Genomic DNA, 57671 nt, shown 5'->3' on the forward strand with positions numbered 1-57671 from the left:
GACGGGACTGTCTGTGAATTTTTGACCGATACAGCTGCCACTTTGCATCTGATCGAATGTAAGCGCACAGTCAAGGAAGGTAGCTGGGATCATGTGAAGAAGCAATTTGAAGGTGCGCTACTCAATGCTTTTGCCGTCTGCGGCCTGTTGAATGTCAATGACATCCGTGAAGTGCGTTTATATACAGCATTTCGGAACGACAGGCTGAGTGCTGAAAACTCACCCAACCCTGTACTTATGAAAATGCCGGTCGGTAGCCGGCAACCAGCCGTGGCGCAAGACTGGCAGCATGACTCGGTGAAATTGCTTGATCATCTATTTATTCATCAGAAAATCCAGTTGGATGCTGATGGTAAGGCCGTATTGTCGCTTTAATCCTTTCTGAAAGTTTGAGTATTCCATGCTAAACGGACCTTTCTCCCCTTGGCCTTCTTTTACCGAAGAAGAGGCCAATGCCGTACGTGATGTTCTGTTGTCAAATAAGGTTAACTACTGGACCGGACAGGAAGGGCGTCAGTTTGAACGCGAGTTTGCCGAGTATGTGGGCACTGAGCACGCCATCGCGCTGGCCAATGGTACCGTCGCTCTTGATCTGGCGCTGAAAGCGCTGGGTATTAGAGATGGCGATGAGGTGATCGTTACTTCGCGCACCTTCCTCGCCTCTGTCTCCAGTATTGTCAATGCTGGTGCTGTACCGGTGTTTGCCGATGTAGACCCAAACAGCCAAAACATCACAGCTGAAACCGTTTCGGCCGTTATCACGCCTCGCACGCGTGCCATTGTTTGTGTGCATCTGGCGGGCTGGCCCTGTGACATGGACAGGATCACGACATTGGCTGAGCAGCATGAACTGTATGTAGTTGAAGACTGCGCACAGGCGCACGGTGCCTTGTACAAAGGCCAGCCCGTCGGCTCAATTGGCCATATTGGTTGCTGGTCATTCTGCCAGGATAAGATCATGACTACCGGTGGTGAAGGCGGAATGGCCACGACCAATGATAAAGCCCTTTGGTCAAAGATGTGGTCATTTAAAGATCACGGTAAGTGTTGGGAAGCGGTCTATGAACGTGAGCACCCGGGCGGCTTTCGTTGGCTACACGAGTCTTTTGGCACTAACTGGCGTATGACCGAAATGCAGGCAGTCATTGGACGTATTCAGCTTGCACGTATGCCTGAGTGGCATGAAACACGGCTGAATTACGCGCGACAAATTTGGGCTGCAGCAGCGACACTGCCTGGTCTGAGAGTACCTGAAGTCCCCGATGACATCGAGCATGGAGCGTATAAGTGTTATGTGTTTGTGGACCAGGGTTCGCGCACGGAGTGCGTTCCCACAGGTGATGCCCATACGCTGACTCGTGATGCGATTATGCAGGCGATTAATGAGCAAGGTGTACCTTGTTTCTCGGGCTCCTGTTCTGAGGTGTATCTGGAAAAAGCCTTTGACGACACTGGTTGGCGGCCTGAGCAACCCTTGCCAGTTGCTCATGAGTTGGGTGAAACCAGCTTGATGTTCCTTGTACACCCAACGCTGACTCAAGCTGAGGTTGATAAAACCTGTGCGGTGTTAACAGAGGTCATGATGCGACATCACGGTTCCGCAGACTAATCGCTGAACGGCGTTCCATGTAGATTCAGTTTGTCAGGTTGTATGGCTCAAGACTTAAAGGATCTTTTTCGTTAGACTCCTCGCCTTCGTTAAACCCTAAATCACCTTGCACGCTATGTGCCTAAAGGTGTGAGAGTACTCCACCCATGTCTAATATCCTGCTAACGGGCTCTACAGGCTTCATTGGCCGTGCTGTTCTTGATCTGTTGCTATCAGAGCAAAATAGTTCTAGACATGAACACTCTGTTTCTGTGGCGGTTAGGTCAACGCAACGGGTACACTGCTCGGAGTTTGTGGTGGGGGATATATCGTCTTCTACGGATTGGGGCCGTGCACTCACAAACATTAATGTAGTGGTGCATGCAGCGGCACGCGCTCATGTACGTGACGAACCAGGGGCCGGTGAGTGCTTTTACCGAGTCAACCGAGATGCAACGCTTAATTTGGCAGAGCAGGCAGCGTCGTCCGGTGTAACGCGCTTTATTTTTATCAGCACCATTGGTGTTAATGGCTCAAGTAACTCCAGTCCATTCACCGAAGCGGATGAGCCATTGCCCGAAAATGACTACGCCCAGTCCAAGTGGGAAGCTGAGCAAGGGCTTTGGGCAATACAGCAAAAAACAGATATGGAGGTGGTTATCTTGCGGCCTCCACTGGTCTATGGGCCTGGAGCTCCGGGCAATTTTGGACGAATGGTACGCTGGGTTTCTAAAGGTGTACCTTTGCCATTGGGTTCAATACGTAATAAGCGTTCTTTATTGGCGCTGGAAAATTTGGCCGATTTGGTTCTTATATGTATTGACCACCCCGCTGCTGCAAACCAGCTGTTTTTGGTGGCAGATGGTGAAGATGTTTCGACAAGTGAACTGCTCCGAGAAGTTGCTCATGCGATGGGCCGGCCGCCCCGGTTGATACCTGTGCCGGTTGGCGCGATGGAGTTGATGTGTTCTTTGCTTGGCAAACAAAAAATGATGAAACAGCTAACAGGCTCCTTGCAGGTGGATTCATCGAAGGTGCGTGATTATCTTGACTGGACCCCTCCAGTGGGCTTTAAAAAAGGGCTCCAGAATTGTTTTTAATTTAATTGATGGCACTGTAAAGCGCGTTTCCAAGAGGCAGAATAATTGATACGTTTTTTTGATATTGTATTTTCATTCCTGGGCCTGACTCTGGGTTTTCCGGTGTTTTTGTTACTGACAATTATCGGCTTGATTGATACTGGGTCTCCCATCTATTGGCAGGAGCGGGTAGGGCGTAGGCAAAAGCCTTTTACCCTGTTTAAATTCCGGACGATGAAAAAGAATACCGCAGCGATGGCGACGCACTTGGTAAATGAAGATGCGATTACTGGTTTTGGCCGCATTCTACGACGAACCAAGCTGGACGAGCTGCCGCAGCTATGGAATGTGCTGTTGGGCGATATGAGCCTCGTTGGCCCAAGACCTAGCCTGTTTAACCAGACGGAGCTGATTTCGGAACGTGAGCGGTTGGGGGTGTTGAATCATCGCCCTGGTATCACTGGATTATCACAGCTTCGACAAATCGATATGTCAACGCCTGAGCTTCTGGCAGAAACTGATAAGCTGATGCTGGAAACCCTGACACTAAAAGGTTACTTCATCTACATTGTTATGACTGCGCTGGGTAAAAAAGCCCACGGAATGGTGCCGGGTATCAAGACCTAGTCCAAGGTTTGGTTTTACATTGAAAGTGGCTTTTGTACTTCAACTAGTGATTTTTGAAGGGTGTCATAGGCGATAAGGATGTTTTCACAAGTAGTTAAAGATTTCCTCAAGATATCACGCAGGCGAAAGCAGGCAGTGCTAATTGCGTCTGACTTGGTCATGTTGTTCATGGCTTGCTGGATGTCACTGTCATTGCGTTTGGGTGTTGTCTGGGAACCTATTCAGCAGTACTGGCTTCCCTGCTTGCTTGTAGCGGTGATATCCATTCCGGTTATGGCAAGGCTTGGCCTTTACCGTGCAGTGGTGCGGTATATGAGCCATACAACTCTTTGGGTGTCAGTAAAGGCTGTAACCTTATCTGTACTGATCTGGACAGCTGTGGTGATGTTGCTTGATATGCCGGTGCCACGGTCTGTGCTTTTCATCTACTGGTTTACAGCCGTTACACTAGTTGCAGGTAGCCGTCTTTATGCTCGCTGGCTCATTCGCTATGTATTGCCCGGAGGGCGCTTTCGTTACCACAGCGGTGAGACCGTACTGCTGTATGGTGCCGGTAGTGCAGGTACCCAGCTGGCAACAGCGCTGGAGAATGCCGCGGAGATGAAAGCCGTAGGATTTCTGGATGACAACCCTGAAAAACAAGGTACCGAAATTTCAGGCCTGCGGGTATATGCCCCTGACTACATACCGGAGTTGATCGAGCAATATGGTGTTAACTCAATTCTGTTGTCTATTTCCAGTCTCAGCAGAAGCGAGCAGCGCAAGCTGGTTGAGCGCCTTGATAGCTACCCTGTCACCGTCAAGGTTGTGCCGGGTATTACCCAAGTGGCCAGCGGCGAAATTAATTTGAGTGATATACGCCAGGTTGACGTTGTGGATTTGTTGGGGAGGGATGCAGTAGAGCCCAATAAGGCATTACTGGATGCCTGTATTCGTAACCAGGTGGTAATGGTTACTGGTGCTGGTGGGTCTATCGGCTCGGAGCTGTGCCGACAGATTTTGCTGCAGCAACCCAAATGCCTGGTGCTCTTTGAGTTATCAGAGTTTGCGCTTTATTCCCTTGAAAAAGAACTGAGTGAGCAGGTTGCTGAGCGGGATTTGTTGGTCGACATCATACCTGTATTGGGTACTGTTCAGGACCAGGCACACCTGTATCAGGTGATGAGTCATTACGGGGTGCAAACCCTTTATCATGCCGCCGCATACAAGCATGTGCCGCTTGTTGAATACAACATGGCGGCAGGCCTGCGAAACAATGTGCTGGGTACATTGAACACGGCTGAGGCGGCTATTCAGGCAGGTGTTGTCAACTTTGTGCTTGTCTCTACAGACAAGGCCGTGCGGCCTACCAATGTAATGGGGGCGAGCAAGCGCTTGTCCGAAATGGTGCTGCAGGCCTTGAGTGCCCGCGAGGCTGCAAACGCAGCGTCCATTCGATTTGCTATGGTACGTTTTGGCAATGTGTTGGGGTCCTCGGGTTCTGTGATTCCGTTGTTCCGGCGTCAAATCGATGATGGGGGGCCGCTGACGGTGACGCACCCCGATATTACCCGCTATTTCATGACGATACCGGAAGCGGCTGCGCTGGTTATTCAGGCCGGCTCTATGGGGGCGAGTGGCGATGTCTTCGTTCTGGATATGGGTAAACCGGTCAAGATTGTTGATTTGGCCCGTGAGATGGTGAAGTTGGCGGGGCTGCAGGTACGAGATGAGAATAACCCGGAAGGAGACATCGAGATCGCCTTTACTGGCCTGCGCCCGGGTGAAAAGCTGTACGAAGAGTTGTTGATTGGTGGTGATGTGAAGGGAACAGAGCATCCAATGATCATGCGAGCCACCGAATCCATGCTGCCTTGGGAACAGTTGGAAGGCGTTCTGTTCCGCCTGGATGAACTGACTCGGCATTGGGATCATGCTGCCATGCGCGAGTTGCTGCTGGATGTCGTTAATGGGTATCGACCTGACTCCGATGTGGTGGACCTGTTGTGTAAGGAAGCTAACTTGGGTGCCGGAGTTGAAAAAGCAATCTAAATGCTCCTTCGGTAAACGTCAGGCTGCAGGCCTGGGTAGTATGCTGTTGTCTCTGCTACTACTGTCACCTGTGGCTTTCGCTGACGATGAGGCGTTGAGTAAAAAGCTGCGTTTGCAGATTGAAGCTTGGGTGCAGCAGGCAGAGCAGGGAAATGCTCAAGCCTTGTTTAATCTTGGACAGCTGTACCGTAAAGGCGTAGGCGTTGAGGCGGATTTACAGCAAGCTGAGTTATTTTACCGGCAGGCGGCTGAGTTGGGGCATCGTTCAGCTCAGTTGAATCTGGGAATGCTTCTCTTTTTCTCGGATGAGTCTCACTCGCAGGCAAAAGAAGCACTCAATTGGTGGCAGCAAGCGGCAGAACAGGGGGACCCTGAGGCTGCTTATCAGGCTGCGATGCTGCTCTTTAACGGCGTAAACGGTGTTGCTGCAGATGCCAAAGAGGCCCTTGTTTGGCTGGGTAAGGCAGAAGAGAACGGTCACCCTGATGCTGCAGCGGCTATTGTTGCTATTCGTAATTCGGTCAGCTCTGAAGCGGGTTATGTGGTGCAGCTAGGCGCCTTTTCACAGCTTGCAGCTGCTAGTACCAAACGCTCTGAGCTTGAGTCTATTACTTTGCTCAAAGATGCAGGTCTGCGCGTTATAGAAGCCGTTTTGGACGACGGCCGTACCAGTTTCAAGGTTCAAACCGGTTCTTTCACACAACGCTTACCCGCTGATCAGCTTTGCACTGCCTTAAAGAATCAGGGGCAAAGCTGTTTTGTTGTGCATATAGATTAAGAATTGTCCGGGTGTCCTATTCGGTACGCTGTCTGGTTTTGCGGTGATGGTTAGCAAGTACCGCAATAGCACACACAATCATGAAAGTAGCGGCATTGGCGGGTATCTGCAGGTTAAAGTCAGCGATTGAATGGATCAAGAGCCCCAATATTGCCATTGCTGCACCAAAGCCCATACCGCTCCGATATTTGGATTCCGGGTGCCATAATGCCTTCAAGGCTTGATACAGAGCCATAAGTACGAAAGCAGCCAGTGCCAGAGAGCCAAGTAGTCCGTATTCAATAGCAAACTGAAGATAGTCATTGTGGGTGTGGTCGAAGTGCCCACGAATTTCTGGCCCCGGGTATTTTTGGAAGCTGCTTTCAAAACTACCGGCACCAAAGCCCAGCAATGGCCTGTCTGCGATTTGTTCGATGGCGTAGCCAAATACATCGGTACGAATAACGTTTTTCTTGGCAACAACCGCCCCGTCTTCAACCTGGTCGGTCACCTGAGTGGCAACCAGGCGGTCCTTGAGTTTATCCAGGCCGAAGAACTGACTGATCACCATAACATCAATCAATACCAGGCTGGCAAGAATAAGGGCATTGCGAAGTCTGTTTTCCTTGTTGATCAGGATGAACAGTGCGCCCAGTGCCATAAGAGCGGCAAAGAAAGCGGTGTTGCCCATGCGTGAGCGTGTCATCACCAATGCAATCACCATAATCACCAGAGCAAGGCGCAATCGAGCTTTAGGGCCAAGGATTAAATCAATCAAAGAGCGCCACCTGAAGGGAGCACCATCCCTGAGAGCCAGCAGAAGGCCAATACCCAGACCCAATGTCATAACCAGATAACCGGCAAGGTGGTTTCGGTTGATAAATGTGCCGGTTACAACACCCTTACCATAGGTTTTGGGTTCAAAAAGTAGCCACTCGACACCTGAGAGGGTCATCAGGGTGCCATAGAATGCCTGTAGGGTAGCGCTCAAAATCAGTGTCGATACCAGTAGTGTAAGACGCCGCCGTGTGTGAAACAGGCCAATAACCAGGATGAATAGAAAACTATAGCTCGCCCCGAGTATTACGTAGTTCAGGGTTCGACCACCGTCGGTTGTTATACCCAGAAGCCATTGCATCAAAGCCCAGACCTGCACTGCGAGTAGAAGCCCGAACATCGGCAGCGCCGGTTGAAGTGCACGGTTATGGGAGGTGCCTCGCTGTAGCTGAAAGCCGGCCCAGGCAGCGGTGAGCAGAGTCACCATCAGGCAGAAAAAGGCGCTGCTCCAGAGTCGGTTGCTACCGACAGGTAATGGGAGCCATACGATGATAGCGAGGGTGGCAATAATCAGACTGGTTTCAAACGTGGAGCGCTTGCTGCTCATGTGGCGGAAGGTCCTTCTGGATAAACAGGCCAGCACGCATTCTACCTGTTTAACCCTTTGAGGAAACAGGGATTCGACTCTGAAAAGCAACCAGGTTCACACAGACTGAACGAGGTTGGTAATTCGTAGTAATACTCTCTAAAATGGTGGGAGTTTATTTATGTGTGGTGAGTCAGCCGCCAAAGCGCTCTGACATACAATCAATGAGGATGTAAATCATGCGCAAAACAATCATGTCCCTTTCTTTGGCAGCGGCCCTGGCGTCTACGAACGTAATGGCTGATGTTGATACTTTGAATGCTGTTAAAGCAGACTTGCCTCAGGGGGTGTCATTGACCGAAGCGGATGCTACTCGCCTGGAGGCCGCGAACACTGAGCAGCTCATTGCCGATGCAATAGCCGAAATTGTCGCGAGTCTTGGAAATAATGAGAGCGCCATAACAGCTGTTATTCAGGCAGCGGTCAGTGAAAACCCGACTATGGCGGATACTATTGTGAATACATCTGTCAATCGCGTGCCAACTCAGGCAGGCACTATCAGCACTGCTGTAACCACTCTCGGGCAGAGAAATCTATCCGTTACAGCTCGCAACTTCAGCAATGACGGCAGCGGCATACCGGGTGGTACAAATAGCGGAAGCGGGAGTAGCAGCACAAGCCCGAACTGATTGAGTGATACGCGTTCTGTTCTGTGATGGATAACGGTTTTAAAGGCTGACGAACATGCAAAAGAAATTTCCCCTGAGTGCACTGAGTGCTGCAATGCTTATGGCTGCAAGCACTGGTGCTTATGCCATCGAAGCGTCTTCAATGAAGCTTGGAGGCATGACCTTCACTCCGACACTGGAACTGTCTGAGTCTTACGATGACAACTTCCGTGCGGTGAATAATGATTTTGATGAATCCAGCTGGATCACCACTATCAACCCTAACTTTCAGCTGGCCGCACAGGATCGTTTGAATGTTTACAAACTGACCTATGCGTTCAGCAGCGATACCTTCCACTCCAGCCATGATGACAACAATACCGATCATCACCTGGATGCTGATGCGCACATGGAATTCAGTGCGCGCAGCCGTTTGGATTTGAATGCCGGCTATGACCGTGTTGAAGATGTGGCCGACACCGAAATCAACGGTATCAATGATAAGTACCACACCTATAACATTGGTGGTGTGTACGGCTTTGGTGCCGAGTCGGCGACCATGCAGTTCGAGCTGGGTGCCAACCAGCAGTGGTTGCGTTATGACAACGAAGGCAACCTGAATAAGGACCTGGAGCGTGATACTGCAAGCCTGACTGGTACCGCTTACTACCGTGTTGCACCCAAAACCCGCGCCCTGGCTGAGCTGCGCTACACCGACTACGACTATGTAGATTCCAACTCGACGCTGGACAGCGATGCCATGGCGTACCTGGTGGGTGTAACCTGGGATGCAACAGCCAAAACCAGCGGTTCTGCCAAGATCGGTTACTCGGACAAAGAGTTTGACGACTCTTCCAAGGATGATGCGGATAACAGCATCTGGGAAGTGGGCGTAACCTGGAAGCCGCGTAGCTACTCTGCGTTCACGCTTGAGACTCGCCGTAGCACCGAGGAAGGCTCAGAGGGTGGTGAAAACTACATTGATACCACGCGTACCAGCCTGGACTGGAAGCATGCCTGGAGCAATTACCTGACCTCTGACGTGAACTTTGCATACATCGAAGAAGACTACGATGATGCAGCAAGCCGTGAAGATGACACCAATGAGTTTGGCTTCGGTCTGACTTACAACCTGCGTCGCTGGGTTGATGTTGGCGTGGGCTACAAGTACCAGGACGTTGATTCAACTGTGAACAGCGAGTCTTACGACCGTAATATCTACATGGTTAAGATGACTGTAGGGCTCTGATTCGAAAGGAACAGAGTTGTTATGACAGGGGGAGCCTCGCTCCCCTTTTTGCTGTAAGGCATGAGGCAAAAACATGGCGCATTCCACTCTTTTGCGTATTCTGCTGGTACTTTCCTTTATTGTTGCTGTTCCGGCCCAGGCAGCTGGAGATAGCCAGTACCTGCTGGGCTCGGGAGATGTCATCAGAATCAACGTATTCGGTGAAGAGGATCTGACGTTTGATGAGATCCGTTTAAATGATGCCGGTACCTTTTCCTACCCCTTCCTTGGTGAAGTTCGTGCGAAAGGCCGCACCGCCCATGATATCGAGCGCACTTTGATTCAAGGGCTGACAGGCGATTACCTGATCGACCCCAAGATCTCTGTCAGTATTCTTGAGTATCGGGACTTCTTTGTGAATGGTGAGGTGAAGGAGCCAGGAGGGTATCCATTTAAACCCGGGTTGACGCTTCGAAAAGCCGTGGCTTTGGCGGGTGGTCTGACCGAGCGCGCATCTGAGAGCAAGATTACCGTGATTCGTGAAGCCGGCGCAGATAAAAGCACTTTTAAAGGCAGTATGGATACTCCAATCATGCCAGGTGACATCATTACCATTGAGCAAAGTTTCTTCTGATTATGGACAATAGCCAACCGCGCACTGAACCGACTGGCCACACTCAGCTGGACGACGAAATCGACCTGTTGCAGCTTTGGAAAACAATCTGGCAACGCAAATGGAGCATCATTGTACTGACGCTTGTTGTCATGATGCTGACGGTGCTTGTCGTGCTCAGCATGACGCCGATTTTCAAAGCCTCATCCACGCTTTTGATTGAGCAAAAAGCAGCTAAAACAGTCTCGATCGAAGACGTTTATGGCCTTGAGGGTGGCACCAGTGAGTATCTACAAACTCAGTTTGAGCTCCTCAAATCACGTGAGTTGGCTGAGCGTGTGGTGCGTCAGCTGAATCTTACGGTGCATCCTGAGTTTGACCCGCGTCAGCAACCTGAGCCGCTGATTGATGTGGGTGCTCTGCTGAAGTCTTTTGATATCCGCAAGTTCCTGCCTATGGTTACGCCCGAAGACCTGGCGTCTGAAGCGGGTATGACGGAAGCGGATATCTTTGATGAGGTGGTCAAGGCGTTCATGGAGCGCACAACCATTTCACCGGTCATGAAGACGCAGCTGGTTAAGGTCGAGATTGAAATGGCTGACCGTCAGCTGTCTGCCCAGGCAGCCAATGCGCTGGCCAATGCGTATATCGAAAGTCAGCTTGAGGCTAAGCTGAATATGACGCAAACCGCGACTAACTGGATGAATGACCGTCTCTCTGGGCTCAAAGATAAGCTTCAGGAGTCTGAGCGTCGCCTGCAGGAGTTCCGTGAGGCCGAGAACCTGGTGGATCTCGAAGGTGTAACCACGGTAGTGGGTGGTGAGCTTTCGCAAACCAGTGATCGCCTGATTGATGCTCGTCGTTCCCGTGCGGAGGCAGAAAGCCAGTACCGCCAGGTGGCGGCTATGAAAGGCAGTGGTTGGCAGCGTTTGTCTTCGGTGCCTGCTGTTCTGAGTAACCCTCTGGTTCAGCAGTTTAAGGCGGAAGAGGGCCGTGCGCGTTCCAAGGTTCAGGAGCTGTCACGCCGTTACGGGCCTAAGCATCCCAAAATGATATCTGCCCAGAGTGAGCTGGGGGCTGCGATTGCGAACCTCAAGTCCCAGGTTGATCAGGTTGTGGCGTCTATTGAGCGTGAGTATCAGTTGGCGACGGCTAATGAGCGCTCACTGCAGGGCTCGTTCAATGAAAATAAGGTGCAGATCCAGGACATCAAGCGTAAAGAGTTCAAGCTGCGTGAATTGCAGCGTGAGGTCGATACCAACCGCTCCTTGTACGACACCTTTATGACGCGTTTGAAAGAAACCTCTGCCACATCGGACTTTGAGTCGGTGAACGCGCGTATCGTTGACCCTGCCGTTGTACCGGACACGCCGATCAAGCCGAAAAAGAGCCTGATCGTTGCGTTGGCCGGTATTCTGGCCATGATGCTGGGTGTTGCCTTTGCCTTGCTGCAGGACTTCTTGAATAACACCTTCAAGAGCACTGAAGACGTTGAGAACAAGCTTGGCTTGCCGGTATTGGGTATTCTGCCGCTGCTGAAGAAGAAAGAGCGTAAGCAGATTGCGCGTATGTTCTTGAGTGAAGAAGATCGCTCCTTCACTGAGTCTATCCGTACTATCAGGACTGGCGTAGTGCTGTCGGGTCTCGACAACCCGCATAAAGTATTGGTTGTAACCTCCTCGATTCCGGGTGAAGGCAAGAGCTCGGTGGCCGCTAACCTTGCATTTGCAATGGGTCAGATGGAAAAGGTTCTGTTGATTGATGCGGATATGCGCCGCCCGACTCTGGCTAAAAGCTTTGAATTCCCGGTGGGAACGCCGGGCTTGGCTAACTTGGTTGCCGGGACTGCTCGAATTGAAGAGTGTCTCAAAGATCTGGGTGATGGCGTAACGGTTATGACAGCGGGGACAGTGCCACCGAACCCGCTGGAACTCCTGTCCTCTCAGCGCTTTGCGAAGGTACTGGCTGTATTGGAAAAAGAGTACGACCGCATTGTGATCGATTCGCCGCCCACGCAGGCTGTGAGTGATGCACTGGTGCTGTCGACTCATGCCAATGCACTGATTTATGTAATAAAATCGGATGCTACTGCAACGCCGTTGGCCAAACGCGGTGTGGGGCAGCTACTGCAAAACAATGCTCCGGTGACGGGGGTTGTGTTGAACCAGGTGGACATCAAGAAAGCGAAAAAATACGGCTATAGCTACGGTGGTTACTACGACTACTATGGCTACAGTGGCTCAAAAGAGGCATAAGACTCATGGGTATGATCGATCTGCATAATCATCTGCTTCCAGGGATTGATGATGGCGCTGAGGATGTGGAGCGTTCACTCGAGTTGGCTCGGATCGCGGTAGCAGACGGGATTTCTCATCTCGTTTGCACGCCGCATATACACCCAGGCCGCTACGAGAATACCCCTGAAACGATTGCCGCAGCGCTGGCAGAGTTTGAGGCTGCATTGCAAAATGCAGGGCTCGATTTGAAAGTGTCCTCGGCTGCAGAGGTGCGCTTTGGTTTGGAGTTGATGGATGGTGTTGCCCGAAATGCAGTGCCGTTTTTGGGTGAGTGGCAAGGTCGAAAGGTGCTTCTGCTTGAGTTTCCTCACTCTGAAGTGCCCTTCGGGGCCGAGAAGCTGACCGCTTGGCTTATTTCGCGCAATATTTTGCCGATGATCGCCCATCCTGAGCGTAATAAGGGCATCATGAAATCCCGCTCAAAACTGAAGCCCTTTCTTGATCAGGGATGTCTGCTGCAGGTTACGGCCGCATCTGTCGCCGGTCGCTTTGGGCAAAGCTGTCAGGAGGTCTCTGAGGAGTTGCTGAAAGACGGTAAGGTTACGATTCTGGCAACGGATGCGCACAATGTTGAGCATCGGCCACCTTGTCTGAAAGAAGGCGTTAAAGCAGCAGCTGCCTTGATTGGCGATAAGGCTGCTGCGCAGCTGGTAACCACTAACCCCTGGTCTATCGCGCAGGTGAACTTCTAGCATGGCTGAACGTTCGTCTGTTCCCCACTCGCCTTGGCGTAAGCTCATCTTTGGCTTCATTCTGGTTTCTGCTGTGCCCATGTTGTACCTGTCGGCATTGATGATGCTTGCAGGTATCAGAGAAGCGCAGACGGTCATGTTTCTCGATGACTGGTCCAGGCGTGGCGAGGTTGCCAGCGAGCAGGCGTGGCAGGTTGCACGTGATGCGGCGGAGGATGCGGTATCATTCTCGCACTCAACGAATGCTGAGTTGCTGATGCGGCTTGGTAAGGTGAATGAGTGGTATCGTTTTGACCAGCCATTTGGCGATGCTTCTGCGGAGGCAAGTAGGCGTGCTGCTCTGGAGGTCTATAGAGCTGAAGTTGATATTCGACCTCTATGGCCGTATGCGTGGGTCCAGTTGGCCTTCATTAAGCTGCGTTTGCTTGAGTTTGATGATGAGTTCTTTACGGCTCTGGATAAAGGCTATGAGTTGGGCCCAGGCCGAACCGGAGTGATTGGCCCTTTAACAGAGATTGGCTTGATCGTGTGGCCGCAACTTGATGCGGAGCAGCGCTCCAGGCTATGGGAAGGAATGGGTGTGTTGCTTGCGTATGATATGCGCCGCTTCAGGTCTTTGCTTTACCTGGTAGATGCGGCAGGTGCCGAGGATGAGATGTGTCGGGTATTGAATTCTGAATTGCTGGCAAAAAGAAAGCTGTGCCAGTAGTGGCTTTCAAGTCTTGATCGAGTCCAGTCTATGACGGGCATTTTGCTTTCTATGAAAACTGTTGAATAAATGCTTTGAGTTCGCTGGCTGTTTCCGGGTGCTTGAGGCCAAAGGCTACATTGGCCTGTAGCAAGCCCGCTTTGTTACCACAGTCGTAAAGGTTGCCCGACATGGTAAAGGCGTTCAGTTCGCCGCCTTCCAGCATCAGTGTTTTGATGGCATCGGTGAGCTGAATTTCATTGCCTGCCCCTGGAGCGGTGGTTTTCAATAATTCCATAACCCGTGCTGGCAAGACATAACGACCAACAATTGCCAGGTTGGAAGGTGCCTGATCACGTGACGGTTTTTCGACTACATCATGCATGGCGCTGCTGCTTCCCTTGGCGGGTGGTTGGCCGCCGCAGTCAACAATCCCATAGCGCTCTACGTGTTCGGGTGGCACGGCTTCAACCATGATCTGGCCAACACCGCTATCGGTATAGGCACTGACCATCTGCTGGAAGTCGGACGTTTCGCCGTTGGCGTCAATCAGCATGTCCGGCAGCATGACAGCGAAGTCATCATCTCCTGTCAGGGCTGCAGCGCAAAGGACTGCGTGTCCGAGGCCCTTGGCTTCGTCCTGGCGCACTGAAATGAGCTGTACACCGGCAGGCAGAATATCGCGAATAGATGCCAGCAGGGCGTGTTTCTTTTTGCTTTCCAGAACCTGCTCTAGTTCGGCGTGACGGTCAAAGTGGTCTTCCACTGCCGCTTTGCCGCTGCGCGTCACCAGTATGATTTGAGTCATGCCGGCTGCAACCGCTTCCTCTACAACATGCTGAATAACCGGTTTATCAACAACAGGCAGCATTTCCTTCGGAATGGCCTTGCTTGCAGGCAGAACGCGTGTGCCAAGACCGGCAACGGGAATCACGACTTTGTTGAGCATTACAGGGTCCTTCAGGTCTGATTTGCGCGCAGTATATCGGATATGAGATAAGCCTGCCCGGGCTGGTATCACGACTTATTTGTCGTTCTGGGCGGTATCTGGCTGCTGTGCCTGTCCAGCTTCGGCTTCCTTCAGGCGCTTCTGCTCGGCATTCCAGGCGTGCATCTCTTCGTAGTAGCTGTCCCAGACGCAGGGCTCGCAGCCACACTCGCAACATTCGCCATCGGCGGGAGGGGTGGGTTTTTCCATGATCTTTTAACGTTTTTAAGTGTGTGCATTTATTCTACTGGCTTGAATTCCTGCTGGCTATTCGCATGGTCTTTGATCATTTGAGCCAATTGCTTGACGCCGGGGCGTGTCAGCTCCCCTTCGGTCAAAATAAGATAAAGCTCCACCCAGCGCTCGCCGCCACTGCTCAAAGGAAGAGGTTTTAGTTGTCCGCTGTCGAGCAGGGCGTGTGCGCGGGTTTCGGGGTACCAGGCGTATCCGATACCGCGCTGTGCTGTCATCAACGACAGGTCAAGATCACTGAGAGTCCAGCGCTGTTCTGCGCCCAGCCAGCCGGAATCCACGCTGCGGCTGCCCGAGTCACGGACCACAAGCTGGCGGTGGCTTTTGAGGTCGTCAAGCGTCAGTTCTCGGTCAAGGTGGTGCAGCGGGTGGTCGGGGTGGGCGCAGGCAATGAAGCGTATGCTCATTAATGCTTCACCCAGAAAGCCGGGTGGGACGCGTCCGCTGATGGAAAGGTCAACCTGGCGTTTAAGTACCGCTTCATCGCTGCCACTGAGCACCGTTTCCAATAGTTCGATGCGGGTGTGTGGGTGCTCTTCGGTGTAGGCCGCCAGAATGTCGAGCATCCATTCGCGAGGGAAAATGGTATCCATGGCCAGGCTGATTTGAGGGTCGTAGCCTTGGCCAAACTGACGTGCCAGCTCCTCGGTTTGCTGGGCCTGTTCGACGAGTCGTCTTGCGTGGCGATAGAGTGCTTTACCCGAATCGGTCAGGGTTGCGCGTCTGCCTTCCAGTTTGAACACGCGGATATTTAACCCGGATTCCAGTCGCTGAATGGCATAGCTAACTGCTGACTGGCTTTTTCCCAGTTGCTCCGCAGCCTTGGCATAGCCGCCGGCATCCACGACAGCAAGCAAGGCTTGCCACTGCTCCAAAGTTACTTGCATGTTCCTTCCTTCATTTGCTGGCGTGCTGGACCTTTGCAGCCTCATGCGCAATTGAGCGCAGTTACTGAAAGCATACATGCAGGTCCTGAAAAGTGTAGCGTCCGGTGAAGCAAAGACTGCTAAAAAGCCGGGAAGGATATGAGTGTGGCCGGGGGGTATAAGTTCCGGTTAGTTGGGGAGAAATGGTCTTTCGCGCACGGAGTGCGCTCCCACGACAAATATCTAGTAGAGATCAGTGCCAGGAAAGGCTTTACAGAGGGGAGGTAATGAAAATATAAAGATTGGAGCGGGAAACGAGACTGAACCGGCCGTCGTTCCGGTCGCGACCCCGAGACATAAAAGCGGGTCGCCCGGAAAGGGCAATGGATTGGAATTACATGGTAAAAAAGATTGGAGCGGGAAACGAGACTCGAACTCGCGACCCCGACCTTGGCAAGGTCGTGCTCTACCAACTGAGCTATTCCCGCAATGGCATCCCGTAGGGGGTTCGAACCCCTGTTACCGCCGTGAAAGGGCGGTGTCCTAGACCACTAGACGAACGGGACATCTGATGTACGCCTTGATGCGTGACAACGGCGTGAATATTAATGTCGTGTTACGGGTTGGTCAAGCATTTTTTTAAGATTTTTTGTTATAGAATCAATGGCTTCGGCACAAAAATAAGTGAAAGGGTATGACTCCGACCGAAACAGGCCTCTTGATCATTGCAGTAGTAGTGGTGATGGCTATGATCGCATTTACCATTCAAAACATTGAAACGCAGCGCCGTGAAAGGCGTATGCGCTTGCTGCTGCTCAAGGATCAGATTCGACGTGCCGACCATCTTCTGCGGACGTTGCCGGAGCATTACATCACCCGTGAAATTCGCGATCTGTTGCTGAATTACCTGGTACAACGCTGGAAACTCACGCTGGAGCTTGAGCGTACCGAGGAGAACCAGAAGAAACTGCATGAGCTTGAGGCGGTCCGTGCGCAGCCGCTGCCAGTGGTTGAGCATCCGCAGGGCAGTATGACCCTGCATGCTGACCGCAACCATGCTGAGCGCACCGCGTCTTTGTTACGTGAGCTGTTCCAGTTTCTTAGTGATTTGAAAAAACAGGGAACTGTTCGTGTTGCCGAAGCAGATTCGGTTATCTATCAGGTCAAGGAAGCCTATACCCGAACTCGGTTGGACGTGGAGATCATGGATGCTCAGGAAACGGAAGGTGCGCGTGGCGCTGGGCCCGCTTTGCCACGTTTTCGAACGGTGCTGGCAAAATTGCAGAGTCTGAATAAAACACAGCAGCTTGATCGTCAGCTTTATGAGATTGGCACACATATTGACGAGTTGCAGGCGATTGTCGAGCAGGAGCGTCTGGTCAAAGAGGCAGAAGAAAAGCGGCGAAGGGCTGAAGAGTTGGCCAAAGAAGACAAGTTTACACCCAAGCCCTTTACAGATTACCGCTAAGGGATAGTTTCTTATTCAGCACTAAAACCCTACAATCCGCGATTCTATTTGCGTGGCCCCCCGGCTATAGCGCTAACGTATAACTGAACGCGAGAGACTCCGTGCCCCTCACACCCTCTGAAGCCGATGCAGAGCACTTGCTTTTCATGCAGGCCAGCCTCGACCACCTGTCTGATCTGGTAATTGTGACTGATACCGATTTGGAGGCTGGGCCTTCCATTGTCTATGTCAATCAGGCGGTTGTTAATCGTACGGGTTACTCCAGAGAGTACCTGCTAGGTAAAAGCCCAAGAACCTTTCAGGGACCGAAGACCGATCCAAAGGCTCGGAAGCGGATTTCAGAGGCTTTGCACCAGCAGAGGGAAGTTCGTGAAGAACTCATCAACTATACACGAGCGGGGGAGCCGTACTGGGTAGAGGTCTGTATACGCCCCTTGCGTGATGCACAGGGGCAGCATACCCACTTTGTCAGTACTCAGCGGGATATTACCGAGCGCAAGAAAATCGAGTCTGACCTGATGCTGTTCAGGCATGCGATTGATCAAAGCCCATCAAGCGTCATCATTACGAATGTTGCTGGTGAGATTACCTACGTGAATGGGGGCTTTGAGGCCAACTCCGGTTACAGTTCGGAAGAAGTCCTGGGTCTGCGCCCTGGCTTTCGTGCCTGGGCTCCCCGTCCTGACGCCGAAAAAAGGGCGTTTTGGGCAACACTGGAACGCGGAGAGTCCTGGCGCGGTGAGTTTGTGAACCGGCGTAAGGATGGCCAGCGCATGGTCAAGCGTGCAGTGGTTTCGCCCGTCCGCAACAAGCAAGGTGTTGTTAGTCACTACCTTTCGGTTGAGCAGGACGTAACGGCAGAAAAAGAAGCCCAGCAGCGGCTGCAGCACCTTGCCTACCATGATCCACTGAGCGGTTTGCCGAACCGCCGGCTGCTGGAAGAGCAGGTGGCTGAATGTTTGGAATCCGATATGGCTTCATCCTACGGGCTTGTCTTGTTCGGCCTGGATCAGTTCGGACGCATCAATGAAGCCTATGGCCATGACTTTGGTGATCGTTTGCTCAATCAAATTGGCAAGCGCCTGAGCAGGCTCTTGAATCAACCCATGGAGCTGCTGGCGCATGTAGGTTGGGATGAGTTCGGTTTGCTGCTGTTTATGGGTGACCAAAGCGAAGCCGAAACAAGGGCGCGTCTGCATGTTTTGTGTACCGAGCTGGCGGATTCTGTCCGCAGCTCAAGTGGCAGCCTTGCGTTGACGGCTTGTGCCGGTGTAGCGCAACTAAAAGAGCAGGGCGATAGCTTTGAAGCCCTGAGGCGGCATGCCGATTTGGCATTGTGTCGGGCGCGGGAAGTGGGAACCGGGCAGGTTGAGTTTTATCAGGCCGAGTTGGGCATTCACGCCCGTCGCCAGCTTGAACTGGAAGAGGCGCTGCGGCACGCGATTCTGAGGGATGAGCTTTCGATCGCCGTGCAGTCTCAGTTCTGTGGTGACGGCGCTGTATGCAGTGCTGAAGTGCTGGTGCGCTGGTTGAACGGTCCTGAGGGCAAACCGGTCTCTCCGGGAGAGTTCATTCCGGTTGCGGAAGCTTCTGGCTTGATCAAGCCATTAACGCTGTTGGTGCTGAATCAGTCATTGCAAACCTTGAAGCGGCTCGAGGCTGCCAATCTGTCTATTCCTTTGTCGGTTAACTTCAGCTCTGCGCTGTTTCATGACGCGGCATTTGTTGATGGAGTCATAGAGCTGATAGGGGAGTCGCAGGTTGACCCGGGACGGTTGATGATCGAAATCACCGAAAGCCTGTTTCTGGATACGTCAGATGCGGTGCAGGAAAGTATTGATCGCCTGTCCTTCTTTGGTATCAAGTTCTCATTGGATGACTTTGGCACCGGCTACTCGAACTTGGCATATCTGAAAAAGCTGCATTTGAGCGAGCTGAAGATCGACCGGCGTTTCGTCGAGAACCTGCCAGGGGATGAGGACAACCGCACCATCGTGCGCTCTATCCTGTCTATTGCGCGTCAGCTCAAACTGCGGGTTGTAGCTGAAGGGGTAGAGGATGTGGCTCAGGCGGACTTTCTGGCCGCACACGGTTGCGACTTGCTGCAAGGCTTCCTGCTGCATAAGCCGGAACCCGCTCAAAGCTGGCTGCAGGGCCTGCTTACGAAAAAATGAAAAAAAGTTTGAATAAAGGGTTGCGCTTCAATGGGTTGGTACGTACTATATGCGCCTCCTCAATGAGGAACGCGAAAGCGCTTAAGAACGTGTCCCGTTCGTCTAGTGGTCTAGGACACCGCCCTTTCACGGCGGTAACAGGGGTTCGAACCCCCTACGGGATGCCATGCGGGAATAGCTCAGTTGGTAGAGCACGACCTTGCCAAGGTCGGGGTCGCGAGTTCGAGTCTCGTTTCCCGCTCCAATACTTTAGAGTGTTGGGTGAATCTGGAGTGAAGTTTGGCGACCCCGGTTTTTTAGTCGGGCTCGCGATCGGAACGCCGACCGGTTGAGTCACGTTTCCCGCTCCAATCTTAAGTACTTTTGCAACAGGCTGCGTCCCGTTCGTCTAGTGGTCTAGGACACCGCCCTTTCACGGCGGTAACAGGGGTTCGAACCCCCTACGGGATGCCATTGCGGGAATAGCTCAGTTGGTAGAGCACGACCTTGCCAAGGTCGGGGTCGCGAGTTCGAGTCTCGTTTCCCGCTCCAAATTTGGACGCAAAAGCCTGTGGCACATCGTGTGTCCCGTTCGTCTAGTGGTCTAGGACACCGCCCTTTCACGGCGGTAACAGGGGTTCGAACCCCCTACGGGATGCCATCAGCGGGAATAGCTCAGTTGGTAGAGCACGACCTTGCCAAGGTCGGGGTCGCGAGTTCGAGTCTCGTTTCCCGCTCCAATCTTTCTTATCACGTAATTCCAAGACAAAGCGCCTTTCTGGGCGACCCGCTCTTATGTCTCGTGGTCGCGATCGGAACGCCGGCCGGTTCAGTCTCGTTTCCCGCTCCAATCTCTTTTATCACGTAATTCCAATTTATTGCCCTTTCTGGGCGACCCGCCTTTATGTCTCGTGGTCGCGACCGGAACGCCGGCCGACGGGATGCCGTCCAGATCAGTTTCGTTTCCCGCTCCAGTCTCTCTTGTCACGCTTTCTGTTCCAAGATCTTATCTCATGAATTAAGACTTCTTGCCCCGTCAGGCGTGATCCGGTTTATTTGTTGGGGGGCGCGACCAGGTATTCGGTCGATTCAGTTTTGTATATGACTCTCTCTTTATGTGAATCGACTTGCGTATATGGCCCGGGCTCGGAGCTTATGCTTCATTTTGGAGTGGTGGTGAAATAGCGGGCTAATCAAGGCTTGTGGGGCCTGTGTGCAGTTATCAAGTGAGAGCCAGGATTAGTCGGGTATCATGGCTCTTGTTGCTGTAAGTGATGTGGCTGCTGTGTATGAAAGGGTGGGGCTATGCGGATCAGGTGGAGGTGGTCAGTGGCGGGTTGGTGTAAACCCTTGCTCTTCAGGCATCATGCCAGAGCTGAAGTCATCCAGAGAAGGCTCAGCTGCAATCTGATACCCCTCACTGGCCCACTCACCCAGATCGATCAATCGGCAGCGCTCAGAGCAAAAGGGGCGCCACTTGTTGGCCTCTGTGTAAGGAGAAGGGTTATTGCACTGAGGGCAGTTCACCATGCGTGGTTTAGTCATCGTCGGCATCCTCTTCATCAGCCAATTGCTTCAGTTTGGGGTGCAGTTCGTCAACGGCCTGCTTGAGCTGCTCGGGAGAACCATTGTTATCCAATACGAAGTCGGCGTGTTTTAGGCGTTCGTCTCGGTCCATTTGAGCCGCCAGAATCTGCCGAACCTGCGCTTCTTCCATGCCATCACGTTGCATGGTGCGTTCGACCTGCGTCGATTCGGGTACATCCACTACAATGACGCGGCTGATCAGCAAGTGCTGATCGGTTTCCAGCAACAGAGGGGAGGCTAGAATGGCATAGGAGTGGCCATCCTGGTCCAGTTGTTCCAGTGTATCTAGAATACGATCACGGATGAGCGGGTGCAGCAGGGCTTCAAGCCAGTTGCGCTCGCGTTCGTTATCAAACACGATGCGACGAAGAGCAGGGCGGTTCAGTGTACCATCCGTCTGAATCAGCTGGTCACCGAAGTGAGAGGCGATCTTGCCGAGGGCTTCGCTACCGGGTTCAACCACCTGGCGGGCTACATGATCGGCATCGATCACCGGCACGCCCAGTGCAATGAAACACTCTGATGCGGTGCTTTTACCGCAGCCAATACCACCAGTGAGACCTGCTACCAGCATCAAAAACTCCCCAGATACGCGGAAATAATCGAGTCACCCCACACCATTGCAATCCAGCCAGCGATAGCCAGGTAGGGGCCAAACGGAAGTGGATTCTGCGCCTGATGACGACGAAAAGCAATGAGTGCAAAGGCCAGTACAACTCCGACGACGGATGACAGCAAGATCACCAGCGGGAGTATCTGAAAACCGCCCCAGGCTCCAATGGCTGCCAGCAACTTAAAGTCGCCATAGCCCATGCCTTCCTTGCCTGTAAGCAGTTTAAACAGCCAGTACACGCTCCACAGCACCAAGTAACCGGCTGCGGCACCAATCACGGCACTTTCCAGGGGCGTGAAAATGCCCTGAGTGTTGATCAGAAGCCCCATCCACACTAGCGGCAGGGTGATCGAGTCCGGCAGAAGCTGATGGTCCAGGTCAATGAAGGTTAGCGTAATCAATGCCCAAGTCAGCAGCACCAAAAGACCTGCCTCCAGCGTGAACCCAAAATGCCACACCAGCCATGCAGAACCGACGCCTGTCAGCAGCTCCACAAAGGGATAACGGAAAGAAATTCTGGTACCGCAGCCGCTGCAACGACCACGCAGAACTAGCCAGCTGATAACCGGGATATTCTCAAACCAGCGAATTTGATGACCGCACTCGCCACAGCGGGATGCAGGGGTCATCAGGTTAAAGGTGTCTTGGAGCTCTGTGGCGTCAGAATTACTGGATTCAGATTGAAGGTAAGCGTCCCATTCGCGTTGCATCATCACGGGCAAGCGAAGAATGACTACGTTGAGAAAGCTGCCAATCAATAGTGAAAATACAAAAGTGCTCCCCACCGCCAGTAGCGGTGAGGTTTGAAGTAATTCGAGCATTAACCGACTACCTGGCCCAGCTGGAAGATTGGCAAGTACATGGCGATAACCAGGCCGCCTACAAGTACGCCCAATATTACCATGATCATAGGTTCTAGAAGGCTGGATAGGTTGTCTACGGCATTATCAACCTCTTCTTCATAGAAAGAAGCAACCTTATCGAGCATCATGTCAAGAGAGCCCGCCTCTTCGCCTATGGCAATCATTTGCACCGTCATAGTAGGAAATACACCGGTCATGTTGGTAGCGCTTTGAAGCGATTGACCGGTTGATACGCCGTTGCGTATTTGAATGATGGCGTTTTCATAAACAATGTTCCCTGCCGCGCCGGAGGCTGAGTCGAGCGCCTCTACTAAGGGAACGCCTGCAGCAAAGGTGGTTGCAAGTGTTCGAGAAAAGCGAGCAACAGCGGCCTTGTGTAGTATTGTTCCGATGGCGGGGATCCTTAGTACGGCTCGATCAACAAAATTTGAAAACTTTTCGGATTTTTGGCGGGCTTTGCTAAAAATAAATATGGCTGCAATAACGGAGATTAATCCGACAAACCACCATTCTTGTGCCCATTCCGATAGCCCAATAACCCATTGGGTAAAGGCAGGCAGCTCTGCTCCAAAGCTTCCAAAAACAGATTCAAATTGAGGCACAACCTTCACCAGCAGGATGGCTGACACAAGCACGCCAACAACAATGACTGCAATCGGGTAGGTCATTGCTTTCTTGATCTTTTTCTTTAGCGATTCAACTTTTTCCTTATAAGTGGCGATGCGGTCGAGCATGGTTTCCAGTGCGCCGGATTGTTCACCTGCATGGACAAGCGAGCAGACTAGATCGTCAAAGTGCTCAGGATGTTTGGCTAGTGCCTGAGATAAATCGCTGCCGGAGTTGACATCATTTTTTAGTTCGTTAATTAGGCTCTTGAGTTTAACCTTTTCAGCGCCTTCAGCAACAATCTCCAGCCCCTGGAGCAGTGGCACACCTGCTTTCATCATGGTGGCTACCTGGCGAATAAAAAAAGCAATATCGATAGGCTTAACAGGTTTGTGCTTTGAGCTGAACATGGAAACACGTTCCTTGGCCAGCTTCCCGGGGTTAATGCCCTGTTTGCGCAATAACGCCTTAGCTGCAGCAAGGTTCTCAGCGTCGATTTTACCCTTGCTGACGTTGCCGCTCTTGTCTTTACCTTGCCACACAAAAGTGAACTGTTTTGGAGCTTTTTTTGCTGCCGTAGTTGCCATGCTTTATCCCTGTCAGGTTTTGATTACCCGGTTCATCTCTTCCAGGCTGGTGACGCCTGCTGCCACCTTGAGGAGGCCTGATTTGCGCAGTGTCCTGAATCCTTGCTGCTCAGCTGTTCGTAAAATATCGATTGAGTTACCATTTTCCATAATACACTCGGCAATTTCGGGGCTCATCTGCATCATCTCATAAATACCAACTCGCCCTTTATAGCCCCGGTTACACTTCTTACAGCCTTCGTGATTGGGTTCGAATAACTGTAGTTGAGGAATTTGGTCTGGTGTAAAGCCTTCTTCCAGAAGTGCAGGCTCAGGAATTTCTATCGGCGTCTTACAATTCTCACAGAGACGACGGGCCAGTCGTTGAGCGATGATAAGGCTGACAGAGGTTGCAATATTAAACGAAGGTACACCCATATTGCGTAAGCGTGTGAGTGTTTCGGGGGCGCTGTTGGTGTGAAGGGTGGAAAGAACCATGTGGCCTGTTTGCGCTGCCTTGATCGCTATTTCCGCTGTTTCCAGGTCGCGAATCTCACCTACCATGACCACGTCGGGGTCCTGGCGTAGAAAGGACCTTAGGGCCTCAGCAAAAGTCAGGCCAACTTTTGCGTTGACATGCACCTGGTTTATACCTTCAAGGTTGATTTCGACCGGGTCTTCGGCGGTCGAGATGTTTCGCTCCTCGGTATTTAGAATATTTAGGCCGGTATAAAGCGTGACGGTTTTACCAGAGCCGGTGGGGCCTGTTACCAAGATCATGCCCTGGGGTTGTTCAAGGGTAGTCAGGTAGGCTTTATTCTGATCGGCCTCAAAGCCCAGCGCTTCGACCCCCATTTTGGCACTGCTAGGGTCAAGAATACGCAGCACAATTTTCTCGCCCCACAAGGTGGGCAGTGTATTGACACGAAAATCTATAGCACGCTTGGACGACACTTTTAGTTTAATGCGGCCGTCTTGGGGCAAGCGCCTTTCAGAGATATCCATACGTGACATGACTTTCAAGCGAGCAGCCAGGCGCGTGCCAAGGTTTAGAGGCGGGCGGTGAACTTCCTGCAGCATGCCGTCGATTCGGCAGCGTACCCGATACACCTTCTCGTAAGGTTCGAAGTGGATATCGGAAGCTCCCTTCTTTATAGCATCGAGTAACACCTTGTTGATAAAGCGAACTATCGGTGTGTCGTTGGCCGCTTCCTCAGCTGATTCCTTCTGATCAGTCGCTTGCTCTTCCGGCAGGTCGATACTTTCAAGGTCGGTATCTTCCAGCTCTTCCATTGCATCGGAAGCTGTGTCAAGAAATCGCTCAAGGTGGGCCTGGAGTTTGTCTTCTTCGACTATGACTGGTTCGGTGGTAATGCCAGTATGGAACTTTACCTCATCCAGGGCCTGAATGTTTGTCGGATCTACAATTGCGACAAATAGCCGGTTTTCGCGGTGCAGGAGTGGGAGAATCGAGTGTTTGGTCACCAGCGATTCAGAAATAACCCCTTTGGGAATGCCATCATCGCCTAACGCATCAAGGTCGAGAAGAGGGTAGCCAAACTCCTCAGACGCAGCTTGTGCCGCTCTGTGAGAGCTTATCAAGCGGTGAGAGATTATATAGCTGATAAAGGGCTTGTTGGCTTCTCGGGCTTGAGTCATCGCATCCTGCGCGACTTCAGCCGAAAAAACGCCATCATTAACTAGCCGTTTTGCCAGCCCTGTAAGGGGGGGGGTACCTTGAGACACCAGAACTCCTGTAGCCGTGTAACAGAGTCGATACGATTAAGTAAGCATAATAAAGCAATCAAAGCACAGCTTCATTACTAGTGTAAACATTGCTTGTCAAACCTCTATTTCTTTGACTAAGCTCAATCTGGAATGTTGTTCAGTTTGTATTCAGTCTGGACACTGGGATGCAAGCTGGCCTACTATGCGTATGTCAGGTGGCCACAGGATGTGAGTCAACCTGTATTAATGGATTTCCCAAAACTCGCTGGAGAGTACTACCATGAAAAAACAGATGAATCAGAAGGGTTTTACCCTGATCGAATTGATGATCGTTGTGGCGATCATCGGTATCCTGGCAGCCATTGCGCTGCCGGCTTATCAGAACTATGTAGATGATGCAGCTGACAATGCTTGTCTTGGCGAAGCTAAATCAATAGTAAACAACTGGATTGTGGAAAGCTCGCAGAACCCGATTACATATACTGCAGCTAATCTTTCTGCGTGCTCGGCGATTACTGCTGGTACGCCTGTAGACGGGACTGCAATTGTCGAAGGTGATTCTATGACTTTCACAGCAGCCCGTACAGGTACAGTGATCACCTGCGCAGGTACAGCTACTTGTTCACTGCCTTAATCAGAAATTAGTAGTGTAGGGGTTAGATTGAAGTATATAGAGCCCCGCTTGTGCGGGGCTTTTTGGTAGGGCGCAAAAGTAAGTAGTTGGAGTTGGTATTATATTTTAAGCAGAGAACGAAGCTTATGGGCAAGCAAAGCGGATTTACCCTGATTGAACTTATGGTTGTTATTGCAATTATTGGTATACTTGCTGCCATTGCATTTCCAGCTTATTTAGACCATACAAGAAAAGCCGCTAACAGTGCATGTACGGGTGAAGTCAAAGGTTACACTATGAGTGTGCTTGTTGCAGTGACTCAAGGAGCACCATCAATCCCTGAGCCGCCTTCGGCTTCATGTGAGTGGATTACTGATGCATCAAAAATTGCTAACTTAACAGTAAGTACACAGTTGCAAGGCTTTCCTAAAGGCCCTGGTGATACAGGCTCGTTATGTAATCTTAATGCAGACACTGCATGTGATCTCGATAATAGTGTTCCCAAAGTATCACCCTGAGGCGCTAGGGTAAGGACAGGAATTTCTAATAGAAATATCATGCCAAATTAATTTTTCCCTCATTTAGACAAGCTTCTTCCCTGAAAAAGATAGGTCTCAGAAGTAGACTTTCCCTTAAGCGTGCTAGCTAAGAGATTCTGCAAAAAGTACTTAGGTTGTTGTTACGATAGCGCTGACGTGGCCTTGCTATTTAATCCATCTGGTTCCTAGCAACTTTATTTGCTTTCGACCCTGTTTCTTGTTTCGGAACACTGATGCAAACAATATTCTTGTCTGATAATCCAATGGTGAGTGCGGTCGTCGTTAATTATAATGGACTCGCCAAGCTTTGATTGGATTACCTGTCGGGCATGCGCTAGATCGCCGAGCCAAGTCTTATTCAAGCTTTTACCCTTGAATTTACTATTAAAACTCTTGATGTGCCTGCTTTGCATCGGTTTGCTGAGCTGTATCCGCTTTGGTTTCGCTATATTCACTAAGGACCACTGGGTTACAACCCTTGATTCGTTCTGGCAGCGTTAGGGTGGGCTCTGAGAGCCGCTATAACTATCGAGTAGGTTGGTAGGCCTGCGTCCAAGTGTGCTGTAGTGAATTCATTCACTATCGTCAGACGCTTGATGTGCCGGCTACTCGGGAGCGAGTCCATGATAAGGTCCATTCATCAGGCTGGTAATATAGTATGACGCCTTTTGTGGAGCTTATGCTGGTGAACGGCTAACTTGACTACTAGTCTAGCCGATAGGCTTTCTTATGGTTAACTTCGGTGCCTTCCTTATGAGAGAAAATGTCCTGAGTTACGATATTTCTGTTACAGGTATCTCGTCGTGCGCAGGGCTTCGCGTTTGTTTCTGACGGTAGATACTAACGTCTCAGCCTCGCTTTCAAAGTCTTGGTATTAGGTGTCTACTCAGTCCGAAGCTTCTTCAGTCTGGTATTCTCATCTTCTAGCGCTTTCAGTTGTCTGGCCTCTGAGGCTTCCAAGCCACCGTTCTTTTACGCTACATATAAAAAACGTGGCATCAGAGATGCTTTGTTTCCGGTACAGTTCTTTGACTGGCAGGACTGCTTCCGACTCTCTCAGGATCGGAATGATCTGTTTTTCAGTGGATTGCTTCTTTATGTTCACCTTCCTTTTCTGTGATCAACATTACCAATAGGTTGCTGGGTTAGAAAGTGAGGAGTAGATCATCATTGGGTTATTTCAACCATGACTGTGAAACACTTGTGTGTCGCACAGTCGTGGTTGATGGAAAGGTAGTATCTGATAGCTTTAGCCCTCTATGATCTCATACCAATCGGTCACCCTTCCATTGAAGCCTGTTCCAGTACCGCTGCCGGCATTTTCCAGTGCTTCCAGGCTGTACTTAACATCGACGGTGCCGCCGCCATCGAAGGGGAAATAGGGCTCGCCTAACACGTCATCGCACGAGTTTCCGTTGCCATCAGTGGCATCCACGATGATCGCTCCGTAGATTGTGAAGTTGCCGCTGAAGCTTATCTGATTACAGTTTTTAACAATGATTAGCCCGGCGAAGAATCCTGTACCACTGGGTGTGCCTATAGAGTTGGCTCGGTTCCCGTCAATGATCATTACGCCGCTCTCGCTCTTGTCGGCAATTGGCATAGATGAATCGGTAGCAGTATCCAGTACAAAAAGGCCATCAGGGGTAGGGTTTTGCCTTGCGCTTTCATAAATGGGGCTTAGTAAAGAGTCTTGGCCAAAATATTGATCATAGGTAGGAGCGGTGGATTTACCAACTTCATCATCAGGATAATCAGAGGGGGTCCAGACGCTATCAGCGAATTTGTCATTCCCTTCCGCTGGTGTCTGAAATTCTGCGTCCTCGTATTCGGCTTTGGTTTTATCCTGGCCATGATATGCATTTTTCTTTTTGCCGGGTGCGCCGAGCAACTGGCTGTTGTCACGATCAGAAAGGAAAACAGCAGGTATACTCTTGCCGTTTATATAAGGGTCTTCCCAGCAATTGCTACCGCCTTTGCCACCGCAATTATCTTCAGGGGTTGGGTGGTCTCGTCCGCTTATGGCTGCATTTTTGGCATTGCCCGGGTTTATATTACACCCGGCACCAAAACAGCTGATTGCAGCTGGCGCAGGGGGGAGTTCGCTACCACCTCCGCCTTCAAGCTCAAACCCAATGGTGCGCGATGCAAGACCGGTAGTGCCTTCGCTGAAAAATTGAATCTTGTTTTCGATGCGATTACCGTCATCATCAAAAACGGGGGCGAAGCTGACTGAGACTTCCGATGATTGGTTTGCACCAAAGGGCTTGCCGTTGAAGCCGTTGACTTTTGCATTGATATTAGCCTGTTCCCACCCATTAGGGGTGTTGTACTTGGATATTTCCGAGTCAATTGCATCCCAGCGGTCGTTTGCGATGTCTTTGTCACCGCCCTCATCAGAGGCCAAGAGGTGATTCACTACACCTCGATAACCCGCCTCTGCAGCAAAAAAAGCTTCAGCACTTGCTTTATTATTGCCGGCCATTCGCTCATCCATGATGCTACCAGTCATCAAGCTGGTGGCGCCCAGCATTAGAATCACCAGCATAATCATGCCTACCAATAGTACAGCACCTTGTTGCTTGTGTGGCCGAGTGGGGAAGGGGTTCATGTATTTGCTCCATTTGTGCCTTGGTCATGAGACAGGACGTCACATGTCTCTGCGGCTGTCCTTGCCGTTCTGAAATATCAAATCCTTAGCATTACAGCTTGCGAAGCCATATCTTGTTCAGATGCTGAATGGCTTTGAGTAGCTGCTGGCTGCTGGATGCAACTGCCTACATATCGGCTAAACAGAATGCTTAGCAAAAAAATGAATACATCCTTAACAGGCCTATTGTTGTTGAAAAAATGCCTGTGCGCAACTTCATGTAATAGGCAGCACATGACGTGGCTCAAGAATTGATGTGTTCCCGGGTAGGTGAGCCGATGGCCAAAGCGTGTATATGGTGTAGACTTGAATCAAACCCGAACACTAACGGAGGCTTGCAAGGATGCCTGTACTGACAAGGTCACAGCGCAGCTATATTGGTGGCTTTACCTTAACGGAGGTAATGATAGCAGTTGCTATTATGGCAATTCTTGTTGGTATCGCCCTGCCATCCTTTGTTGCCATGATAGAGCGCTCTCGCCTGGAATCCTCGACTGAAGAGCTGGTAACGGCGCTTCGATTTGCCCGCAGTGAGTCGATTCAACGAAACGAGCCTATATCTATTATCGATGGTGGCGACTATTCGAATGGTTGGGAGGTTCAGGATAGTGACGGGAATCGGCTAAGGCTTTTCGAAGGATTGGAAGATGGTATCCAGTGTGCTGGCTGCCCTCTGGGTGTTGTATTTAATGGAAGAGGCGAGGCTACAGCTGGAGCTGGGTGCTTCACTATCACTGACGGCTCTCGATCGGAGCTGCGTAGGCTTTATCGTAGTGGTGGCTTTACAGTTGTGGATGCATGTGGTGGTGACTAATCATGGATGAGAGCCTGAGCTAACAGGAGGGATCTTAAGAATGAGTTTTGTAGAAACTGAAAGGCCTCGCTGCAAAGGGTTTACGCTACTTGAGGCAATGATAGCCCTGATCATTTTTTCCGTCGCCTTGCTGGGCCTAGCACGAATGTACACCCAGATGATGAGCATGAGCCATAGTGCATACTTTCGCACACTGGCGACGATTCAGGCGAATGATTTGGAAGAGCGGATGAGAGCAAATCCAAATGCTACTTTGGATGGTGATTACGCTCTCGCTGCTTGTCCTGCTGCTGGCGGTGCATCTATGGCAGCTAATGACCTCCAGGAGTGGTGTAATAATACGGCGATATTGTTCGGCGGTTCTTTAACAACTGCTAGCGTGACTGAGGTTGATGATGATTACCAGATTCGCCTGAGGTGGAATGAGCGTGGTGTGGATAATACAGAAGGTGATCAGAAAATGGAGTCTGTTACTTTTGATTATTTGGTGAGGAAGTAAGCATGGATAGCACAAAGCCAAAGCCCACAAGTATTCATGATGACGTTCCATGGCGCCAACAGGGTGTTTCCTTGATTGAACTGATGATCGGCATGGTTATCGGTTTGGTTCTGTTGGGGGGGATTTTGCAAACCATGCTTGCCAGTAAGGAAGCTAGTGCAACTCGACAGAGTATCTCGACAATTACTGACAATGCGCGCTTCCTGTTTAGTTTCATGGCCAGAGATATTCGTATGGGAGGGCGCGGTTACGACGGTGATGATTGGCCTGCTGCCAATCCAAACCCTATAGAGTTAGTCAATGGTGAGCTGATAATCCGATACTTGGATGTTAATAATAATATGGTTGAAACCCGCTATAAGCATGAGGGTAGCCAAGTAGAGTATCGACGGCTACCGGCTGCATATGAGCCGCTTGTGGGTGATGTAAGTAGCTTGGCATTTGAGTTTGCATGCTTTGTGAGTGATGCGGACTATTCGTATAGGACCCCGCCTGCTGGTGGATGTGGCTGGGATAGTGTGACGGCTGTGCGTACATCAGTGACTTTTACTGATGGAGCGCCCTGGTTAGGGGAAGGCATAGAGGACAAGGCAATTAGTTCTACAGCAACTTTGCGTAACCAAGTGTCACGACTGATTGAGCCCTGACCATGACCTCTAATTTTTAACACTGATACTAGCAGCGAGTTTCATAAAGGATAAATCATGACTAAGAAAAATTTTCTAGCTAGGCGCCAGTCAGGTTTTACTTTGATCGAAGTGATGATAGTAGTTGTAATAGTTGGAATTCTGGCGTCTATCGCTTTGCCTGCTTATCAAGACTATGTAATGAGAGGCAAGCGTGCAGAGGGTCGAGCTGCTATAGCGACAGTGTCCCAGCAGTTGGAGCGCTGTTTTACCCGCACTAATAGCTACAATGATGCTGGATGTGATTTTGCAACAGGTGCAACCGATGGCGGGCTTTATAACATTGGTCTCGTAAATGATGCAAGCAACTACACTATAACGGCTACACAGCTTTTCGGTGATACTGAGTGCGGAAATCTGAGCTTGCAGTCTGACGGCACGCGTGGCTCGAACAATAATGCTACCTGCTGGTAAGGCAGCTAACATCAGGGATGATGTGGGAAGGTGGATGATGACTACAAACAAGCGAAAATACAAAGTCTTGCAAGTTAGAGCAGGGTATAGGCAGCGTGGAATCGTACTGGTTGTTGGTATGATTTTTCTGCTCGTGCTGACCGTTATCGGTGTGTCTCTAATGAATAGTACGACTCAGGATGAAAAACTGTCGGGTAACACAAAGCGCTCCAGCGATGCATTTATGGCAGCTGAGGCTGGGACGAAGTCTGGGATGGAGCGACTTTGCACTGAATATACTGACCCCAATGGTAATGGCGGCGACAAGTACCTTTGTGATCCAAACAATGAAAGTACGGAAGATGACCCAGCAATCAATCCACCAGAGTGGTTTTATTATAAATGCGAACTTATTACTCCGGACCCCGTTAATCCAGACTATGCACTTATAACCCCAGATGGGAATGTGGTTAACACTGATGACACTATCTTCATCGCAGATACAGCTTTCTCTAATGGGGGATCTTTTTCGGTACGTTATGGCGGGGAGTGTACTCCAAAAAACGATGAGTCTCCCGGTGCTGTTGAAACAATGAGCCTGGTTAGTGAGGGAACTCAGTCAAATTCTTTTAGGCGTATTCATTTTAATATTGGGTATGGCGCTGGCGGTGAGGCATCATGGCCGGCAGTTTTTGTAAATGATAATCCTGACGACCCAGATTGCAGCTTTGACTTGGGGCCTTCGAATTCATATTTGTATGATGGGCGCGGCGGTCCTGCCATTTCAGCTAATACACAACATTGCGTAGACCAGATTCGTGCAGCGGACGATGGCACAGGGCAGCTGAGTGGTGGTGTAATTGCTAATAACCCGGCACCTGATTTTACCAGTCCTCAAGGCCTGGAGAGGTTTTTTGCTGCACTCGATACTCAAACTGCCGCTAACAGGAAAATTTATGGTGAGCCGGATAACAACCCGAACAAGGATATGGTTGTAAATAAGCAGGACCTGCCTGCAGATTTAGGTGATCCAGGAGATCCGGGGTCAATGAAAACCACCATTGTACATGGCAACCTTAACATTACAGGTGGGTTATCAGGTGCGGGTATATTGGTGGTGACCGGATATGCTGATTTTGGAGGCACACCTCATTGGGACGGCATTATCATGGTGCTTGGTGGTCAGGTTGACATAGGTGGTGGTGGTGCTGCTAACGGACTAGATGGCACTTTGATCGTATCCAATGTCGATTTTAGTAGTAGTGACCGTGATGGGGATGGTTTCCCAGGGCCTTGGAATGATTCCCTTGATGATGAATGGGACTATACTAACGATGACAGCTGGGTTCCGCGTTGGGATTACGATGCAGACAACCCGACTATTAACTGGGACGTCAGTGGTGGCGGTAATGCGCTTTACAACTATGGCTGCCAGAATCTGATTGATGCTGCAAATAGCTTATCCGGTGTCGTGCCAGATGATATTAATTTCCCGGCTCCAGACACATGCCCTGACGCAAACGGTGCTGGTGAAGGAGAGGGTAATAACGGCTCCTTTGGTTATTTGCATGTGTTCAACTGGTTGGAAGAAGTGGATAACTAAAAAGATCACTTCGTATTACTGGTTTTATATGGTTTACAAAGCGGAGTGATGCTTTGATGCTCTGGCCCACGCTACTCACCACTCACCGTTACGGTCATGAGTCTCTTACGCCCGACGAAGTCGGGCGTAGTCATTTCCATAAGGACCATGACCGTATTATCTTCTCCAGTGCCTTTCGCCGTTTGGGGCGTAAAACTCAGGTTCATCCTTTTTCCCTGAATGACCATATTCATACCCGGCTTACTCACTCAATGGAGGTGGGTAGCTTAGGCAGAAGTTTGGGGATTCGTATAGGTGAATTGGTTGCCGATGAGCTACCGCCCTGGGTTACCCCTCACGATATTGGCATGATTGTGCAGTCAGCGTGTTTGGCTCACGACATTGGGAATCCACCGTTCGGGCATGCCGGCGAGTATGCGATACGGGACTGGTTTGCCCGTCACGAAGATGACCGCCGAATGGCGGATTTGAGCCCGTTGGCGTTCCAGGACTTACTTACATTTGAGGGTAACGCTCAGGGCTTTCGTGTGGTTACACGTATTGAAAACCATCTATTTGATGGAGGCTTACGTCTAACCTTTCCGACCTTGGGGGCCTTGCTTAAATACCCGTGGAGCGTTGAGCACTCGGGAGGTAAAGGCAAGTTCAGTGCTTTTCTATCCGAAGTCGATATTCTTAATGCCTTGGGTAGAGATTTGGGTTTGGCGCGTGCCGAAAATAACGCCTGGCGTCGGCACCCTTTGGCATACTTGTTGGAAGCCGCTGATGATATCTGCTATGCCATCCTGGATTTGGAGGATGCGATTGAACTGCACATATTGGGATTTGAGGATGTGAAGCCCATCTTGCTTCAGATGTGTGGTGACCTGGAATTTAATGATGCCATCTTTGCCACCGAAGCATCCGCCCGACGCAAAATATCAGCGTTGCGTGGTAAAGCGATGGAAAATATGGTGAATTCTGTTGTGTCGGCTTTTCATGCGCACTACAGCGGCATTATGTCTGGTGAGTATAGTGGCGAGTTATTGCTTGATGGTGACGTGATGGTGCGAGATGGAATACAGAACGCTAAGCAAGTTGCCAGAGAGCGTGTGTTTCCAGATACTCGTAAAGCTGAGCTCGAAGTAGGTGCTTATACGACCTTGGGTATTTTGCTGAACGCATTCAGTGAAGCTGTGTACGAGCAGTACATAACACAAGGCAAGCACCTCGGCTACCGGTCTGAAAAGGTCCTGCGCTTAATGGGTATCCATGCGCCTGCAGCAAATGCCAGCTTGTATGAAGCCTATCGTCGTATGCTTGATTTCATTTCGGGAATGACCGACAACTATGCGACTTATTTGGCCAGACAAATAGGTGGAGTCGGAAGCTAGGTGTCTGGGTTGGATACCCTGCTTGCATCCTGAGTTAAGATAGTCAGAATTTAAAGCTGACTTATATCAGAGGATAAAGCGTTTCATTATGGCAAGCCTACGTGATCAGCTCGGTGGATTGGTATATTCGACAGAAAGTGGACGGCTTTGTCCTGACTGTGGTGAGCCCATTGATGCGTGCAAATGTGAAGAGCACGCTGATGCTGAACGTGTGGCATCACTGGATGGTGTCGTACGCATTCGGCGTGAAACCAGTTGCCGTAAGGGGAAAGGTGTTACCACTGTTGCAGGTGTACCGCTTGTGGAAAAGGACTTGAAGGCGCTGGCTAAAAAGCTGAAGCAACAGTGTGGTACGGGAGGTTCCGTGAAGGATGGTATCATTGAGATACAGGGAGATCACCGCGACATCCTGAAGAAAGCACTTGAAGGTCAGGGGTATACCGTCAAATTGGCTGGTGGATAAATACTTTTATTAGGAGCGCAGGGATGAAAGGTTGGCATAAAAGCTGTTTGGGGGCGGTAGTGCTGCTGGCAACTACAGCTGTTTCTGCAGAAATCTTCCATTATACGGATGATCGTGGTCGCAAAATTTATGTTGACCGGCAAAGTCAGATCCCGATTCAGTATCGCGAGCAAGTAAAAATCCGCAAGGAAGAATCCCAGACACTGAGTGCTGCTGAAAGGGAGCGCCGGCAAAAAATCCTGGGCGATCTTGAGACACAAAAGGGTGCCAAAGGCGAAATTGCCAGTATTGAAGCGGAAATGGCCAAGCTCGAACAGAAAGCAAACGTTACTGGTAACAGTGTTCGCGTCCCTGTTGAAATTCGCTATCTCACCCGAACTGTTACAGCCAACCTGATTGTTGATACCGGGGCGTCGAGAACAATTGTACATCGCAATGTGGCGCGCCGAATGGGTGTTACGCCCAAGCCGAGTGGGCAGGCACGTGTTGTCGGCGGTGCTCGCCTTCCGCTTGGTATCATGAGCACCGATGCCCTCAGCTTTGGTCCTGTTACGAAGGAAGGTATGCAACTCGCTGTCATATCCCCCACTGAATCGATGGACTACGACGGACTACTGGGGATGGATGTACTTGGGTCAGTAAAATATGAAATCGACATGGAGCGAAAAGTGGTGATCTGGAATGCAGATCGCTACAGAGACCTTAAACGGCAGCGAGACGCCTTGATTGCCCAGGCTGAATAAGAAGACCCCCAGTCAGTGACTGGGGGTCTTGCATTTACTCGGAAGCGTCCAGCTTTCGCTCGGCTAAACGTAAATCAAGCGTAGCCTTGAGCAGTTGATAAAGTTGGATAGATGCATCAATTTCCGCCTTGCGATTGGTCAGGCTCTCGATGTTAAGCCCAATTGGTAAACCAAGGGGCAAACAAGCATCCAGGATCTGACCCAGGTTGTTTTGGCAGATGCGAACTGATTCAGCCAGCGGTTTTTCAGCATCGAGAATGCGATAGCGGGTTGCTTCCGGGACAGAAATACCCAGCCACTGCATAAACTCAAGTGTCTTGGCACTGCCGCAGGGAGTGAAGGTTAAGATGATACGTTTGGGCGTTAGTCCTTGCTCCTTGCAACTGCGCGCGTAGGAGGTCAGCAAATCGATAGTTGCCTGGGCATTGTAGACGGCCTGTGAAACGAAAAACTCACAGCCATTATCTGACTTTGCCAACAGCCGCTGGTGCTCATTCCCTTTGACAGCATGGCGCTCTGCAATGGTTACACCACCAAGGTGGAAAGGCTTTTCATGTTCTCCCAGCGCGCTATAGGCTTCGTTCAAAGAGAGTTTGATTTCACCATCTGATGAAGGGCTGCCTACCAGTACCAAGTTGCGTAAGCCGAAGTCGTTCCAGGCGTCTTCCAGCCAGGTGTCAAAGTCGGCTTTGTCTTTCTGTGCCACACTCTTATACGTGATGATCGGGCGCTGGCTCAGCTCACCGAGCAGCTTTGAGTATTCTCGTGGGTCTCGTGTTTCCATGTAAGGGAAAGGACGAGGGGTATCGATGCGGCTACTTTCATCCTGGATGTCGTAGACGATCAGGCCGTCGTATTCCAGTGTATCCAGGCGAGCGAGCAAACGGTCGGCAATCTCCCGCATCTGCATGTCCTCGGTGCTGGCTTTTGGCGGAGTCGTTCCGACAAAACAAACACTGCGGTGAGGGTCGGCAAATTTTTGTTGCAGGGAGTCGCTCATGATGATTCCGTGTCCTTGGGTTTGTAATCTGATGTATGTGAATTATATTCATTTGGCGCGGCAGCATGATGAAACTTTCTGCTCTGTAGCTGAGGGTTGTTCATGTGTATGGGTGAATTTTTATAAGAGGTTGTTATGAGTGGCGCTTTTGATCCGTCCAGTATTGAGAAAGAGGTTGGGTCTGGCTCTGGGGTTCCGCCTTTGGAGAGTTGGAATCCAGAGTTTTGTGGTGATATCGATATGCGAATTGCACGCGATGGGCGCTGGTACTATGAAGGTTCCCCCATCGGTCGTGAATCGATGGTCAGGATGTTCTCGCGCGTACTATGGAAAGAGGGCGATAAGTACTTCCTGAAAACGCCAGTCGAAAAGGTGGGTATTCAGGTTGAAGATGTGCCTTTTCAGGTTACTCAGGTGGAGCATGAGGTGGGCGAAAAAGGTCCTGAAATGGTTTTTACCACCTCTACAGGTGACAGGGTTTGTGCTGATGCTGAGCATCCCATAAGGGTGGAAACAGATCCTGTCACAAAAGAGCCAAGGCCATATTTGATGATTCGCTTTGGTATGGAAGGGCGAATTGGGCGAAATATTTTCTACCAGCTGGTGGAGCTTGCGCGCATGGTTGAGCACAAACACTCTACTGAGCTGGTAGTTGCAAGTGCCGGTGAAACCTTCAGCCTTGGAGAGCTTTAACAGCTATGAGCTGAAAGGTAGCTCTCCGGCAGCTGCTTGACCCTAAAGTAAAATCAAAGTCCCCAGCCCTAAAAAGGCCACGAAACCCACCACGTCGGTAACGGTTGTCAGGATGACAGATCCTGAAAGGGCCGGGTCTATCTTGAGCTTTTCCAATAGTACTGGAATCAGCACGCCCGAGAGCGCCGCCGCAGCAATATTGATCACAATCGCCATGCCGATTACCAGGCCGATAGCGGCGCTGTCAAACCATATCGAAGCAACGATACCGATCACCACTGCCCACAGCACGCCGTTCAGGCCACCCACGCTCAGCTCTTTCTTAAGCAGTGGCATCACGTTGGCTGTGGTGATTTGCCCCAAGGCCAGACCTCGAATGATCAATGTAAGAGTCTGGCTCCCAGCTATACCGCCCATAGAGGCAACGACAGGCATCAACACGGCCAACGCGACGACTTCTTGCAGCGTGCCTTCAAACAAGCCGATTGCCCAGGATGCCAGAAACGCAGTAAGCAGATTAATACCCAACCAGGTGGCACGGCGACGGGAGCTTCGCATGACAGGAGCAAAGAGGTCTTCTTCTTCATCTAGACCCGCGGTTGCCATTAACTGCGACTCGTAGGTTTCATGAAGTATTTCCATTGCCAGGCGTTGTGTCATTCGGCCAAGCAGAATGCCTTCGTCTGAAACTACCGGAAGGGCTGCAACGGATGCCAGCTCAAAGCGTTCTGTAGCTTCCTTGAGTTCTAGAGTGGCTTCCAATACGTCAAACTCATCAGAGCAAAGCTCGGCGAGTATTTGTTGCTCACGTGACTTGAACAGGGCTGCAAGCGCAACAACGCCCGTCAGGCGACCATCTCGATCAATCAGCCACAGGTGCTCTGTGTACTCAGGGACCTGACGTTTCAGCAAACGCAGCGCATCACGTACACGGCTGTTATTGGGCAAGATCAAAAGGTCGTGGTCGACATACCGGCCTATCTGATTCTCTTCGTAGCTCGCTGTTTGTTCATAGTAATTACGCTGGCGCTGATCCATGCGCGCCAGTGCGATATCGACGACCTCTTCTGGTAAGGACTCGGCCAGCTCAATAAGGTTTTCTGCGTCCAGGTCAGCTGTTAGCTGGTCCAGTGCTTCGCTGTCGAACAATCGCAGAAGGCTCTCTCGCGCTTCGGAGCGCATGGCAACGAGCACATCTGCCTGAACTTCTTGTGGCACCTGAAGCCAGGCGTGCTGACGAGCATCAAGTGGCAAGGACTCCAGCAGCAAGGCGATCTGATCAGGTTCTAGGTCATCGAAAGTTTCAGGGGGGGATGTATCAGCTGGTGCATCTTCCTGACGGATAAGCTGGTCGATATGCTGACTGATTTCGTCGGTCATATTGGCTCCCTGAAAGTGTCAGATACGTTTGATATGGCTTAGAGGTACGGACAATCGTTGCCATGTTCCCAGAAGTTCCAAGAGTAGAAAGGCCCGCTTTTCGCCGTCATACTCGAGAAATACTGCATCGAGATTTTTAAAAGGACCTTCAGCAAGGGTAACAGGGTCCTTGGATTTAAGGGACATTTGTATGGCCTGTCTGCGTGCATTTTCACGCAAAAGCTCAACCGCATCATCTGGAACGACAGCTGGTTGGTCACCAAAGCTCACAATCCGTGCAACGCCTCTGGTGGAGCGAATTGGTCGCCAATTACTGCTTAACTCGGACAGCTCAATAAACACATAGCCTGGAAACAGCGGTTCTGTTTGCTCAAGGCGTTTTCCGCCTTTGATCTTTTCTACTTGTATAGTGGGACAAAAAATTTCATATCCCTGGTTGCTGAGCTCTTGTGCAGCTCGCTGAGCCTGGCCGGGTTTGGATTGAACCAGGTACCATTTAAAATCACCCATAAGGTTCCTTGGTAACGATGACTTGCATAAATTGTCCGCTTTTGGCGCGGACACATGACCGTTTATGAACGGTTTCTGAGTAATGAGTGACGGCATTGTCACCGTCTAAGCTCATGCTTCACGTAAATATACCGGATTTGTCATGCTTTTCAGACTGCTCAATCTTTACAGTTGGCAGGTAGTCTCATGCATGGAACAGAGCTCTCGGCTGACTCTGTGAGGTATGACCTAAACTTTGTAAGCAACTTAAGGCCGATAATCAAAATGGCATTGGATTTCTACACCCTTGTTAAGGTATTGGCTGCTCAGCTGTTGATGCCGTTACCCATTTCCCTGGGCTTTTTTCTATTTGGGCTATTGGTGTGGAAGCGTCGTCAGTTCAGTCGCTTGCTCATGGGGTTCTCTGTAATATTTTTGACTCTATTGAGCTGGGCCCCTGTGGCGGACAGGTTGCTTGAGCCGTTTGAGTCGCGTTATGCACCTCTTCATGCGTGGCCTCATGAGCAACGCCCCAAAGCTATTGTGGTTTTAGGTGCCGGTTTTCAACCGAATCAACCCTGGACGTTGACTGGACAGTTACCAGGGCCAGCTATCAACCGTCTCACGGAAGGGCTGCGGCTGTGGCATCAGGCTAAGGGTGTACCCTTGATCCTTAGCGGTACTGACCGTCGTCCAGAGATACCATCAATGGCACTTGGCTATGCAGCCTTGGCACATGAACTAGGTGTACCTGAACAGCATATCTATACTTTGACCCAACCCCGCGACACTGGTGAAGAAGCCCAGGCTGCAGTGCGCGTGCTAGGAGATCAGGCTCGCTTTGTGCTGGTCACTTCAGCTTCGCATATGCCGAGAGCGGTTAGGTATTTTCGTGCAGCAGGGCTTCAGCCAATACCGGCGCCAACTCATTACCTTGCGCAGCGTGATGACACGGATACTTTAAATTATTGGATCCCTTCAGCACGCCATCTGCGTAAAAGCGAGCGTGCTTTTTATGAAGCAATGGGGATGCTGGCTATTGCTTGGGAGTAATTGTGAATTGAGAGGGGTGTGACTGAGCGCTTAATACGATGAGGGTAGGCGTCGGGTGAGACGACGGGGCTTAATTTGATCCTGTAAATAGCCCACTGTTTTAACGCGACACTGTCGCTCAGGTGCACCAAAACCATTAAATAATATAAGCTAAGCGTTTAAATTGACTTGGTTTTTTGGAGTTTTAATTCACCAGCTTACATCTGTTCTGTTAGCCTTACTGAACCCTGAATATTTGGAGTGGTTGTACCCATGATCCGCTTGAAAGCAGTCCGTTCGAAGGCTGCTTGCCTGAGTCTAGTATTGCTTTCTTCTCTCGTCATTACGCCGGCTGCTGTCAGTGCTTTAAGCAGTGACAGAAGTGTATCTGCGCAGGCCCAGTCCGATTTTCAAAAGGGCGAGGCCCTGATGAACGGTATCGGCGTCGAACAAAATCTCGGCAAAGCAAAAGAGTTGCTGCAGAAGGCCGCTGAGCAGGGGCATACCGAGGCTCAGGTGTTGCTCGGGCGGTTGCACTACTACATGCCGGGTGAAGTGGACCTGGAAAAAACTCGTTACTGGTGGCTGGAAGCTGCCAGGCAAGGGCATCCACGCGCTCAGTATCAGCTGGCAATTCTGTATCTCAAACGAGGTGATGCTGACCCGTTGGAAGCCATGGCCTGGATGCATATGGCGAAGGCCAGTGGCGAGCCGCGAGCCGAACAGGTTTGGCCAAAGATGCAGGAGCAGTTTGAGGTGGATACCGCGAAGCTAATAGCGCGTGTGAATGAGCTGCAATCAGAAACGGGGCTTGGAACAGCGGGGGCGCCTGTATTGCTTGCAGGCTTGGGGTCGGTGCTGGAAGCAGCCCCCAGCAGTGTTCAGTCCGAAGAGCCTACTGACGCAGACATCGCTTCTGAGCAACAAGAAACTGATTCTCAAGCTGAAGATCAGACCGTTTCAGCTACTAAGGCTGTCTCAACGGAAACGGAAACGGAAACAGAGGTGGCTGAAACTGCCGTCGCTGCCAAATCATCAGACGATCAGGTTGCGTGGACTGTGATAGAGGAGCCTGCTCCTGCTGTAGAGGATGAAATTGAAGAGCAGGCTGAAGCTGAAGCACAGTTAGAACCTGAGCCAGCCAAAGATGAACCGTCCACTCCTTCAACGGCTGTCGTTGAGCCCCCTGTCGAGAGTGAACTTGATCAGGTATTTCCTGAAGGCTTCTATGTTCAGTTGGCCTCTGTGAAGGATGCAGAAGGAGCTGAGTCACTGGCGGCTAAAGTAGCCCAGAAGCAAAGCAGCGTGCTGGGTAACTGGGAACCGCGGGTGAAATACCTGGCAGAGCAGGGCAGTTACAAGATTTGGGTAGGGGCTTTCAGTGTTCGTGGTGATGCGAGTGTGCTGTGTGAATCCCTGCAGGCTCATAAGCAGGATTGCTTTGTGGTGAAGTACTAATTCATCAGGCCGATTCGCGCACAGAGTGCGCTCCCACAGGGTGTGTTTGAAGCTGTGAGAGCTCATTCAGTGAGCGAGTGGATCTGAGTTTGTGAGAGCCCACTCCTTGGGAGAATGGCTTATCTCCGCTTGTTCGCTCACAGAGTGAGCTCCTGCACCGTTAAGCCCTGCATTAGAGTTGCGAGTAAATTGCTATTTGTGGGAGCCCACTCTGTGGGCGAATAGATCTGTCTACTTCTTTGGGCTTACATTTGTGGGCAAACGCAAAGACCGTTCCCGCGCGGAGCGCGGTCCCACAAAGTGCTCCCACAAAGCAAGTCCCACAAGGCAAGCCATTAAATTAAGCTCTGCAGGGTAAGCCCCCGCAGAGCGAGCCTGCGGAAGACTGATCAGTCTTCTGCGTAGGCCTCAACGGGTACACAGCTGCAGTACAGGTTGCGGTCGCCGTAGACATTGTCGATACGGTTTACCATCGGCCACAGCTTGGACTGTTTCATCCAAGCGGTGGGGAAGGCGGCCTGTTCGCGGCTGTAGGGGCGATCCCACTCCGCATCGATGATATCGGCCTGGGTGTGCGGTGCGTTCTTCAGCGGGTTATTGTCCGCATCCAGTTCACCTGCCTCGACCAGCGCGATCTCTTCACGAATACGAACCATGGCTTCAATGAAGCGGTCCAGTTCGGCCTTGGATTCGGACTCGGTCGGTTCGATCATCAGTGTGCCCGGTACCGGGAAGGACATGGTCGGGGCGTGGAAGCCGAAGTCCATCAGGCGCTTGGCCACATCTTCCTCGGTGATGCCGGAGGCTTCCTTCAGCGGGCGAATGTCGATAATGCACTCATGCGCCACACGTCCATTACGACCTGAGTAAAGCACCGGGTAGTGTGCACCCAGTTTCTTGGCCAGGTAGTTGGCGTTCAGGATGGCCACTTCGGTCGCCTTGCGCAGGCCTTCGCCGCCCATCAGGGCAATATACACCCAGCTGATCGGCAGGATGCTGGCGCTGCCCCAGGGCGCTGCGGAAACGGCACCGTTATCCGGATTAGGACCATCGATGCCCACTACCGGGTGGTTGGCGACGAACGGCGCCAGGTGTGCCTTGATGCCGATCGGGCCCATGCCTGGGCCGCCACCGCCGTGTGGGATGCAGAAGGTCTTGTGCAGGTTCATGTGCGATACGTCAGCGCCGATATCCGCAGGGCGGGTGATTGCCACCTGAGCGTTCAGGTTGGCGCCGTCCATATACACCTGGCCACCATGCTGGTGAACGATGTCACAGATTTCGCGGATGCCTTCTTCGTACACGCCATGGGTGGACGGGTAGGTGATCATCAGGCAGGAGAGGTCATCGGCATGCTGCTCGGCCTTGCTGCGCAGGTCGTCGATATCCACGTTGCCCTGATCATCACAGCCGACCAGTACCACTTTCATGCCGGCCAACGCGGCGGAGGCCGGGTTGGTGCCGTGTGCAGATGTCGGGATCAGGCAGATGTTGCGGTGGCCCTGGTTCTGCGACTGGTGGTAGTGGCGAATGGCCAGCAGACCCGCATATTCACCCTGGGCGCCGGAGTTGGGCTGCATGCAGATGGCATCAAAACCGGTAATGGCTTTGAGCATTTCTTCCAGAGAGTCGATCATGGTCTTGTAGCCCTGCGCCTGGTTGACCGGGGCGAAGGGATGTAGTGCGCCGAACTCGGGCCAGGTGACCGGGATCATCTCGGCAGTGGCGTTGAGTTTCATGGTGCAGGAGCCCAGTGCGATCATGCTGTGGGCCAGCGACAGGTCCTTGTTTTCCAGGCGCTTGAGGTAGCGCAGCATCTCGGTTTCGCTGTGGTATTCGTTGAATACCGGATGGGTCAGGAAGGCTGAGGTGCGCTTCAAGTCAGCAGGGATGCTTTCACGCGTGGAGCGCGCTCCCACAGAGGAGCCCTCAGATGTTTCTGCAGCTTGCTCAGTATTGTGGGAGCCAGCTCCGCGGGCGATCAGCTCTGCATCCAGAGCCTCGATATCAAGGCCATGACCAGCTCCCAACAGGGCAGTCCACAGGGCTTCAATTTCAGCACGGTCACTGCGCTCATCCAGGGTAATGCCGATCTGGTCATCGCCCAGCTTGCGCAGGTTGAAGCCGGCGTCCAGTGCTGCCTGCAGCAACGTGTCACGGTTGCCAGCAGCGTTCAGGGTAATTGTGTCGAACCAGGTGTCGTGAGCCAGCTCCATGCCTTTCTGTTTCAGGCCGGTAGCGAGCAGGTCGGTCAGGCGGTGGATGCGGCTGGCGATGGTTTTCAGGCCTTCGGGACCATGATACACGGTGTAGAAGGAGGCCATGTTGGCCAGCAGCACCTGTGCGGTACAGATGTTGGACGTAGCTTTCTCACGGCGGATATGCTGCTCGCGCGTCTGCATGGCCATGCGCAGGGCCGGGTTGCCACGGGTATCCACGGATACACCGATGATGCGGCCCGGAACAGAACGCTTGTAGGCATCACGGGTGGCAAAGAAAGCCGCATGCGGGCCGCCGTAGCCCATGGGGACACCAAAGCGCTGGGCGGAACCGAAGACAACATCGGCACCCATCTCGCCCGGTGATTTCAGCAGGACCAGACTCATCAGATCGGCAGCGGCGCACACCAGTGCTTTCTTGTCGTGCGCTTTCTCGATCAGCGGCTCAAAGTTACGGATATTACCCTGAGTGCCAGGGTACTGGACCACCACGCCAAAGGCTTCGTGCTCGTCGATCAGGCTTTCCACATCACCCACGATGACATCGTAGCCCAGTGGTTCGGCGCGGGTCTGGATCACGTTGATGGTCTGCGGGTGCAACTGGTCGTCCACCAGGAAGGCGTTGGCCTTTTTGGCCTTGCTCATGCGCTTACACAGCGTCATGGCTTCGGCCGAAGCCGTTGCTTCGTCCAGCAGTGAGGCATTGGCCAGGTCCAGACCGGTCAGGTCCAAAATGGCCTGCTGGAAGTTCAGGATCGCTTCCAGGCGACCCTGTGACACTTCCGGCTGATAAGGCGTATACGCGGTATACCAACCCGGATTTTCCAGCACATTACGCAGGATAACATTAGGCACCAGCGTATCGGCATAGCCCATGCCGATCAAAGAGCGCTTGATCTGGTTCTGCTGGGCGATGGTTTTGAGTTCGGTCAGAGCCTGATGCTCGGTTTTCGGACCGGGCAGGGGAATTGGCTGTTCCACCATGATGCTGCCGGGCACCGTTTCGTTGATCAGCGTATCCAGGCTATCAACGCCCAGTGTTTCCAGCATGGCAGCGGTTTCTTCAGCAGATGGGCCGATATGGCGGCTGATGAAGGCATCCTGCTGTTCCAGGGTATGCAGCGGCGACAGGCTCTGTTCACTCATCTTGATTGGAATCCCAAGTTGTTCATCAAATGGGCGCTATTTTAGCAGGGATAGGGTTCGGGTTGGAGCGGTACTGCGATATGAGCCACCACCATTGTAATAAATTCGCGACATTGAGGGCAGGTTGCTGACTTACAGTAACCCCGAATTAGGCCCGGGCATAAGTGGAACTTTGCTAACAGGCAAAACAGAAATATTGCCGCTCTGGGTAGCGGCGTCGCTACTTTTGACCTGAAACAAGTGTTTGGGTGTCGCGCCTCTAATGTCAGGAAATGTCAGCTTTAGGCTTCAAACATTTGTTATAAAGGCCCAAACAAAGATTTAGCACTGAATTTTCTGTCTAGAGGCGTCGAAATGTTCAAAAAATCTCTGCTGGTTACCGCTGTAGCAGTCGTTATGACTGGTTGCTCTATTACTCCTGAGACGATTGATACTGCAAACATTGCCACTACAGTTCAATCCGATATTCAGCTGCTGTCCCAGGATGTTGCGGTGGCCGAAGCGATTTCGCTGGACGAAGCGATCGCCCGGGCGGTGTTGAATAACCGTGATAAAAAGCTCAAAGCTTTGGAGGCTGCTTTAGCGCAAGGCCAAATCGATCTTGTGCAGCATGAAATGTTACCGGAGCTGACCGCGTCTGCTGGCTATTCCAAACGCAGTGAATATGCAGCCTCCGCCAGTGTCAACTTCACCGATGGCGAGCCAGACGCACTGGGGCCAAATCCATCTTACTCGGTATCTCAGGATAAAGAGCGAGATAGCCAGGACGTCGCCTTTACGTGGAATATTCTCGACTTCGGGCTGTCTTATGTGCGTGCAAAGCAACACGCCGACCGCTACCTCATCAGCAAGGAGCGCGAGCGCAAGGTTGTCCATAACATTACTCAAGATGTGCGTGCAGCCTACTGGCGTGCAGTATCCGCCCAGCGTTTGCTGACCAAAATCAATCCGCTTATCAGCCAGGCCAGCGATGCGCTGAAAGACTCTCGCCAAGTGGAAAGCAAGCGCTTGCAGGCGCCGCTAGAAGCTCTTTATTACCAGCGAGAGCTACTGGATATTCTGCGTGCACTTCAGTCACTGCGCCAAGATTTGATGGGGGCCAAGACAGAGTTGGCTGCACTGATGGGACTGAAGCCGGGCACTGCTTTTAGTTTGGCGGATGTGACTAACCCCGACTTCACTGTGCCAAAGCTGTCAGTAGAGCTGGAGCAAATGGAAGAGCTGGCACTTCAGCAGCGTCCTGAGCTGGTTGAGACCCACTACCAAAAGCGTATTTCAGCTTCCGAAACCAAAGCTGCCATGTTGGGGCTGCTGCCAGGTATCAATCTTACAGCTGGCTCCTATGAGGACAGCAATGATTACCTGTTGAACCAGGATTGGACCAGCATGGGTGCCCAGATCAGCTGGAACCTGTTTGATGTATTCAAGATCGGCCCCGAGCGTCGTATGGCAAAAACCCGTGAAGCTCTGGCCGAAGAGCAGCGTCTGGCTGCGTCCATGGCGGTGCTGACACAGGTTCATCTGTCCCGTATCCGTTACGAACAGGCGTTAAAGAGCTTTGATTTAGCGGGTGAGTACCTCAATGTTGCCGAGCGCATCAGCGAGCAGACTCGCAATGGTGCACGCTTAAAGCGCACTTCTAAGCTGGACTTGATCCGTGAATCCCTCAATACCGTGCTCGCTGAGTTGCGCCGTGATGTTGCCTATGCCGATCTGCAAAATAGCTATGGCCGAGTTTACGTAACCATGGGTATGGACCTGCTGCCTGAGGACTACAACGAAGTCGCACTTGATCAACTCAGCGGCCGTATTGGTGAGCGCTTCGCTCAGTGGCAGAGCGGTGAGCTGGAGCAGGTTAGCCAGCAACCGGTAGTCAAGCCAGAAGACGAGCAGGCAGAAGCAGCAGTTGAGTCAGATACCGAAACCGAGGACAAGGTAAGCTGATGCGCGCCCTGATGGTGTCAACGCTGGCGGCGGCATTGCTGCTGCCGGCCACTGCTCAGGCTGAATATGAGGCCCGAGCCGTGATCAAAGCGCTCGATCGCGCGGTCCTGTCTGGTGAGATTGCAGCCAAGGTGGCGCGTATGCCAGTACGCAGTGGTGAGGCCTTCGCCAAAGGGGACTTACTGGTCGAACTGGATTGCGCTCTATACCAGGCGCAGGCTGATAAGGTCTCCGCCGAGGTACGTGCAGCCAAGATCAAACGCGATAACGCCCGTGAACTGAAGTCATACAACTCCATAGGTGAAGTGGATGTAGCACTGGCGCAATCCGAGTATGCCCAGTCACTGGCTGAGCTCCGTATTGCGCGGTTGAACACCGAGCGTTGCACCATCAAGGCTCCCTGGGATGGACGTGTTGTCGGCGTTCATGTCAGCACCCATGAAAACATTCGTCAGCAGCAGGAATTGATAGAAATAGTGGCAGACCGCCGGCTCGAAGCCGAGGTTGTTGTCCCCGCTGCCTGGCTGAGCTGGCTGCAAGCTGGTCAGTCACTTCGTTTGCAGGTGGATGATAGCGCGGAATCTACTTCTGCTCAGGTCAGCGCCATCATTCCGACGATTGATGCGGTCAGCCAGACCGTCCTGTTGCGCGCCACACTGGCGCAGGATACCCAACTGATACCAGGCATGAGCGCAACAGCGGTTTTCGACGCGCCCATTGCCCAGTAAATACGCACCGTTAGCAGGTATTTGCCACGGTGCCCTAAAGGGATTGAGACCATGAAAAAACAGACCCCCGCCCCGATTCGCTTTCGTCGCAAGCCACTGATTACCGCGCTTGAGCCCCGTATCTTGTTGGATGGTGCCGCTGTTGCTACCACGGCTGAAATGACGACGGATGTGGCTTTTCAAGACGAAGTGGTACATACCGAGTCCGCTGACCAGAGCGTGCACTTTGCAGCGCCGGCCCCCACTGGCTCTGAGCCGGGCAGTCGCCGTGAAGTCGCTTTTGTCGATACGTCGGTAGAAGGTTATGAGACTCTTGTCGATGGTCTGGGTGAAAATGTTGACGTGATCCTTATTGAGGGTAGCGAAAATGGTCTGGAGCAGATGGTTACTGCCCTGCAGGGGCAAACGGGTATCGACGCGATCCATTTGTTCTCTCATGGTGATGTGGGTGAACTGAAGCTGGGTAATCTGACCCTGAACGGCGAAAACCTGGAGGCCAATTCCGAACTTCTGTCGACCTTGGGTGAGTCGCTGACTGAAAACGGCGACCTGATGCTCTACGGTTGTTACGTTGGCGCCGACAGTGAAGGTCAGAGTTTTATCGACTCCGTGGCTGAGTTGACCCAGGCAGATGTGGCTGCTTCAGAAGACCTGACCGGTGCAGCAGATAAAGGCGGAGACTGGGAGCTGGAAGCCGAAAGTGGAGTGGTTGAGGCTGAAGAGTTGGCAGTTGCCAATTTTGAAGGCCTGTTGGCTCCAACGGTAAATGCGGTGGCAGACTCGGTCACCTATACCGAAGGGGGGGATCCTGTCACCATTGATACCGGCATCAGCTTCAGTGGTGGCGGTGACTATCGTGAAGGCTATATCCGTTTTTCCGTTGATAATGCCGCATCGGGCGATCAGTTCATATTGCAGGACGCTGCGGATGTAAATGCAGTCGATGCCATTTCGGTTATCGGCAATGATGTCTACCGTGGAAACGGTACTGATCGTGAGCGTATTGGCTCGATTGATGAGGTGGAAAATGGCCTGAATGGTCAGCCGTTGAAGATTCTGCTCTCAACGCCCCTGCCGAACTCCGGCTTTGAGGAGGGGACGGCGGACTGGACGTTATCCAATGAAATTTATGGGGATAGTGCGGGCGAAATTAACTTTGACGGTCAGCCAATATACTTCGATGGCCATAGTGATTCAAATCTTACCTATCCGAATACTGGGAGTGGTACGATTAACACGGTAGCCAGTTCTGGTACTTTTAACCCCCAGGCTTCAGTTGTGGATGGTGCGGGAGTCGAAAATACCAAGGCACTTTATCTACAAAGCTCTGGCAATATTGTGCAAGAAAATCAGGTGCCCAACGGTAGTGGTTACCAGATTGATGGTTACGGTTCTATTCATGGGCCTTATGCGACCAGTACCGTGATTACTGTTGAAGATGGTGATTCCATCTCTCTTGACTTTAAAGCAGTTGGGTCCGGTGACGATTACGAAGTATTCGGCATGCTGCGCGCCGTTGACGGCAGTGGTAATTTTATTAGTGATGACCCGAATAATTCGGCCAACGTCATTCTGTTTGCAGAACGAGGGGGGGACACGAATGGATTTGTTCGCGTAGATAAGACCGGGCTAAGTGCCGGACAATACAAGTTCCAATTTGTTGGTGGTACTTATGATGCGTCCGGTGGTTATCTTGTTGGTTCCAACCTCTACGTCGACAATATCCGGTTGATCTCTGCCAACCCTGTTAACGATACTTTGGCAGGTAATATCGCCTCGCAAGTGGCCTACAACAGCGCCGCTCAAGACACTGAGACACAGCGTACCATTACCATTTCTGCCATGGATAGCGATGGTGCCACTGGGTCAGACACGGTCACCCTGAACGTGACTCAGCTGAATAATGCGCCGGCATTTTCGGGTGATGCCACCTTGGGGGCTGTGAATGAAGATACGGCTTCTCCTGGCGGTAGCACAGTTGGTAGCCTCTTCGATGGCGTGCTGAACGATCCTGATACCACTTTCACACCTGCCGATTATCTAGCCGGCATTATTATCACGGCTGACAGCAGCGCCCCCTCGCAGGGCGAGTGGCAATACAGCACCGACGGTAGCAACTGGTTTTCAATTGGCACCGTTGCCAGTACTAGTGGTCTTTTGATCTCACGTGATGCCAGTCTGCGTTTTGTTCCTGCTGCAGACTATAGCGGTACCCCAGGCAGTCTGAGCGTACATGCAGTCGATAGCTCTGATGGTGCAATCACGTTCACCAATGGTGCGGATCGTCAAACCTTTGATACCACGGTTGTCGGTGTTACAGGTGGGGATACGGCAGTTTCATCTGGCGCTGTGAATTTGAATACATCCATTACTGCTGTCAATGATGCCCCCGTGATGGATGCCCCCTTGGGTGGAACCCTCGTTGATACCGCTGCTGACGATATATTTAGCGACCTTGCAGGAGCGCTCACGGCTAGCGATACAGACTCGCCCAGCCTCAATTACGGTATTCAGGGTGGTTCAGATAATGGCTCCTACGTCACTCTTACGGGTACTTATGGCACCTTGCAGGTGACCAAGAGTACTGGCGCTTATACCTTCACGCCTAACCATGGAAGCATCAACGGCCTTAATACCACCGAGACCCAGTCCTTCACTGTGACGGTATCAGATGGTGCCCTTACCAGTACCCAAACGCTGGAATTTACCCTGGAAGGCGCTAACGATAATCCTGCTTTTGTGGTCGACAACAGTGACACCCAAGTTTCGGTGTTCAGTATGCCCAACCTCAACGGCAATGACTCTTTTCCAAACGAAGATAACGAAAACGCCAACTTGGCGAGTATCATTCAGTGGGTAATTAATGAGGGGGGCGACTACTCACTTGATACGAGTATCCGGAATTTTACCGACGCCGATTTCGCTGCCAAACTAGCGGCTAGCGGTTTCTTCTTTATGACGGATATGGAGCAGTTCACCAGCAGCTTTGATCCATTAAGTGAAACATACCTGCCCACCAGTTCAGCCAATGCAATTAATAGCTGGGTGAATGACGGTGGTGTCATATTGATGACAGGAACGGCTGGAACGGAAGATGTTGAGTTCCTGAATCGCGTATTTGCCTGGGATTTGACTAGTCAATCCGGTAGTAATTGGTCGATTAATACTGCAAACGTAGCAGGTACCCCATTCGAAGGGGGACCTGCTAGCCTTGATGATCCAAGCGCAACTGATTCCATTGGTGCCGGAAGTGTGGATGGCTTCAAGGCTCTTTATGGCACTAGCAGCAATGCTGCCGTTGCGGAAATTGGATTCGGAAAGGGGCGCGTTCTCTTCCTCGGCTATGATTATTATGATTCTGGTATCTCAGGAACCGGCTTCACTAGTACAGCTACACAGTATGGTACTGATGTTGCAGATGGTGCTTCTAATACCAATGACTGGGTGCGTGAGATAATTCCCCGTGCGTTGCAATACTCGGCCCAGCTTTCTGCCGATACTCAATTCACCGAATCAAACAACCCGCTGGATGGAATGGGTTCGTTCTGGGTGTCTGATGTCGACCAGCCTGACTCGGTGACAGTTTCAGTTTCAGATGTTGTGGCTGAACAGCGTAATAGCGATGGAGCACCAATCACTTCTTCAGCATCACAGCCCTCTTATGCTGAATTGATGGCGATGCTGGATCTTGGCTCACAGCCTGTCATTGATGGCAGCAGTACCAGTGGCGAGGTGAACTGGACTTTTAATTCCAATACTGAGACGTTTAATTATCTGGCAGCGGGTGAGAGCTTGGTGCTGACCTATGAGATCACTGCCGATGACGGTAATGACGGTACTGCAACGCGCACGCTGGTTATCACAGTTAATGGCGTGAACGATGCACCGGTAGCTCAGGGCGGCACTGAAACGGTGGCTGAAAATGGCGTTTTCAACGGCAGCGCCAGTGCCTCTGATGTTGATGGTACAGTTGACAGCTTTGAGTTGGTAAGCAGTGTCAGCAGCGGCTCACTAACGTTTGATCCTACAAATGGCAGCTATAGCTTCGATCCGGGTACTGCCTTTGATGACCTGGCTGAAGGCGAAGTACGCCCAGTCAACTTTACCTACCGTGCACTTGATAACACGGGCGCAGCCAGTGAGGTGGTAACTGTTACCCTTAACGTAACAGGCAGCAATGATGTTCCTGTGGTTTCGGCCAGTACAGGCACAAGCTCTGAAAATGGTTCACTCTCTTCAAGCGTTCCAGTCGCTACTGATGTAGATGGCAACGTTGTTAGCTATCAGCTGGTCAATGATGTCGCTTCGGGTAATCTGGCCTTCAACAGCGATGGCAGCTACACCTTTGAAACCGGCACCGATTTTGATGATCTGGCAGTGGGTGAGAGCCGTCCTGTGGCCTTCACGTACACAGCGACTGACAACGATGGTGGGGTGAGTGCGCCAGGTACGGTGACCTTTACTATTACCGGTACCAACGATGTTCCAACAATCAGCGTTGACGCTGCCGAGGGCATCACCGAATTGGATGGCGACTCCAGCGCTCAGGATCTGAGTGACACAGGTGTGGTCAGCTTCGGTGATCTGGATACCACGGATCTGGTGGATATCACATTCGTGAGTGACAACAACATCGCCTGGAGTGGCGGTACTATCGATGCTGGCCTGGCTGCTGCGTTAGTCGGTGGCCTGACAATTCCAACTACCACCGATGCAGCTGCGCCGGGTAACGTCAACTGGACCTACAACGTCGCGGACGCCAATCTCGACTTCCTGGCGGCAGGTGAGACCATCACCTTCAGCTACACGGTGACCGCGACTGACAGCCAAAATGCGACGGCTACGGACACGCTGAGTTTCACCATCACCGGCACCAACGATGCACCGACTCTGAGTGTCGAGGCGGCAGAGGCGATTTCGGAAGTGGGTGGCGACTCCAGCGCTCAGGATCTGAGTGACACCGGTGTTGTCAGCTTCGGTGATCTGGATACCACGGATCTGGTGGATATCACGTTCGCCAGTGATAACAATATCGCCTGGAGTGGCGGTACTATCGACGCTGGCTTGGCTGCTGCGTTGGTTGGTGGCCTGACAATTCCAACTACCACCGATGCAGCTGCGCCGGGTAACGTCAACTGGAGCTACAGTGTCGCCGACGTCAATCTCGACTTCCTGGCGGCAGGTGAGACCATCACCTTCAGCTACACGGTGACCGCGACCGACAGCCAAAATGCGACAGCTACGGACACGCTGAGTTTCACCATCACCGGCACCAACGATGCACCGACTCTGAGTGTTGAGTCGGCAGAGGCGATTACGGAAGTAGATGGCGATTCCAGCGCTCAGGATCTGAGTGACACAGGCGTGGTCAGCTTCGGTGATCTGGATACCACGGATCTGGTGGATATCACGTTCGCCAGTGATAACAATATCGCCTGGAGTGGCGGTACTATCGACGCTGGCTTGGCTGCTGCGTTGGTCGGCGGTCTGACAATTCCAACTACCACCGATGCAGCCGCGCCGGGGAACGTCAACTGGACCTACAACGTAGCGGACGCCAATCTCGACTTCCTGGCGGTAGGTGAGACCATCACCTTCAGCTACACGGTGACCGCGACCGACAGCCAAAATGCGACGGCTACGGACACGCTGAGTTTCACCATCACCGGCACCAACGATGCACCGACTCTGAGTGTTGAGTCGGCAGAGGCGATTACGGAAGTAGATGGCGATTCCAGCGCTCAGGATCTGAGTGACACAGGCGTGGTCAGCTTCGGTGATCTGGATACCACGGATGTGGTGGATATCACATTCGCCAGTGATGGCAACATCGCCTGGAGTGGCGGTACTATCGATACTGGCCTGGCCACTGCGTTGGTCGGTGGTCTGACAATTCCAACTACCACCGATGCAGCCGCGCCGGGCAGTGTAAACTGGAGCTACAGTGTCGCCGACGTCAACCTCGACTTCCTGGCGGCAGGTGAGACCATCACCTTCAGCTACACGGTGACCGCGACCGACAGCCAAAGTGCGACGGTTACGGATACGCTGAACTTCACCATCACTGGCACCAACGATGCTCCGACCGTTAGCGTCGAAGCTGCAGAGGCGTTTACGGAAGTGGATGGCGACTCCAGCGCTCAGGATCTGAGTGACACTGGTTTGGTCAGCTTTGGTGACCTGGATACCACTGATGTGGTGGATATCACGTTCGCCAGTGATAACAACATCGCCTGGAGTGGCGGTACTATCGATGCTGGCCTGGCTGCTGCGTTGGTCGGTGGCCTGACGATTCCAACTACCACCGATGCAGCCGCGCCTGGGAACGTTAACTGGAGCTACAACGTCGCGGACGCCAATCTTGACTTCCTGGTGGCGGGTGAGACGATCACCTTCAGTTACACGATCACAGCAACTGACACTCAGGGTGCAACCGCAACCGATACGCTGAGCTTTATAATTACCGGTAGTAATGATGCACCCACTATCTCCGTTGAGGCCCCAGAGGTTATAACTGAAGCGGGAGACTCAAGCAGTCAAGGCCTGAGTGATAGCGGTGAGGTCAGCTATAATGATCTGAACGCAAATGATGTAATTGATATTACATACACTAGCAATGGCGACATCGAATGGAGTGGCGGTAATCTTAATGCAGGACTGGCCTCTTCATTGGTCGATGGGTTCAGTATTCCTACTACCATTGACGCAGCAGCATCAGGCAGTGTCGATTGGAATTACAACGTTGCAGCCGTCAACCTCGATTTCCTTGCCGAGGGTGAGACCATCACCTTCAGCTATACGGTAACAGCAACAGACAGGGAGGGTGCAACTGCGACTGACTCCCTAACATTTACAATCACAGGCACAAACGATGCTCCGACAGTGAGTGTTGAAGCGGCTGACGTGATTACTGAGGTACAGGGAGACTCCAGTGCTCAGGTTTTAAGCGATAGTGGCCGAGTCAGCTATGGTGATTTAGATGTAAACGATAGAGTTAACATCAGCTTTGTCAGTAACCGTGACATTTCATGGAGCGGTGGAGACCTGGATTCTGCGGTTGAGACCTCGCTGGTAGATGGTTTCAGTATTCCTGACACGATTGATTCCGCTGCATCGGGCGCTGTGAACTGGAACTACAGCGTTGATAATGTGGACCTGGACTTCCTGGCTGAGGGGGAGACCATAACTTTCAGCTACACAGTGACTGCTACTGACCGCGAAGGTGCTACAGCAACTGATACACTGTCATTTACCATCATTGGTAGCAATGATGTGCCTGTGCTCAGCATATCCACGGTGGAAAGCTTTACTGAAGCCGATAACGCAGCTCAGCAATCACTTGTTCAATCTGGCACTGTTGATTTTGCTGATGCAGATCTCAATGACACAGTTACTATCGATTTTGTCAGCAATAACGATATTACTTGGAAGCGTGCGGATGACTCCGTCGTCGCGCCATTGCCTGAACAGCTTGTTGACTCATTGTTGAATGGCTTCACTACCGGTGGCGACAACTTGTCACATGAAGGACAAATTGACTGGGCTTTCAGCGCAGAAAATCTGGACTTGGATTTCCTCAATGCTGGTGACAGCATAACTCTCAGTTATACGGTTACTGTTCAAGACAGCGAAGGTGTTGCCGTTTCAGATGTAGTGGTTATCACTCTTGAGGGCACAAATGACGCACCGGAAATGACGGCGCGTCAGTTAAGTGATGATGAGACCAGTGTTCTTCAGGGAGATGACTTTGATCTGTCCGTGTCCAGTTTGTTTAGTGACAAAGACAGTACTCTGAGTGGAGAAAAACTGTACTTCGATATCAGTGGGCTGCCTCAGGGGCTGGCCTATGATGCTGCTACTGGGGTTATCAGCGGTAAACCAACACAGTCAGGGCCTTTTACTATCAATGTAATGGCCAGCGATGCCACAGGAGCTACTTTAACGCGTAGTTTCTCTATGACCGTAGTTGCCGTTGTAGCTCCGGATGATGGCGGCTCTACTGCTGGGGTTAGAGACTCCTTGCCTGAAGCACCGCAAAATGATGTTGCGTCAGTCGGTGATGGTAACGATGGTGGTGAAGGGGGCCTGCCTCAGGGGTTAATTGATAATAATGGCAGCCCGGACCCTACTGATGGCAGTGGTTTCCTTCCGACTAGTGGAACTAGCTTTGGTAATGGAACTGGCAGTGATACATCTACAGGTTTTGACAACCGTGATGACAGCGGGAACGAAAATGCTGCTGAAACGGCAGGTGAGGAGAGGGGACTCTCCGAGGGCGGAGAGCAATCGACTCAGCTGACAGAGGCTTCTCGTGATGACTTGGGTGCGGAAAGCAGTGAAGCGGTAGGCAACGAAACCGTTATATTGTCTGAAACGGGCGCGTTGGTTGTTCAAACGCAAATGCCTGATGGCAATACTACGCTGAAAGCAACAGTGGATGTGAATGTAGATGCCTCTGGCCAGGTTGTATTTACAGACGTTCAGCAAGAAGCCTTCAGTACAGTTTCTCTGACGGTAGCCAGCATTGATCAAACGGCTGACAACCAGGTCACTATCGATATTCAGGACACCAGCTCTACCGCATCGACTCAACAGTATTCCGGTAGCCTTGCCAGCGGTGAAAGCTTGCCGTCATGGATTCAGCTGGACTCGGCGACGGGTACAGTAGTGATTGATAATCCTCCTGTGGGGCAGTCGGAAGTCATTATCCGTATCCAGGCAATGGGCTCTGATGGCCATCTTCGTGTGCTGGAGCTCAAGCTTGACTTGGAGGAATTGCTCAAGCGTCAGGCTGCTAATGTTGATCAACCCGGTGAGGCTGCGGACGACAGTTTGTCTACAAGCTTTGTGCCGTTGAATGATCAGCTGGAAACTGAATTGGTTGCCCGTGAGCAGTACGGAGATCGCCTACTGGCGATGCTGCATTCCGTATAAGGAGTTGATGTGAGCGAAACCGTTGCAGCCCTTTTGGGGTTGGAGCAACAGCTGCGCAAGGCATCCAGCCTTGCGCAGCTGTTTTATGTTCTGGTTAACCAGACCCACAGATCTATTCCCTACACTCAGGCCATAGTGCTACAGCGGGACGGGAGAGTTGCTGCAGTATCAGATGTGCCCACAGTCGATTACACCTCTCCCTATATCGCTTGGGCTGAGAGGCTGGGCAAGGCAATTCTGGAACAAGGCCATGCGGCCCAGCCTCAAGTGCTGGGACCTGTCTCAATAGGCGCTGAGCTGGCTGCCGAATGGCGATCACTGGAGCTTCCCGACCAGCTACTTTGGCAGCCGTTGGTTGTTGAGGCACGAGAAGGTGAAACGGTAGGTGCTTTGTTGCTTCTTCGTGATAAGCCTTGGGGCGAAGCTGAGCGTGGTATTGCTCAACACCTTGGAGCAACAGCAGGGCATGCACTTTTTGCCCTCAGTCGGCACCAGCCTTTTAATAGTATTGGTAAGCGGCTTCGACAACGTAGGGTAGTCTGGGTCGCTGCTGGGGTCCTGCTTGCTCTCATGCTTTGGCCCGTGCGGCTTAGCACTTTGGCCCCAGTAGAAGTAGTAGCAAAGGATCCGTTTGTCGTAGCAGCCCCTTTAGACGGAGCAGTCAAACGTGTATCGGTGCAACCCAACCAGGTTGTCGATAGCGGGGAAGCATTGGCCTACATGGAGGATACCGAACTGGCCAACCGTGAAGCAGTGGCCAGGCAAACATTGTCGGTAGCTCAGGCTGAGCTGAAAACGGTTCAGCAAAGTGGCTTCATGGACCCACGTCAGAAAGCACGACTGGCTGAACTGGAGGCCGAGGTTAAATTGAAGTCGGCTGAATGGCAGTTTGCTCGCTCTCGTCTAGAGCGGTCAATTATCAAGGCCGACCAGCCTGGAGTGGTTGTGTTG

45 protein-coding genes, 8 tRNA genes and 1 pseudogene (2 of these 54 running past the window's edge) are annotated in these 57671 nt (G+C 51.7%); 37 read left to right on the plus strand and 17 right to left on the minus strand.

Annotated features, from left to right (window positions below; genetic code table 11):
• The 6 genes from O3C79_RS07585 to O3C79_RS07610 all read left to right on the plus strand — a co-directional run.
• Positions 1-375, plus strand: the 3' portion of a protein-coding gene (locus O3C79_RS07585) for a hypothetical protein (RefSeq protein ID WP_494385437.1). 192 nt of this gene lie to the left of the window's left edge; the window shows 375 of its 567 coding nt (coding positions 193-567); its start codon lies off the left edge, out of view; it ends in the stop codon at positions 373-375.
• Positions 376-400: 25 nt separating this feature from the next.
• Complete coding sequence (locus O3C79_RS07590; RefSeq protein ID WP_494385438.1) at positions 401-1609, plus strand: DegT/DnrJ/EryC1/StrS family aminotransferase; 1209 nt, start codon at positions 401-403, stop codon at positions 1607-1609.
• A 146-nt stretch (positions 1610-1755) separates the two neighbouring features.
• Complete coding sequence (locus O3C79_RS07595; protein WP_494385439.1) at positions 1756-2688, plus strand: UDP-glucose 4-epimerase family protein; 933 nt, start codon at positions 1756-1758, stop codon at positions 2686-2688.
• Between the two features lie 45 nt (positions 2689-2733).
• The gene (locus O3C79_RS07600) at positions 2734-3294 is read left to right on the plus strand and encodes a sugar transferase (RefSeq protein WP_494385440.1); all 561 of its coding nucleotides are present in this window, start codon (positions 2734-2736) and stop codon (positions 3292-3294) included.
• Between the two features lie 78 nt (positions 3295-3372).
• Positions 3373-5325, plus strand: coding sequence for a polysaccharide biosynthesis protein (locus O3C79_RS07605; RefSeq protein ID WP_494385441.1), 1953 nt, complete (start codon positions 3373-3375; stop codon positions 5323-5325).
• Positions 5300-6103, plus strand: coding sequence for an SPOR domain-containing protein (locus O3C79_RS07610; RefSeq protein ID WP_494385442.1), 804 nt, complete (start codon positions 5300-5302; stop codon positions 6101-6103). Before O3C79_RS07605 ends, O3C79_RS07610 begins: the two co-directional genes overlap by 26 nt.
• Before the next feature lie 16 nt (positions 6104-6119).
• On the opposite strand, the gene O3C79_RS07615 is transcribed toward O3C79_RS07610, so the two are convergent.
• A complete protein-coding gene (locus O3C79_RS07615; RefSeq protein WP_494385443.1) occupies positions 6120-7466 on the minus strand; it encodes an O-antigen ligase family protein in 1347 nt (448 codons plus the stop codon).
• Positions 7467-7684: 218 nt separating this feature from the next.
• Here O3C79_RS07615 and O3C79_RS07620 point away from each other — a divergent pair, with 218 nt between their 5' ends.
• The 6 genes from O3C79_RS07620 to O3C79_RS07645 all read left to right on the plus strand — a co-directional run bounded on the left by O3C79_RS07620 (position 7685) and on the right by O3C79_RS07645 (position 13652).
• A complete protein-coding gene (locus tag O3C79_RS07620; protein ID WP_494385444.1) occupies positions 7685-8134 on the plus strand; it encodes a hypothetical protein in 450 nt (149 codons plus the stop codon).
• A 55-nt stretch (positions 8135-8189) separates the two neighbouring features.
• A complete protein-coding gene (locus O3C79_RS07625) occupies positions 8190-9362 on the plus strand; it encodes an outer membrane beta-barrel protein (RefSeq protein ID WP_494385445.1) in 1173 nt (390 codons plus the stop codon).
• A gap of 73 nt (positions 9363-9435) precedes the next feature.
• On the plus strand, positions 9436-9975 hold the full coding sequence (locus tag O3C79_RS07630; RefSeq protein ID WP_494385446.1) for a polysaccharide biosynthesis/export family protein: 540 nt from the start codon (positions 9436-9438) through the stop codon (positions 9973-9975).
• Between the two features lie 2 nt (positions 9976-9977).
• Entirely contained in the window at positions 9978-12209 is a 2232-nt protein-coding gene (locus tag O3C79_RS07635; protein WP_494385447.1) for a GumC family protein, read from the plus strand.
• 5 nt (positions 12210-12214) lie between these two features.
• Complete coding sequence (locus tag O3C79_RS07640; RefSeq protein WP_494385448.1) at positions 12215-12943, plus strand: tyrosine-protein phosphatase; 729 nt, start codon at positions 12215-12217, stop codon at positions 12941-12943.
• 1 nt (position 12944) lies between these two features.
• Positions 12945-13652 (plus strand): hypothetical protein, encoded by a 708-nt coding sequence (locus O3C79_RS07645; RefSeq protein WP_494385449.1) that lies wholly within the window; start codon positions 12945-12947, stop codon positions 13650-13652.
• A gap of 49 nt (positions 13653-13701) precedes the next feature.
• On the opposite strand, the gene galU is transcribed toward O3C79_RS07645, so the two are convergent.
• The 5 genes from galU to O3C79_RS07670 all read right to left on the minus strand — a co-directional run bounded on the left by galU (position 13702) and on the right by O3C79_RS07670 (position 16303).
• Positions 13702-14580 carry a UTP--glucose-1-phosphate uridylyltransferase GalU gene (gene galU, locus O3C79_RS07650; protein ID WP_494385450.1) on the minus strand — a complete coding sequence of 293 codons (879 nt, stop codon included), beginning with the start codon at positions 14578-14580 and terminating at the stop codon, positions 13702-13704.
• 75 nt (positions 14581-14655) lie between these two features.
• Positions 14656-14829 carry an oxidoreductase-like domain-containing protein gene (locus O3C79_RS07655; protein WP_494385451.1) on the minus strand — a complete coding sequence of 58 codons (174 nt, stop codon included), beginning with the start codon at positions 14827-14829 and terminating at the stop codon, positions 14656-14658.
• Between the two features lie 29 nt (positions 14830-14858).
• Positions 14859-15758 carry a LysR family transcriptional regulator gene (locus O3C79_RS07660; protein ID WP_494385452.1) on the minus strand — a complete coding sequence of 300 codons (900 nt, stop codon included), beginning with the start codon at positions 15756-15758 and terminating at the stop codon, positions 14859-14861.
• 391 nt (positions 15759-16149) lie between these two features.
• A tRNA-Gly gene (locus O3C79_RS07665) sits at positions 16150-16225 on the minus strand.
• A 2-nt stretch (positions 16226-16227) separates the two neighbouring features.
• Positions 16228-16303, minus strand: a tRNA-Glu gene (locus O3C79_RS07670).
• 128 nt (positions 16304-16431) lie between these two features.
• Between O3C79_RS07670 and O3C79_RS07675 the strand changes: the two genes are divergently transcribed.
• The 8 genes from O3C79_RS07675 to O3C79_RS07710 all read left to right on the plus strand — a co-directional run bounded on the left by O3C79_RS07675 (position 16432) and on the right by O3C79_RS07710 (position 20098).
• The gene (locus tag O3C79_RS07675; RefSeq protein ID WP_494385453.1) at positions 16432-17205 is read left to right on the plus strand and encodes a hypothetical protein; all 774 of its coding nucleotides are present in this window, start codon (positions 16432-16434) and stop codon (positions 17203-17205) included.
• A 101-nt stretch (positions 17206-17306) separates the two neighbouring features.
• Positions 17307-19379: a putative bifunctional diguanylate cyclase/phosphodiesterase gene (locus tag O3C79_RS07680; RefSeq protein WP_494385454.1), complete on the plus strand. Its 2073-nt coding sequence runs from the start codon at positions 17307-17309 to the stop codon at positions 19377-19379.
• Between the two features lie 91 nt (positions 19380-19470).
• Positions 19471-19546 (plus strand) — tRNA-Glu (locus O3C79_RS07685).
• Between the two features lies 1 nt (position 19547).
• Positions 19548-19623, plus strand: a tRNA-Gly gene (locus O3C79_RS07690).
• A 133-nt stretch (positions 19624-19756) separates the two neighbouring features.
• Positions 19757-19832: transfer RNA gene (locus O3C79_RS07695), tRNA-Glu, on the plus strand.
• Positions 19833-19834: 2 nt separating this feature from the next.
• Positions 19835-19910 (plus strand) — tRNA-Gly (locus O3C79_RS07700).
• Between the two features lie 33 nt (positions 19911-19943).
• A tRNA-Glu gene (locus O3C79_RS07705) sits at positions 19944-20019 on the plus strand.
• A 3-nt stretch (positions 20020-20022) separates the two neighbouring features.
• Positions 20023-20098 (plus strand) — tRNA-Gly (locus O3C79_RS07710).
• Positions 20099-20684: 586 nt separating this feature from the next.
• Here O3C79_RS07710 and O3C79_RS07715 read toward each other — a convergent pair.
• From O3C79_RS07715 to pilB, 5 genes are read right to left on the minus strand one after another with little or no spacing between them, the layout of a single operon-like run.
• The gene (locus tag O3C79_RS07715; protein WP_494385455.1) at positions 20685-20903 is read right to left on the minus strand and encodes a DNA gyrase inhibitor YacG; all 219 of its coding nucleotides are present in this window, start codon (positions 20901-20903) and stop codon (positions 20685-20687) included.
• Positions 20896-21519 carry a dephospho-CoA kinase gene (coaE, locus tag O3C79_RS07720; RefSeq protein WP_494385456.1) on the minus strand — a complete coding sequence of 208 codons (624 nt, stop codon included), beginning with the start codon at positions 21517-21519 and terminating at the stop codon, positions 20896-20898. The genes O3C79_RS07715 and coaE overlap by 8 nt, the downstream gene beginning before the upstream one ends.
• Positions 21519-22379 (minus strand): prepilin peptidase, encoded by an 861-nt coding sequence (locus tag O3C79_RS07725; protein ID WP_494385457.1) that lies wholly within the window; start codon positions 22377-22379, stop codon positions 21519-21521. The genes coaE and O3C79_RS07725 overlap by 1 nt, the downstream gene beginning before the upstream one ends.
• Positions 22379-23614 (minus strand): type II secretion system F family protein, encoded by a 1236-nt coding sequence (locus O3C79_RS07730; protein ID WP_494385458.1) that lies wholly within the window; start codon positions 23612-23614, stop codon positions 22379-22381. Before O3C79_RS07730 ends, O3C79_RS07725 begins: the two co-directional genes overlap by 1 nt.
• Positions 23615-23626: 12 nt before the next feature.
• A complete protein-coding gene (gene pilB, locus O3C79_RS07735) occupies positions 23627-25342 on the minus strand; it encodes a type IV-A pilus assembly ATPase PilB (RefSeq protein ID WP_494385783.1) in 1716 nt (571 codons plus the stop codon).
• A gap of 271 nt (positions 25343-25613) precedes the next feature.
• Here pilB and O3C79_RS07740 point away from each other — a divergent pair.
• Positions 25614-25712 (plus strand): annotated as a pseudogene (locus O3C79_RS07740) (prepilin-type N-terminal cleavage/methylation domain-containing protein); the annotation flags it as partial.
• Positions 25713-26080: 368 nt separating this feature from the next.
• Positions 26081-26452 carry a prepilin-type N-terminal cleavage/methylation domain-containing protein gene (locus tag O3C79_RS07745; RefSeq protein ID WP_494385459.1) on the plus strand — a complete coding sequence of 124 codons (372 nt, stop codon included), beginning with the start codon at positions 26081-26083 and terminating at the stop codon, positions 26450-26452.
• A 215-nt stretch (positions 26453-26667) separates the two neighbouring features.
• Here the strand turns inward: O3C79_RS07745 and O3C79_RS07750 are convergent, their stop codons facing one another.
• Both O3C79_RS07750 and O3C79_RS07755 read right to left on the minus strand, forming a co-directional pair.
• The gene (locus O3C79_RS07750) at positions 26668-26928 is read right to left on the minus strand and encodes an integrase core domain-containing protein (RefSeq protein WP_494385460.1); all 261 of its coding nucleotides are present in this window, start codon (positions 26926-26928) and stop codon (positions 26668-26670) included.
• 794 nt (positions 26929-27722) lie between these two features.
• Positions 27723-29084: a pilus assembly PilX family protein gene (locus tag O3C79_RS07755; RefSeq protein WP_494385461.1), complete on the minus strand. Its 1362-nt coding sequence runs from the start codon at positions 29082-29084 to the stop codon at positions 27723-27725.
• Between the two features lie 382 nt (positions 29085-29466).
• On the opposite strand from O3C79_RS07755, the gene O3C79_RS07760 reads away from it, so the two are divergent.
• From O3C79_RS07760 to O3C79_RS07795, 8 genes are all read left to right on the plus strand, one after another.
• Complete coding sequence (locus tag O3C79_RS07760; RefSeq protein ID WP_494385462.1) at positions 29467-29937, plus strand: GspH/FimT family pseudopilin; 471 nt, start codon at positions 29467-29469, stop codon at positions 29935-29937.
• A 40-nt stretch (positions 29938-29977) separates the two neighbouring features.
• The gene (gene pilV, locus O3C79_RS07765; RefSeq protein WP_494385463.1) at positions 29978-30436 is read left to right on the plus strand and encodes a type IV pilus modification protein PilV; all 459 of its coding nucleotides are present in this window, start codon (positions 29978-29980) and stop codon (positions 30434-30436) included.
• A 2-nt stretch (positions 30437-30438) separates the two neighbouring features.
• A complete protein-coding gene (locus tag O3C79_RS07770; protein ID WP_494385464.1) occupies positions 30439-31083 on the plus strand; it encodes a PilW family protein in 645 nt (214 codons plus the stop codon).
• Between the two features lie 57 nt (positions 31084-31140).
• Complete coding sequence (locus O3C79_RS07775) at positions 31141-31536, plus strand: type IV pilin protein (RefSeq protein ID WP_494385465.1); 396 nt, start codon at positions 31141-31143, stop codon at positions 31534-31536.
• 34 nt (positions 31537-31570) lie between these two features.
• Complete coding sequence (locus tag O3C79_RS07780) at positions 31571-33118, plus strand: pilus assembly PilX family protein (protein WP_494385466.1); 1548 nt, start codon at positions 31571-31573, stop codon at positions 33116-33118.
• A gap of 56 nt (positions 33119-33174) precedes the next feature.
• Positions 33175-34491, plus strand: coding sequence for a deoxyguanosinetriphosphate triphosphohydrolase (locus tag O3C79_RS07785; RefSeq protein ID WP_494385467.1), 1317 nt, complete (start codon positions 33175-33177; stop codon positions 34489-34491).
• Positions 34492-34579: 88 nt separating this feature from the next.
• Positions 34580-34954 (plus strand): translation initiation factor Sui1, encoded by a 375-nt coding sequence (locus O3C79_RS07790; protein WP_494385468.1) that lies wholly within the window; start codon positions 34580-34582, stop codon positions 34952-34954.
• A 23-nt stretch (positions 34955-34977) separates the two neighbouring features.
• Positions 34978-35697 (plus strand): retropepsin-like aspartic protease, encoded by a 720-nt coding sequence (locus O3C79_RS07795; RefSeq protein ID WP_494385469.1) that lies wholly within the window; start codon positions 34978-34980, stop codon positions 35695-35697.
• A 34-nt stretch (positions 35698-35731) separates the two neighbouring features.
• Here O3C79_RS07795 and O3C79_RS07800 read toward each other — a convergent pair whose 3' ends face one another.
• The gene (locus O3C79_RS07800; RefSeq protein ID WP_494385470.1) at positions 35732-36697 is read right to left on the minus strand and encodes a methylenetetrahydrofolate reductase; all 966 of its coding nucleotides are present in this window, start codon (positions 36695-36697) and stop codon (positions 35732-35734) included.
• Positions 36698-36832: 135 nt separating this feature from the next.
• On the opposite strand from O3C79_RS07800, the gene O3C79_RS07805 reads away from it, so the two are divergent.
• Positions 36833-37390: a DUF1285 domain-containing protein gene (locus tag O3C79_RS07805; RefSeq protein WP_494385471.1), complete on the plus strand. Its 558-nt coding sequence runs from the start codon at positions 36833-36835 to the stop codon at positions 37388-37390.
• A gap of 42 nt (positions 37391-37432) precedes the next feature.
• Here O3C79_RS07805 and O3C79_RS07810 read toward each other — a convergent pair whose 3' ends face one another.
• Together O3C79_RS07810 and rfaH are read right to left on the minus strand one after the other, a co-directional pair.
• The gene (locus O3C79_RS07810; protein WP_494385472.1) at positions 37433-38770 is read right to left on the minus strand and encodes a magnesium transporter; all 1338 of its coding nucleotides are present in this window, start codon (positions 38768-38770) and stop codon (positions 37433-37435) included.
• An 18-nt stretch (positions 38771-38788) separates the two neighbouring features.
• A complete protein-coding gene (rfaH, locus tag O3C79_RS07815; protein ID WP_494385473.1) occupies positions 38789-39280 on the minus strand; it encodes a transcription/translation regulatory transformer protein RfaH in 492 nt (163 codons plus the stop codon).
• 264 nt (positions 39281-39544) lie between these two features.
• On the opposite strand from rfaH, the gene O3C79_RS07820 reads away from it, so the two are divergent.
• Positions 39545-40312, plus strand: a complete 768-nt coding sequence (locus O3C79_RS07820; protein WP_494385474.1) for an ElyC/SanA/YdcF family protein — start codon at positions 39545-39547, stop codon at positions 40310-40312.
• A gap of 408 nt (positions 40313-40720) precedes the next feature.
• Positions 40721-41749 carry an SPOR domain-containing protein gene (locus tag O3C79_RS07825; RefSeq protein WP_494385475.1) on the plus strand — a complete coding sequence of 343 codons (1029 nt, stop codon included), beginning with the start codon at positions 40721-40723 and terminating at the stop codon, positions 41747-41749.
• A gap of 389 nt (positions 41750-42138) precedes the next feature.
• Here O3C79_RS07825 and gcvP read toward each other — a convergent pair whose 3' ends face one another.
• Positions 42139-45114 (minus strand): aminomethyl-transferring glycine dehydrogenase, encoded by a 2976-nt coding sequence (gene gcvP / locus O3C79_RS07830; RefSeq protein WP_494385476.1) that lies wholly within the window; start codon positions 45112-45114, stop codon positions 42139-42141.
• Between the two features lie 354 nt (positions 45115-45468).
• Here gcvP and O3C79_RS07835 point away from each other — a divergent pair, with 354 nt between their 5' ends.
• From O3C79_RS07835 to O3C79_RS07850, 4 genes are all read left to right on the plus strand, one after another.
• Positions 45469-47058, plus strand: coding sequence for a TolC family protein (locus O3C79_RS07835; RefSeq protein ID WP_494385477.1), 1590 nt, complete (start codon positions 45469-45471; stop codon positions 47056-47058).
• Positions 47058-47786 carry an efflux RND transporter periplasmic adaptor subunit gene (locus tag O3C79_RS07840; RefSeq protein ID WP_494385478.1) on the plus strand — a complete coding sequence of 243 codons (729 nt, stop codon included), beginning with the start codon at positions 47058-47060 and terminating at the stop codon, positions 47784-47786. Before O3C79_RS07835 ends, O3C79_RS07840 begins: the two co-directional genes overlap by 1 nt.
• 123 nt (positions 47787-47909) lie before the next feature.
• On the plus strand, positions 47910-56720 hold the full coding sequence (locus O3C79_RS07845) for a VCBS domain-containing protein (protein ID WP_494385479.1): 8811 nt from the start codon (positions 47910-47912) through the stop codon (positions 56718-56720).
• Between the two features lie 9 nt (positions 56721-56729).
• Positions 56730-57671: the 5' portion of an efflux RND transporter periplasmic adaptor subunit gene (locus O3C79_RS07850; protein ID WP_494385480.1), read on the plus strand. The gene runs 390 nt beyond the window's last position; only the first 942 of its 1332 coding nucleotides appear in the window; it begins with the start codon at positions 56730-56732; the stop codon falls past the right edge of the window.

Source organism: Marinobacterium sp. NO-S09 (genome assembly GCF_059179545.1).

Excerpts from the sequence above, each read along its gene's own strand:
- pilV (WP_494385463.1), top strand. The coding sequence starts at position 29,978 with ATGAGTTTTGTAGAAACTGAAAGGCCTCGCTGCAAAGGGTTTACGCTA.
- O3C79_RS07715 (WP_494385455.1), bottom strand. The coding sequence starts at position 20,903 with ATGACTAAACCACGCATGGTGAACTGCCCTCAGTGCAATAACCCTTCT.
- O3C79_RS07760 (WP_494385462.1), top strand. The coding sequence starts at position 29,467 with ATGCCTGTACTGACAAGGTCACAGCGCAGCTATATTGGTGGCTTTACC.
- O3C79_RS07805 (WP_494385471.1), top strand. The coding sequence starts at position 36,833 with ATGAGTGGCGCTTTTGATCCGTCCAGTATTGAGAAAGAGGTTGGGTCT.
- O3C79_RS07820 (WP_494385474.1), top strand. The coding sequence starts at position 39,545 with ATGGCATTGGATTTCTACACCCTTGTTAAGGTATTGGCTGCTCAGCTG.
- O3C79_RS07620 (WP_494385444.1), top strand. The coding sequence starts at position 7,685 with ATGCGCAAAACAATCATGTCCCTTTCTTTGGCAGCGGCCCTGGCGTCT.
- galU (WP_494385450.1), bottom strand. The coding sequence starts at position 14,580 with ATGCTCAACAAAGTCGTGATTCCCGTTGCCGGTCTTGGCACACGCGTT.
- O3C79_RS07640 (WP_494385448.1), top strand. The coding sequence starts at position 12,215 with ATGGGTATGATCGATCTGCATAATCATCTGCTTCCAGGGATTGATGAT.
- O3C79_RS07615 (WP_494385443.1), bottom strand. The coding sequence starts at position 7,466 with ATGAGCAGCAAGCGCTCCACGTTTGAAACCAGTCTGATTATTGCCACC.
- O3C79_RS07635 (WP_494385447.1), top strand. The coding sequence starts at position 9,978 with ATGGACAATAGCCAACCGCGCACTGAACCGACTGGCCACACTCAGCTG.
- O3C79_RS07745 (WP_494385459.1), top strand. The coding sequence starts at position 26,081 with ATGGGCAAGCAAAGCGGATTTACCCTGATTGAACTTATGGTTGTTATT.
- O3C79_RS07630 (WP_494385446.1), top strand. The coding sequence starts at position 9,436 with ATGGCGCATTCCACTCTTTTGCGTATTCTGCTGGTACTTTCCTTTATT.
- rfaH (WP_494385473.1), bottom strand. The coding sequence starts at position 39,280 with ATGGGTGATTTTAAATGGTACCTGGTTCAATCCAAACCCGGCCAGGCT.
- O3C79_RS07675 (WP_494385453.1), top strand. The coding sequence starts at position 16,432 with ATGACTCCGACCGAAACAGGCCTCTTGATCATTGCAGTAGTAGTGGTG.
- O3C79_RS07790 (WP_494385468.1), top strand. The coding sequence starts at position 34,580 with ATGGCAAGCCTACGTGATCAGCTCGGTGGATTGGTATATTCGACAGAA.
- O3C79_RS07645 (WP_494385449.1), top strand. The coding sequence starts at position 12,945 with ATGGCTGAACGTTCGTCTGTTCCCCACTCGCCTTGGCGTAAGCTCATC.
- O3C79_RS07755 (WP_494385461.1), bottom strand. The coding sequence starts at position 29,084 with ATGAACCCCTTCCCCACTCGGCCACACAAGCAACAAGGTGCTGTACTA.
- O3C79_RS07835 (WP_494385477.1), top strand. The coding sequence starts at position 45,469 with ATGTTCAAAAAATCTCTGCTGGTTACCGCTGTAGCAGTCGTTATGACT.
- O3C79_RS07785 (WP_494385467.1), top strand. The coding sequence starts at position 33,175 with ATGCTCTGGCCCACGCTACTCACCACTCACCGTTACGGTCATGAGTCT.
- O3C79_RS07625 (WP_494385445.1), top strand. The coding sequence starts at position 8,190 with ATGCAAAAGAAATTTCCCCTGAGTGCACTGAGTGCTGCAATGCTTATG.
- O3C79_RS07605 (WP_494385441.1), top strand. The coding sequence starts at position 3,373 with ATGTTTTCACAAGTAGTTAAAGATTTCCTCAAGATATCACGCAGGCGA.
- O3C79_RS07590 (WP_494385438.1), top strand. The coding sequence starts at position 401 with ATGCTAAACGGACCTTTCTCCCCTTGGCCTTCTTTTACCGAAGAAGAG.
- O3C79_RS07595 (WP_494385439.1), top strand. The coding sequence starts at position 1,756 with ATGTCTAATATCCTGCTAACGGGCTCTACAGGCTTCATTGGCCGTGCT.
- O3C79_RS07780 (WP_494385466.1), top strand. The coding sequence starts at position 31,571 with ATGATGACTACAAACAAGCGAAAATACAAAGTCTTGCAAGTTAGAGCA.
- O3C79_RS07660 (WP_494385452.1), bottom strand. The coding sequence starts at position 15,758 with ATGCAAGTAACTTTGGAGCAGTGGCAAGCCTTGCTTGCTGTCGTGGAT.
- O3C79_RS07800 (WP_494385470.1), bottom strand. The coding sequence starts at position 36,697 with ATGAGCGACTCCCTGCAACAAAAATTTGCCGACCCTCACCGCAGTGTT.
- coaE (WP_494385456.1), bottom strand. The coding sequence starts at position 21,519 with ATGCTGGTAGCAGGTCTCACTGGTGGTATTGGCTGCGGTAAAAGCACC.
- O3C79_RS07770 (WP_494385464.1), top strand. The coding sequence starts at position 30,439 with ATGGATAGCACAAAGCCAAAGCCCACAAGTATTCATGATGACGTTCCA.
- gcvP (WP_494385476.1), bottom strand. The coding sequence starts at position 45,114 with ATGAGTGAACAGAGCCTGTCGCCGCTGCATACCCTGGAACAGCAGGAT.
- O3C79_RS07730 (WP_494385458.1), bottom strand. The coding sequence starts at position 23,614 with ATGGCAACTACGGCAGCAAAAAAAGCTCCAAAACAGTTCACTTTTGTG.
- O3C79_RS07655 (WP_494385451.1), bottom strand. The coding sequence starts at position 14,829 with ATGGAAAAACCCACCCCTCCCGCCGATGGCGAATGTTGCGAGTGTGGC.
- O3C79_RS07810 (WP_494385472.1), bottom strand. The coding sequence starts at position 38,770 with ATGACCGACGAAATCAGTCAGCATATCGACCAGCTTATCCGTCAGGAA.
- O3C79_RS07795 (WP_494385469.1), top strand. The coding sequence starts at position 34,978 with ATGAAAGGTTGGCATAAAAGCTGTTTGGGGGCGGTAGTGCTGCTGGCA.
- O3C79_RS07840 (WP_494385478.1), top strand. The coding sequence starts at position 47,058 with ATGCGCGCCCTGATGGTGTCAACGCTGGCGGCGGCATTGCTGCTGCCG.
- O3C79_RS07725 (WP_494385457.1), bottom strand. The coding sequence starts at position 22,379 with ATGCTCGAATTACTTCAAACCTCACCGCTACTGGCGGTGGGGAGCACT.
- O3C79_RS07825 (WP_494385475.1), top strand. The coding sequence starts at position 40,721 with ATGAACGGTATCGGCGTCGAACAAAATCTCGGCAAAGCAAAAGAGTTG.
- O3C79_RS07775 (WP_494385465.1), top strand. The coding sequence starts at position 31,141 with ATGACTAAGAAAAATTTTCTAGCTAGGCGCCAGTCAGGTTTTACTTTG.